At 37.2% G+C, this 57,671-nt stretch carries 45 protein-coding genes and 1 tRNA gene (2 of these 46 cut by a window edge); 19 read left to right on the top strand and 27 right to left on the bottom strand.

The features are described from left to right. Nucleotides 1-1,655, top strand: the 3' portion of a protein-coding gene (locus tag ABDJ41_RS15165) for a DUF5018 family protein (protein WP_349786913.1). 154 nt of this gene lie to the left of the window's left edge; the window shows 1,655 of its 1,809 coding nt (coding positions 155-1,809); the start codon falls outside the window, past its left edge; it ends in the stop codon at nt 1,653-1,655. 5 nt (nt 1,656-1,660) lie between these two features. After that, the gene (locus tag ABDJ41_RS15160; RefSeq protein ID WP_349786912.1) at nt 1,661-2,791 is read left to right on the top strand and encodes a glycoside hydrolase family 10-like protein; all 1,131 of its coding nucleotides are present in this window, start codon (nt 1,661-1,663) and stop codon (nt 2,789-2,791) included. Nucleotides 2,792-2,859: 68 nt separating this feature from the next. Here ABDJ41_RS15160 and ABDJ41_RS15155 read toward each other — a convergent pair whose 3' ends face one another. Next, complete coding sequence (locus ABDJ41_RS15155; RefSeq protein ID WP_349786911.1) at nt 2,860-4,041, bottom strand: AIR synthase-related protein; 1,182 nt, start codon at nt 4,039-4,041, stop codon at nt 2,860-2,862. Nucleotides 4,042-4,515: 474 nt separating this feature from the next. On the opposite strand from ABDJ41_RS15155, the gene ABDJ41_RS15150 reads away from it, so the two are divergent. Continuing rightward, a complete protein-coding gene (locus ABDJ41_RS15150) occupies nt 4,516-5,418 on the top strand; it encodes a hypothetical protein (RefSeq protein WP_349786910.1) in 903 nt (300 codons plus the stop codon). A 72-nt stretch (nt 5,419-5,490) separates the two neighbouring features. Next, nucleotides 5,491-6,066, top strand: coding sequence for a hypothetical protein (locus ABDJ41_RS15145; RefSeq protein WP_349786909.1), 576 nt, complete (start codon nt 5,491-5,493; stop codon nt 6,064-6,066). A 112-nt stretch (nt 6,067-6,178) separates the two neighbouring features. Here the strand turns inward: ABDJ41_RS15145 and ABDJ41_RS15140 are convergent, their stop codons facing one another. The 6 genes from ABDJ41_RS15140 to purL all read right to left on the bottom strand — a co-directional run bounded on the left by ABDJ41_RS15140 (nt 6,179) and on the right by purL (nt 16,879). Continuing rightward, a complete protein-coding gene (locus ABDJ41_RS15140) occupies nt 6,179-8,365 on the bottom strand; it encodes a glutamine synthetase III family protein (RefSeq protein WP_349786908.1) in 2,187 nt (728 codons plus the stop codon). A 191-nt stretch (nt 8,366-8,556) separates the two neighbouring features. Next, entirely contained in the window at nt 8,557-9,471 is a 915-nt protein-coding gene (locus ABDJ41_RS15135) for a hypothetical protein (RefSeq protein ID WP_349786907.1), read from the bottom strand. Next, nucleotides 9,461-11,953 (bottom strand): DUF2339 domain-containing protein, encoded by a 2,493-nt coding sequence (locus tag ABDJ41_RS15130; protein ID WP_349786906.1) that lies wholly within the window; start codon nt 11,951-11,953, stop codon nt 9,461-9,463. The genes ABDJ41_RS15135 and ABDJ41_RS15130 overlap by 11 nt, the downstream gene beginning before the upstream one ends. A 51-nt stretch (nt 11,954-12,004) precedes the next feature. Then, a complete protein-coding gene (locus ABDJ41_RS15125; protein WP_349786905.1) occupies nt 12,005-12,736 on the bottom strand; it encodes a head GIN domain-containing protein in 732 nt (243 codons plus the stop codon). A 103-nt stretch (nt 12,737-12,839) separates the two neighbouring features. Further along, a complete protein-coding gene (locus tag ABDJ41_RS15120) occupies nt 12,840-13,082 on the bottom strand; it encodes a hypothetical protein (RefSeq protein WP_349786904.1) in 243 nt (80 codons plus the stop codon). 95 nt (nt 13,083-13,177) lie between these two features. Further along, the gene (purL, locus tag ABDJ41_RS15115; protein ID WP_349787086.1) at nt 13,178-16,879 is read right to left on the bottom strand and encodes a phosphoribosylformylglycinamidine synthase; all 3,702 of its coding nucleotides are present in this window, start codon (nt 16,877-16,879) and stop codon (nt 13,178-13,180) included. A gap of 383 nt (nt 16,880-17,262) precedes the next feature. On the opposite strand from purL, the gene ABDJ41_RS15110 reads away from it, so the two are divergent. From ABDJ41_RS15110 to fbp, 3 genes are read left to right on the top strand one after another with little or no spacing between them, the layout of a single operon-like run. Continuing rightward, nucleotides 17,263-17,967, top strand: a complete 705-nt coding sequence (locus tag ABDJ41_RS15110; RefSeq protein WP_349786903.1) for a tRNA1(Val) (adenine(37)-N6)-methyltransferase — start codon at nt 17,263-17,265, stop codon at nt 17,965-17,967. Nucleotides 17,968-17,976: 9 nt separating this feature from the next. After that, on the top strand, nt 17,977-18,468 hold the full coding sequence (locus ABDJ41_RS15105) for a metallophosphoesterase family protein (protein WP_349786902.1): 492 nt from the start codon (nt 17,977-17,979) through the stop codon (nt 18,466-18,468). Nucleotides 18,469-18,489: 21 nt separating this feature from the next. Next, nucleotides 18,490-19,545, top strand: coding sequence for a class 1 fructose-bisphosphatase (gene fbp / locus ABDJ41_RS15100; protein WP_349786901.1), 1,056 nt, complete (start codon nt 18,490-18,492; stop codon nt 19,543-19,545). A gap of 90 nt (nt 19,546-19,635) precedes the next feature. Here fbp and rnhA read toward each other — a convergent pair whose 3' ends face one another. Beyond that, nucleotides 19,636-20,103 (bottom strand): ribonuclease HI, encoded by a 468-nt coding sequence (gene rnhA, locus ABDJ41_RS15095; protein ID WP_349786900.1) that lies wholly within the window; start codon nt 20,101-20,103, stop codon nt 19,636-19,638. A gap of 178 nt (nt 20,104-20,281) precedes the next feature. On the opposite strand from rnhA, the gene ABDJ41_RS15090 reads away from it, so the two are divergent. After that, nucleotides 20,282-20,357 (top strand) — tRNA-His (locus ABDJ41_RS15090). Nucleotides 20,358-20,598: 241 nt separating this feature from the next. After that, complete coding sequence (locus tag ABDJ41_RS15085; protein WP_349786899.1) at nt 20,599-20,832, top strand: DUF4143 domain-containing protein; 234 nt, start codon at nt 20,599-20,601, stop codon at nt 20,830-20,832. Nucleotides 20,833-20,984: 152 nt separating this feature from the next. Here the strand turns inward: ABDJ41_RS15085 and ABDJ41_RS15080 are convergent, their stop codons facing one another. Further along, entirely contained in the window at nt 20,985-21,698 is a 714-nt protein-coding gene (locus ABDJ41_RS15080) for a hypothetical protein (protein ID WP_349786898.1), read from the bottom strand. A 167-nt stretch (nt 21,699-21,865) separates the two neighbouring features. Here ABDJ41_RS15080 and ABDJ41_RS15075 point away from each other — a divergent pair, with 167 nt between their 5' ends. Both ABDJ41_RS15075 and ABDJ41_RS15070 read left to right on the top strand, forming a co-directional pair. Then, nucleotides 21,866-22,399, top strand: coding sequence for a GNAT family N-acetyltransferase (locus ABDJ41_RS15075; protein WP_349786897.1), 534 nt, complete (start codon nt 21,866-21,868; stop codon nt 22,397-22,399). A gap of 284 nt (nt 22,400-22,683) precedes the next feature. Further along, nucleotides 22,684-24,105: a phosphodiester glycosidase family protein gene (locus ABDJ41_RS15070; RefSeq protein WP_349786896.1), complete on the top strand. Its 1,422-nt coding sequence runs from the start codon at nt 22,684-22,686 to the stop codon at nt 24,103-24,105. 63 nt (nt 24,106-24,168) lie between these two features. Here the strand turns inward: ABDJ41_RS15070 and ABDJ41_RS15065 are convergent, their stop codons facing one another. Together ABDJ41_RS15065 and ABDJ41_RS15060 are read right to left on the bottom strand one after the other, a co-directional pair. Further along, entirely contained in the window at nt 24,169-25,752 is a 1,584-nt protein-coding gene (locus ABDJ41_RS15065) for a beta-galactosidase (protein ID WP_349786895.1), read from the bottom strand. A 105-nt stretch (nt 25,753-25,857) separates the two neighbouring features. Beyond that, nucleotides 25,858-26,049 (bottom strand): cold-shock protein, encoded by a 192-nt coding sequence (locus ABDJ41_RS15060; RefSeq protein WP_349786894.1) that lies wholly within the window; start codon nt 26,047-26,049, stop codon nt 25,858-25,860. Between the two features lie 381 nt (nt 26,050-26,430). On the opposite strand from ABDJ41_RS15060, the gene ABDJ41_RS15055 reads away from it, so the two are divergent. Beyond that, a complete protein-coding gene (locus ABDJ41_RS15055; protein WP_349786893.1) occupies nt 26,431-28,566 on the top strand; it encodes an ATP-binding protein in 2,136 nt (711 codons plus the stop codon). 164 nt (nt 28,567-28,730) lie between these two features. Continuing rightward, a complete protein-coding gene (locus ABDJ41_RS15050; RefSeq protein ID WP_349786892.1) occupies nt 28,731-30,923 on the top strand; it encodes a beta-N-acetylhexosaminidase in 2,193 nt (730 codons plus the stop codon). Nucleotides 30,924-30,944: 21 nt separating this feature from the next. On the opposite strand, the gene ABDJ41_RS15045 is transcribed toward ABDJ41_RS15050, so the two are convergent. From ABDJ41_RS15045 to yiaK, 12 genes are all read right to left on the bottom strand, one after another. Continuing rightward, nucleotides 30,945-31,715 carry a polysaccharide lyase family 7 protein gene (locus ABDJ41_RS15045; RefSeq protein WP_349786891.1) on the bottom strand — a complete coding sequence of 257 codons (771 nt, stop codon included), beginning with the start codon at nt 31,713-31,715 and terminating at the stop codon, nt 30,945-30,947. Nucleotides 31,716-31,723: 8 nt separating this feature from the next. Then, a complete protein-coding gene (locus tag ABDJ41_RS15040; protein ID WP_349786890.1) occupies nt 31,724-34,045 on the bottom strand; it encodes a chondroitinase-B domain-containing protein in 2,322 nt (773 codons plus the stop codon). Between the two features lie 11 nt (nt 34,046-34,056). Next, on the bottom strand, nt 34,057-35,640 hold the full coding sequence (locus ABDJ41_RS15035; RefSeq protein WP_349786888.1) for a hypothetical protein: 1,584 nt from the start codon (nt 35,638-35,640) through the stop codon (nt 34,057-34,059). Between the two features lie 24 nt (nt 35,641-35,664). After that, nucleotides 35,665-37,242 (bottom strand): RagB/SusD family nutrient uptake outer membrane protein, encoded by a 1,578-nt coding sequence (locus ABDJ41_RS15030; RefSeq protein WP_349786887.1) that lies wholly within the window; start codon nt 37,240-37,242, stop codon nt 35,665-35,667. A 26-nt stretch (nt 37,243-37,268) separates the two neighbouring features. Next, the gene (locus ABDJ41_RS15025) at nt 37,269-40,472 is read right to left on the bottom strand and encodes a SusC/RagA family TonB-linked outer membrane protein (protein ID WP_349786886.1); all 3,204 of its coding nucleotides are present in this window, start codon (nt 40,470-40,472) and stop codon (nt 37,269-37,271) included. Between the two features lie 158 nt (nt 40,473-40,630). Continuing rightward, nucleotides 40,631-41,383 (bottom strand): SDR family NAD(P)-dependent oxidoreductase, encoded by a 753-nt coding sequence (locus tag ABDJ41_RS15020; RefSeq protein ID WP_349786885.1) that lies wholly within the window; start codon nt 41,381-41,383, stop codon nt 40,631-40,633. A 12-nt stretch (nt 41,384-41,395) separates the two neighbouring features. Further along, entirely contained in the window at nt 41,396-42,682 is a 1,287-nt protein-coding gene (locus ABDJ41_RS15015; RefSeq protein WP_349786884.1) for an MFS transporter, read from the bottom strand. A 17-nt stretch (nt 42,683-42,699) separates the two neighbouring features. After that, entirely contained in the window at nt 42,700-43,581 is an 882-nt protein-coding gene (locus ABDJ41_RS15010) for an alpha/beta hydrolase fold domain-containing protein (protein ID WP_349786883.1), read from the bottom strand. Between the two features lie 36 nt (nt 43,582-43,617). Next, nucleotides 43,618-43,953, bottom strand: a complete 336-nt coding sequence (locus tag ABDJ41_RS15005) for a cupin domain-containing protein (protein WP_349786882.1) — start codon at nt 43,951-43,953, stop codon at nt 43,618-43,620. Nucleotides 43,954-43,959: 6 nt separating this feature from the next. Further along, complete coding sequence (locus tag ABDJ41_RS15000) at nt 43,960-46,095, bottom strand: heparinase II/III domain-containing protein (protein WP_349786881.1); 2,136 nt, start codon at nt 46,093-46,095, stop codon at nt 43,960-43,962. A 35-nt stretch (nt 46,096-46,130) separates the two neighbouring features. Continuing rightward, the gene (locus tag ABDJ41_RS14995) at nt 46,131-46,868 is read right to left on the bottom strand and encodes a FadR/GntR family transcriptional regulator (RefSeq protein WP_349786880.1); all 738 of its coding nucleotides are present in this window, start codon (nt 46,866-46,868) and stop codon (nt 46,131-46,133) included. A 66-nt stretch (nt 46,869-46,934) separates the two neighbouring features. After that, nucleotides 46,935-47,918: a 3-dehydro-L-gulonate 2-dehydrogenase gene (gene yiaK, locus ABDJ41_RS14990; protein WP_349786878.1), complete on the bottom strand. Its 984-nt coding sequence runs from the start codon at nt 47,916-47,918 to the stop codon at nt 46,935-46,937. A 107-nt stretch (nt 47,919-48,025) separates the two neighbouring features. Between yiaK and ABDJ41_RS14985 the strand changes: the two genes are divergently transcribed. After that, nucleotides 48,026-49,270, top strand: coding sequence for an MFS transporter (locus tag ABDJ41_RS14985; protein WP_349786877.1), 1,245 nt, complete (start codon nt 48,026-48,028; stop codon nt 49,268-49,270). Here ABDJ41_RS14985 and ABDJ41_RS14980 read toward each other — a convergent pair. From ABDJ41_RS14980 to ABDJ41_RS14970, 3 genes are read right to left on the bottom strand one after another with little or no spacing between them, the layout of a single operon-like run. Next, complete coding sequence (locus tag ABDJ41_RS14980; RefSeq protein ID WP_349786875.1) at nt 49,267-49,848, bottom strand: LutC/YkgG family protein; 582 nt, start codon at nt 49,846-49,848, stop codon at nt 49,267-49,269. The genes ABDJ41_RS14985 and ABDJ41_RS14980 overlap by 4 nt on opposite strands. Continuing rightward, nucleotides 49,841-51,220, bottom strand: a complete 1,380-nt coding sequence (locus ABDJ41_RS14975; protein WP_349786874.1) for a lactate utilization protein B — start codon at nt 51,218-51,220, stop codon at nt 49,841-49,843. Before ABDJ41_RS14975 ends, ABDJ41_RS14980 begins: the two co-directional genes overlap by 8 nt. Before the next feature lie 27 nt (nt 51,221-51,247). Further along, entirely contained in the window at nt 51,248-51,985 is a 738-nt protein-coding gene (locus ABDJ41_RS14970; protein WP_349786873.1) for a (Fe-S)-binding protein, read from the bottom strand. Between the two features lie 144 nt (nt 51,986-52,129). On the opposite strand from ABDJ41_RS14970, the gene ABDJ41_RS14965 reads away from it, so the two are divergent. The 5 genes from ABDJ41_RS14965 to ABDJ41_RS14945 all read left to right on the top strand — a co-directional run bounded on the left by ABDJ41_RS14965 (nt 52,130) and on the right by ABDJ41_RS14945 (nt 57,212). Further along, nucleotides 52,130-53,173: a LacI family DNA-binding transcriptional regulator gene (locus ABDJ41_RS14965; protein ID WP_349786872.1), complete on the top strand. Its 1,044-nt coding sequence runs from the start codon at nt 52,130-52,132 to the stop codon at nt 53,171-53,173. 56 nt (nt 53,174-53,229) lie between these two features. Further along, complete coding sequence (kduI, locus tag ABDJ41_RS14960) at nt 53,230-54,072, top strand: 5-dehydro-4-deoxy-D-glucuronate isomerase (protein WP_349786871.1); 843 nt, start codon at nt 53,230-53,232, stop codon at nt 54,070-54,072. A 37-nt stretch (nt 54,073-54,109) separates the two neighbouring features. Further along, entirely contained in the window at nt 54,110-55,237 is a 1,128-nt protein-coding gene (locus ABDJ41_RS14955; RefSeq protein WP_349786870.1) for a BT3233 family polysaccharide utilization protein, read from the top strand. Nucleotides 55,238-55,259: 22 nt separating this feature from the next. Next, on the top strand, nt 55,260-56,024 hold the full coding sequence (locus ABDJ41_RS14950; RefSeq protein ID WP_349787085.1) for an SDR family NAD(P)-dependent oxidoreductase: 765 nt from the start codon (nt 55,260-55,262) through the stop codon (nt 56,022-56,024). Nucleotides 56,025-56,102: 78 nt separating this feature from the next. After that, nucleotides 56,103-57,212, top strand: a complete 1,110-nt coding sequence (locus tag ABDJ41_RS14945) for an SGNH/GDSL hydrolase family protein (RefSeq protein ID WP_349786869.1) — start codon at nt 56,103-56,105, stop codon at nt 57,210-57,212. Between the two features lie 94 nt (nt 57,213-57,306). Here the strand turns inward: ABDJ41_RS14945 and ABDJ41_RS14940 are convergent, their stop codons facing one another. Then, nucleotides 57,307-57,671, bottom strand: partial view of an AraC family transcriptional regulator gene (locus ABDJ41_RS14940; protein WP_349786868.1) — the final stretch only. 505 nt of this gene lie beyond the right edge of the window; the window shows 365 of its 870 coding nt (coding positions 506-870); its start codon lies beyond the right edge, outside the window; its stop codon occupies nt 57,307-57,309.

Raw genomic sequence — 57,671 nt, 5'->3', positions numbered from 1 at the left:
CGGTTTATACAGGCAATGAAGCTAAAATTGTTGTTCCTGCTGGAAGAGATCTTTCAAAAGTTAAAGTACAGATCTTGGTTGCAAATGGTGAAGTGCTAAATTTTGACAACAATCAGGTTATGGATGTGCGTAAAGCACTTTCACTTTCTCTTAAAGGCAGTGATGGTCAGAATGCAGAGGTGATTCTAAAAATTCAATCTCCACCGACTTTATCAACCTTTATCATTGAAGGCTTAAATGTGCCAGCTTCTGATGTTCATTTTGGTAGTAATACACTGATTGTGCAGGTGCCACCAAGTACAGATCTGACTAGCTTAAAGGTAACTATGGGGTTTGTAAACGGTACATTGGTAGACTTTACAAACGGAGTAGCAGGCGATTATAGTAGTCAAAAGACTTTCTCAATAAAAGGTGTTGATGGAGAGACTATTTATACCTATAATTTTATCATTACCACAGAGCAAGTGGGGCCGGCTTCTATAAAGTCGATGACCATAAATGGCAAGGAGACAGTGTCAGTGGAGACTATTGCACCGGCTACTGTTGTACCTTTTATTAAGGGATTAACTAATTTCACTTCAGCTACAGTAACAATAGAGGCAGGTTTTGGTAATGTGATTGATCCGGCTTTTACTGGAACTAATTTGAATTTGTTAACAGGAACAACTAAGGTTAAAATTACAGGATCAGATGGTATTCAAAGAGAATTTACTATCGGTGTACCGAAATTAGCTTTGACTCCTGTGTTCAGTAAAAAATATGAAGACTTCGGTTTTCCGGCAAATGATTTGACAGGAGTTGCATTTAGCCAGAATTATATCGTGGTTTCTAATTATTCAGCAACTGCACCAACTGTTGTTGGCCCAAATTATTACGATCTTTCAGGTAGCCAAGTAGGTGTTTTAAATAAAACCGGAGTAGTTATTGCGCATAGCTTACGTAAATTGGCTTCTGATGAAAAAGGAGCAATGTTAGTGGTCCCATTAGGTCTCAGTTCAACTGATCAGACGATTTATAAATGGGATAATGTGACTGCTGCACCAACACCATATATTACTTATTCGCAAGCTAGCTTAGGTTTAAATTATGCACCTCGTAGTGCAGGAATAAATATTTCTGGAAGTTTAGATGGGGACGCGATCATTACTGTAGGTATGGCTCAGAAAACTGAAGTGTTTGTTTGGAGAGTAACTGGTGGTGTATTAAATCCAATTCCTGTAAAATATGACTTTCCATATGCTGGGAATGGTTTTTATTGGGGTATAGAACCTATGCCAATTGGAACATCAGGATTTGTTGGTGCCGCAACTGGAAATAGTTTCAGCGGTATTATTGGTTTAAATAGTACCATGACAGAGACAGTCAAGACAACTGGTCTTTCTTCATCGGATTGCCGTATTTATAAACATCATGGCAGAGTGTACTTAGGTTTTGTAGTGTATGTGAGTGGTAAAGGTGCTTATTTCCGTTTGGCTGATATTACAGATAATCAGGCAGCATCTGTCCAAAATCCAATTATGGATATTTTAATGCCATCTACAGCTGCAAATGGTAACCTGACTATGGATGTAGATATCACCAAGATTAATGGAAAGCTACATGCTGTTTTTGCTTGTACAAACGTTGGAATGCAACTGTTTAAATTAGAAGAATAGCTTTAATGAGAAATAAATTTTTTAATGCTGCATTGTTATGTTTAGCATTGTTAAGTAGCTGCGCCTGTAAAAAGGGGGTAGCTACTTCAACCGATACTAAACCCAAACCTGGTCCACATTTTTCAGCTACCTGGGTAACTAATGTGGCCAGTGATGCGATGAACTCCAGAGAGAATATAAAGCAGACTGTAGCTACCTGTAAGAAGAGTGGTATCCAGAATATCTTTATCGTAGTTTGGAATCAGGGGCGGACTTTGTATCCAAGTGCCATTATGGAGAAAACATTTGGTGTTAAAATAGCACCAAAGTTTGAAGGCAGAGATCCGCTTCAGGAAATGATAGAGGAAGCTCATAAGGAAAATATCAAAGTTCACGCATGGTTTGAATATGGGTTTGCGACTTCTTATGGGCAGAATGGAGGTTTAATTTTGCAAACCAAGCCTGAGTGGGCAGCTAAAGATGTTCAGGGAAATTTGCTTAGCAAAAATGGATTTGAATGGATGAACGCATTTTTACCGGAAGTTCAGGATTTCATGATCTCACTGGTATTAGAAGTGGTGAAAAATTATGATGTAGATGGTGTCCAAGGTGATGATCGTTTACCAGCTTTACCATCTCATGGTGGCTATGATACCTATACGGTTAACCTTTATAAAGAACAGCATAATGGGAGTGCTCCACCTGCAGATTATAAGAATGCAGAATGGTTAAATTGGCGCACAAATCTGTTAACTGCATTTTTAGGTAAGTTATATCAAAAGGTAAAGGCTGAAAAACCTGATGTTCTGGTAACTACTTCACCTAGTGTTCATCCTTTCGCAAAAGATGAATATTTGCAGGATTGGCCAACATGGCTTGATAAAGGATATACAGATTTAGTTATTCCTCAGCATTACAGATATAATATTGAAGCTTATCAGGCTACGCTTAAGCAGCAGCTTAGTTTTTTAAAGCCACAACATCGCAATAAATTTTATCCTGGTATTTTGATACAGAATGCTGATTACAACCCAAGTCTTGAGTTTATGAAGCAAATGATTGAGGAAAACAGAAGACAAGGTATAACTGGTGAAAGCTTTTGGTTTTTTGAAGGGATAAAGAAATTCCCTGAATTTTTTGAAACATATAATAAGTAATAAATTGAAAGACATAAAAAAGGCGATCATCTTATAAATGATCGCCTTTTTTATGTCTTAGCAGATGATTAAAAATAAGTGTAATTTCCTTTATCGCTATTTATAGTTACTTGTTTCTTATTAGCACTTTCAACACGACCAATAATCTGTGCGTCAATATTGAAACTCTTAGAGATGGCTATGATATCTTCTGCTATTGCTGCAGGAACATATAACTCCATTCTATGGCCCATATTAAATACCTTATACATTTCTTTCCAGTCGGTACCTGATTGCTCCTGAATCAATTGAAACAGGGGAGGAACAGGGAACATGTTATCCTTAATGATATGAACATTATCGTTAACAAAATGAAGTACTTTAGTTTGTGCGCCACCGCTGCAATGAACAATACCGTGAATTTGATTTCTATGACTTTCTAAAACTTTTTTAATTACAGGTGCATAAGTTCTCGTTGGAGAGAGTACCAGTTTACCAGCAGTAACCGAAGTGTTCTCATCTATTTGAACATGGTCTGTCAGTTTTTTACCTCCAGAAAATACCAGATCGAATGGAACAGCTGGGTCAAAGCTTTCCGGGTAAGCATTGGCAACTGATTTATCGAATACATCATGACGGGCAGAAGTTAATCCATTAGAACCCATGCCTCCGTTGTATTCAGTCTCATAGCTTGCTTGTCCAGAAGAAGATAAACCTACAATTACATCACCAGCCTGGATATTGTCATTGCTGATGATTTTATCTCTTTCAATACGGCAAGTTACAGTTGAGTCAACTATAATCGTACGTACCAGATCACCCACATCTGCAGTTTCCCCACCGGTAGAATAGATTGAAATACCTTGTTCACGTAATTCTGCCAGGATCTCTTCTGTACCATTGATAATTGCTGCAATTACTTCACCTGGAATCAGGTTCTTATTGCGACCAATAGTTGATGATAACAAAATATTATCAGTAGCACCAACACAAATCAGGTCATCAATATTCATAATGATTGCATCTTGTGCAATACCTTTCCATACAGAAATATCTCCTGTTTCTTTCCAGTATACATAAGCCAGAGAAGATTTTGTACCTGCACCATCAGCATGCATTATATTACAAAAAGCTTCATCATTACCCAAAATATCAGGAATGATTTTGCAGAAAGCTTGTGGGAAAATCCCTTTGTCTATATTCTTGATGGCCTGGTGCACATCTTCTTTCGAGGCAGAAACGCCACGCTGGTTGTACCTGTTATCACTCATGTTGCTGCAAAGATATTAAAAAAATACCCCCTGCCAATTAAGACCGGGGTTATAAAACTAAAAAGTTTTAAGTATTTAGGTTTTGTTTATTACAAATTAATCACATCCATACTTTTTTAATAATTGTTTTCTCTAATTCTGCTAGTGTTTTACAATCTGTTTTTCTAAAAATAATAATAAACCCCGGGATGAAGCCTGTTAAAACAACTCTATAATGAGAAATGAAATTAGTTAATAAAGAATAATAAAAACCACCTTTTTATGCTAAAAATGTACTTTTTTTGCAAAGAAAATACCTACATGTAGGTATTGTGCTAGGAAAACCGACAAATTATCTTTGATAGTTCACTACATGAAAAGTGGGTAGATAAAACTATAAACTTATATCAATTGACAATGGTAAAGCTAATTTGATAAAAGAAATTGGATTCAGATTAAATTATATTACTAAATGATATTAAAAACCAAATAACAATGAAAAAATCATTTACACTTTTCGCCTTATTCCTTGGATTAGGAATGGCAAATGCACAGACCGATTGGCAGAAAGAAGAATTGAAAGGGAAGGTGAAAGAACTTTCTGAAAAACGTAGAAAATCCATGAAAGATATCCCGCCAAATGATTGGGAAATTACACAAGATAAAACATTAGTTTTTAACCTGCAAGGCTATAAAACAAAACAGAACAATTTAAATTATGAAAAAAGAGACGAAGACAATATAGAGTATGAATATGATGCGAAAGGAAAGCTAACAGCCGAAAGATCTTTTAGTTCAGTTGGGCATAGATTTATTAAAGGGATAGCATATAGTTATGACAAAAAAAATAACTTGACATCAGAAATAACTATTTATTCATTTGGAGAGCCTCGTTATGGTACAATTTATACGTATGACCGAAATAATAATTTGTTAGAAAAAAAAGAGACTTCGGGTTATGGAACCTCTGAAGAAAAATATAAGTATAATTCAAAAAATCAAAAAATAGAAGAAAACACAGCTTCATGGATAGGGCGTTATCGTAGTTTTTTTGAATATGATACTAAAGGCAACGTGATTAATGAAAGTATATACAGAAGTGATGTAATCGTAAATACAGTCAAAAATAAATACGCAGACAACGGAAAAATAAGTGAAAAAACAACCTTTTCTTATACAAATGGTAAAAACCCAAAAAAGACAGAATACCAAACTTATAAATATGATTTGATGGATAATTTGATCGAGTACATTTATGAATCACATATCCTTACTAGACCTTTTCCAACAACATATAAATACGAATATGATACATCCAAAAATTGGATAAAACGTGAAAAATATGAGTATAATAAACTAAAGGAAGTCATCGTACGAAAAATCGTTTATTTCGATTAATTATATAGGCTCAGTGAAACTGATGAATATAATTATAAGGGGAATATGCAATCATGTCATAAAACCAGGTTTATGACTGCTGAACAACAAACCCAATTGCAAGAAAAAAGGGTACAATTGCAAATCCGTATTCGGTTTAAAGAGTTCTTAAAAGAATATATTACGTCTTTTTTAGAAATTTTGGACGAGTTCCAAAACTTAGAAATCGAATATCGAGTACTTTCGTTTCGTTGTATTCCAGAAGAATTTCATGATTTACTTCGAGAAAATCTACAAATCAAAGCTTTGGTAAAATATCAATTAGCACAGGTTGAGATAACTGCCGAAGACCTGCGATTTGCTGCTATTTTGGAAAAATATCCAAGTGCCAACCCATTTCGCTATGTTTTGGATGCACCTGTTGGCTATAACAGTCAGCCAGGCGAAGTCTTGCAGGAAATTATGAAAACACACCGGATTTCGGAAGAGATAGTTGTTATCTGCTGGCTAAAATATGCGTTTTTACTGGAAATAAATATAAATGATTTAGCTCAAAAAACAAACACTGGTATCATCAATACTTGGCATGGCGATACCATTATTTTTCCAAAAGATTACCGTTGGCTTATTGCCTATTCCTTAGAAGATGAATGGAGATTTAAAAGTTAGCAAACAGACCTTGTTATGGATAAAGGTGAGGTAGTAAAAAAAAAACGGCTGTAAAGTATTTATTTACAGCCGTTTTGCCTATTTATGATCTTTGATGTTTTTTGCTGAAAAATTATTTTAAAAACAATAACTCTCTGAATTTAGGCAATGGCCATACACTATCGTCAACAATCTGCTCTAACTTATCGCAGTGGTAACGGATAGTATCAAAGTATGATTTTACCTTCTCATCATAAGCGATTGCTTTTTCACGGCTATCCTCAATAGAGTTTACCTTTTTACGTTGCTCAAGCATTGCATCGATAGCAGTTTTTACAATAGTTAAGTGTTCAGATAACTTGTTGATGATTGCTAAAGGAGTAGCGATTGCTTCAGCTGATAAGCCTAGTTCTTTCAAGCCTTTGGCGTTTTCAATCAATGAATTTTGATAAGAAATAACTGCAGGAATAATCATGCTGTTTGCTACCTCACCAAAAACACGCGCTTCTATTTGGAGCTTTTTGAAATAGCTTTCTAATAAGATTTCATGACGGGCATGTAGTTCACGTTGGTTAAATATATTTAATTTGCCAAACAACTCTGTCGATTTTTCACTCACTAATGCATCTAAAGCTTTAGGAGTAGTTTTGATGTTAGACAAGCCGCGTTTTTCAGCTTCAGCAGCCCACTCATCGCTATAGCCATTACCTTCAAAACGGATATCTTTAGATTCCTTGATGTATTTCTTTAAGATAGTTAACAAGGCAACATCCTTTTTCTCACCTTTTTTAATCAGCTTGTCAACTTCAACTTTGAATTTATTCAATTGATCTGCAACGATAGCATTTAAAACTGTCATCGGTGCTGAAGAGTTTTCAGAAGAACCTACAGCTCTTAATTCAAATTTATTTCCAGTGAAGGCAAATGGAGAAGTACGGTTACGGTCGGTCGTATCAAAAGAAATCTGTGGGATTTTAGGGATACCTAACCATAATGAATCTTCATTTTTCACTTTCTTGATGATGCTTCTAGAAGTTTCGATTTCATCTAGAACATCAGAAAGCTGAGAACCCAGGAAGATAGAGATGATCGCTGGTGGCGCTTCGTTAGCTCCTAAACGGTGATCATTACTTACTGAAGCAATACTTGATCTTAATAAATCTGCATGCTCATGAACCGCCTTAATCGTGTTGATAAAGAAGGTTAAGAACATCAGGTTATTTTTAGGTGTTTTACCTGGTGATAATAAATTTTTACCAGTATCAGTAATCAGTGACCAGTTGTTATGTTTACCAGAACCATTGATACCTGCATATGGTTTTTCATGTAAAAGCACTTTGAAATCATGTCTGATTGCAACTTTTTCCATCAAATCCATTAACAATTGGTTGTGGTCAATAGCAAGGTTGATTTCTTCGTAAAGAGGAGCACACTCAAACTGAGAAGGTGCAACTTCATTGTGACGGGTTTTCAAAGGAATACCCAATTTTAAAGCCTCATTCTCGAAATCTACCATATAAGTGAATACACGCTCTGGAATAGAACCGAAATAATGATCTTCTAATTGTTGTCCTTTTGCAGACATATGACCAAACAAAGCACGACCTGTAAGTGCTAAATCAGGACGGGCATTAAATAATGCACGGTCTACCAGGAAATATTCTTGTTCGATACCTAATGATACCGATACTTTAGTGATGCTTTTATCAAAATACTGACAAACATCAACAGCAGCTTTATCAATTGCAGAAAGAGCTTTTAATAAAGGCGCTTTATAATCCAGAGCTTCACCAGTGTAAGCAACAAATACAGTAGGGATACAAAGCGTTTTACCTGCTTTGCTTTCCATGATGAAAGCTGGAGAAGAAGGATCCCATGCAGTATAACCACGAGCTTCGAAAGTGTTGCGGATACCACCATTAGGGAAGCTTGAAGCATCAGGCTCTTGTTGAACCAATGCACTACCTGCGAATACCTCAATAGCACCTTCGCTGCTAGGTTCGAAGAATGAATCATGTTTCTCTGCTGTAGTACCAGTTAATGGCTGGAACCAGTGCGTATAGTGAGTAGCACCTTTGCTCATTGCCCAGCTTTTCATAGCTGTCGCAATGTGATTGGCATCTTCATGATCAATTAATTCACCCTGGTCAATTGAAGAAATAAGTTTTTGAAACACTTCTTTTGATAAGTAGTCTTTCATCTTTTTCTTATCAAAAACATTTACGCCGAAAAAATCAGAGATTTTAGTTGATGGCGACTTTACTTCTGGAGAAACTCTTGTTTGTGACTCTTTTAATGCAATTGTTCTTAAGCTTTTCATCTATTTGTTTAAAGTATGGTCAAAAATAAGTTTTTTGTTGGTTGTTTTTATTAAATTGTTTGTAAAAATACAAATGTTGACAAATATTTTAATAAAAAAATGATTAATTATGTGTTTTGTGGGTTTTTGAGTTGTGTTGAGGGTGTTTTTTGCAAAAATGGTAAAATAGTAGGCTGGTTTTGTTGGTTTTGTTAATGGTTCTGCTTTTTGCGCTGCATATCTTTAATCATATAATAAGATAAATAGCCTAAAAAAATGATCAAAACAGCAATTGTAAGCCACATCCAGGTTTTTGTTATCAGGATAGAACCCTTTTTCGGGGATTCTTCGATGTTGTTTTTGAAATTCAGAACATTAATAAAAGGTATAGAGTTACTAATGCTGTCATTAAAGTAACTAAGGTCGTACCTTGGGAAAGATATATTTACTTGTCCTGTTTTAATGATATAATGTTTATTATTCTCAAGATAAGTAATCAGTTCAATGCTTTTCTGGTATGCTTTTATATTTTTTACAGATAGAGGTTGGCTATCTTCATTATCTATGATTATAAATAATTGCTTATATCTGTTTTCTCCATAAAGTTCGATAATTGGTTGTTTTTCTGAAGAAATAATGAAGTTTTCTAATCTGTTTTCGGAATAGCGGCTTTTTTTATCACGTTTAAGTGGATTTATCCCGGTTATCCAGGCTGTTCTTCTATAATATTTAAAGCCATGGAGAGTTAAAACTAATTTATCTATCTGATAGTTTTCTTTAAAATTGATTTGGATAATAGTTCTTTTATTTGCTTTGTCTTCTTTTACTATAATATAAGGAGCTGGAACTAATGTGTAATTTTGTAGTTTTAATGCAGTCGAATCTTTTATATATATACTGTCCGGTGTTTTACGGATTAGGTAAGCAATCTCCTTATCTTTTTCAAAAATTCTAATGTCCGACAAGTTAGTGTTTTCGGTTTTAGAAGTTATCTGCGGTGTTACCACTATTTTGTAAAAGCCATTGGTTTTAACTTTCTCCAGATCTGCCTGCCATCTGAAATCTTGTGCACCAGCATTAAAAAAGTTAATAAAGAATAAAAGAAAGGAGAAGAACTTAAATTTCATTTTCAGAAGATTCTTTTTTGTCGCTTGTAAGCAAAAGATTTTTCAAACGCTGATACATGAATGAAATAACCAATAACAATACACCAAGAGAAATGAAAGCTGCTATTTTCCCACCTTCGGATAAACCCCTTAAATCGAAAAGGAATAATTTTAGTAAGGTAATAGCCAATATACTTATTGAGATTATCCGGATGTTTTTAGATTTCCATCGCATACCTATATATATACATAGAAAAGCAAAGCATCCCCACAAAATCGCGAAGCCAGTTTTGTGGTTGCTGTTTAGAATTGCAATGATATTCTTTTCTTTTGAGTATTGTGAGATTACCATTAAATGGTCCAGCTCTGCACTAGCTACATAAAGAACAATAAAAGCGATGAACCATTGTAAGGCAGTTAAGCCAGTAGTAGATTTAATGCTTTTCTCGTTTCTGTAAAGAGTGTAAAGCATGGTGGCTATCAATGCAACCAAGATATAATGGAAGAGGTAATTGCCGAAACTGCTATTGTGTAATTCAAGATAATTATTCCTCAATAAAATAGTTTCCTGATTAAAAATCAACGGATAGCATAACAGGCATACAGCTGCGATACTCCCAACAACATATTTAAACTCTTCAATTTCCACATTTTGTAAAGCAATCAGCAAAATGGTAACATACAGGTATGTAAAGCAGCCCAGTGCAAGAATTCTTAACATTGGGAAATAATGCCAGGCTTGGTAATTTAGTTCAAAAACAACTACGAGATAACCAATAATTACAGCAGCTGTAGCCAGAATAGTCCTGGCAGTTTTTACTTCTCTAAAAAGAATCGATCTGATTTCAGATTTCAGCAGTTTCGAATATAAGATCAATGCCACTACGACCACTAATCCTGTAATAAATCCCTTGTTTGCTAAAGGGGTTAGGCGATTCTTAGTGTCATATAATCCACTTGCATAAACCTGTTGCCAATCCATGGCGAGGCTAATACCTAGCAGAACCAGGACGACGATAGAAGATTGTCTGATTAGAGTGATGCCCGATTTTTGTGATAACCAGAGTAATAATATGCATTCAGCCGCCCAGAATAAAGTGATATGATTACCTTTTAATTGTACTGGAGCCGCAAGACTGATAAAGGTCAGTACAAGTCCGATCAGCAGGTAAATAAGATTCCTGTCTATTTTGTCGTTTTTATAAAGTGTATAAGCAAAAACCAGATTTACCAAACCTAACAATGCTGTAAATAAACCCTGGTAATTTCCATCACCTAGATGATTTAATATCAACATTCCAGCAGCATAAAATAAGAATGTATTGCTTAACAAAATTCCAATTTCAAGCGCATTGAAATCAGTTTTTTCTTTAATGTTGTTGATGATATTCATCAACAGGAATACAAGGTAAAACAATGAAGCGAATACAAGTGCACCAAGATAAGGAACTGGTTTACCATCATCATCCAGTATTTTAGTAGTTAGCCATCCGCCAAATAAGATAATGGTGAATACATAGCAAATGATATTAATGATTGGCCATTTTTTGTAATAAGCCAGTATCAGCATACCGATATTTAAGGTGAGAATATAAGTAAAGAGAACTATGTAGTTACCCTCGCCAGTGCTCACCATGAAAGGGGCGCCAAAACCACCGAGTATAGCAAATATAGCCAGTTCCATACGATTATAGCTAAGAGATAGCAGTACAGTAAAACCTGTAATGAGGATAGTTAATATAAAGGCTAGTGTTTGACTGAACAACTGGTATTCGTGGAAACCAATGGTGACTGTAAAATAGAGAATGGCTACACCACCACCTACGAGTACAGAACTAAAAGTCGAAAATGATTTACGAAGCCGGTGGGCAAGTCCAATTAACAATCCACCACACAGGAATCCTATACTTACACGTCCGATTTCATTAATCCAATCTTTATCAATCGCATATTTAAGGAAGAAGCCCATTCCTAATACCAGGATAACAATACCTATTTTGTTAAATAGGTTTTCGCCAATGAATTTTTCAAGATCAGGATTTCGTTCACTAAAAGAAGCTTTTTTAACAACAGGAGGGGGAAGAAACTCGTGTTTTGATCGAGGAGGTTCAATTGGAGAGATTGTTGCATGTTCTTCAATAGGAGTGTCTTTTTGCTCAATTGAAACTTCTGGCTCGGGTTGGGGCGTAATTATAGGTTGCGGGACAACTATCGGTTCAGGGATAGGTGTCGATTCCGGTACACTTACAGGTTCCGGAATAACTGGGTTTTGCGATTGATATGGTGTATAAGGTTTGAAGCTTTCTTTCTGTATAACTTGTTCGGCAGGTAGCTCAGTTTCAACTTTTGATATAGTTGAGCTGTCTTTGCTGGCCAACAAATTAGACAGCTGTTCAATTCTCAGGTATAAAAAATCGAGTTTCTCAGTGAGGTTCTTTTTTAATTGTATGAGAACTATCAGAACAACAACAACGAGAATGAATATAACCGATTCAAAAAACATATAGGTAGATTTGGTTTGGCTTTAAAGTTAATAAAAACCTAAACATTTACACTACCTTTCAATTACACCACCAGAGCCTATAACGGTTTTTTCTATTTCTGGATTGCCAGTATAATATACATGCCCTGAACCACTGATTACTGCCTTTATTTTACCATCAGTTTTAACACTGATGCTTCCTTTTCCACTTATTCTTGCAGATAGCTGATCAACTGTAAGAGTTTTACTGCCGAAGCTGCCAGGACCACTAAGTGTCACACTAGCGACATCTGCTTTTCCAGTAATGTTTGCAGTACCTGAGCCACTAACTACAGCCGTAATTTTGTCTGCTTCTACATTAGCTTTAATCGTTCCTGATCCACTTAGGGTAGTGGCAAATTCTGCGGCGGTAATTGTGCCAGATACAGTAATGCTACCATCACCACTCATGGTTAAGCTACTTAATTGCTTAGCTGTAACATAAGCTACAATTTTTTTATTCTCATATTTTCTGGCCCAGCTAACCCAACTTGTTTTCGGACGGATAACGAGCTTATCGCCTTTTACTTCAGTAACAAGAGTAGAGATGGCCTCTTTGTCACCCTCAAACCTTAAACTTTCTTTCGTGCCGAACTTAACAATAACCTGGATAGGGCCACCGGCGATTATTCCATTAAAGTCTTTTACCTCACGCTCATCGAAATTTGATTTAATGACATTGATACTTATCGGAGAAATAGCATTGGCGCTATTGATTTGTGTAAATGTAGAGGCAACTAATAATAAGCTGAATAATGATTTCATTTTTTTGATGTATGTGTTTAAACTAGTTGAATTATCTGATGATATTATTAAGACGTTTCAAATAGCAGATTGTTGTATGTGAAAGAAGAAAAACTGTGCCAGGTTATTTTACGAAACTATGAATGCGGTAAAGGATACGTTCTCTGATAGCATTGAGTAAAGGGAGGTCAATTCTGCAATCCAGACTTTGTCTGCAATGCTCCGGATCCTGGTCATCTAATTCAATTGTAGCCAGGCGTTGTTTTTGATCATTAAATATCTGGTACTGTAATTTGCTAAGAGGGTTAATGATAAAAGAGTGACCGATTCCATCAGTTCCAGCCGCTTCAATACTGAATTTTTTCATTGTTTTAGCTATTAATGCTCGAAGTTAACAAATTGAATTACAGATTGTTCATCTGTAATTCAATTATTTTTATCAATAGCTGAAAAATGTTCAGTTTACTTTACTTGTTGTTCAATCCATTCACGGGCGTTTACAAAAGCTTCCATCCACGGAGATACTTCGTCTTTACGCCCCTGAGGATAATTTGCCCAATGCCATTGGAATAATGAACGCTCAATATGTGGCATCATTACCAGGTGACGACCAGACTCATCACACATCATGGCAGTGTTGTAATCAGATCCGTTAGGACTAGCAGGGTAGCTTTCGTAAGCATATTTTGCAACAATACGGTATTTATCTTCTGAGTAAGGCAATTGGAAACGACCTTCACCGTGTGAAACCCAAACACCTAATGTGCTACCAGCTAAAGTAGAAAGCATTACAGAGTTGTTCTCTGCAAGTGTTAACGAAGTAAATATGCTTTCGTGTTTATGACTTTCATTGTGTAGCATTTTTGGTTTTTCGGTATGATCTTTATTGATCAGACCAAGCTCAACGAAAAGCTGGCAGCCATTACATATACCAACAGAAAGTGTATCAGGGCGACTAAAGAAATTCTCTAACGCGATTCTGGCTTTTTCATTGTACATAAATGCACCAGCCCAGCCTTTTGCTGAACCTAAAACATCTGAGTTTGAGAAACCACCAACGGCACCAATAAACTGAATATCTTCTAAGGTTTCCCTTCCAGAAATCAAGTCGGTCATGTGCACATCTTTTACATCAAAACCTGCAAGGTACATCGCGTTAGCTAGTTCGCGTTCAGAGTTACTTCCTTTTTCGCGGATGATGGCTGCTTTAGGACGGGGTTTAGTTTCGTCGATAACAGGTTTTTTGCCATCAAACTGAGTAGGGAATGTATATTTTAGTACTTGATTTTTATAGTTGTCATAACGTTCTTTCGCTTTAACAGCTCCACTTTGCTTTTTATCAAGCAGATAAGAAGTCTTAAACCAAACATCACGTAAATGATCGATATCAAAATTTAATGCAGTGTCACCATTTTTTATGGTTAAGGTTGCAGTATTGCTTACTTCACCAATTTTGTGGAAAGTAATGTCATTTGCTGAAAGTGTATTTTCAACTGATGCGTCAGCCTGGAATACAATACCGATATTCTCTGCAAAAAGAAGTTTGATGTTGTCTTGTTCAGCAAGTGCCGATAAGTCAAGGTTTGCACCCAGATCACGATCTGCAAAGCAAAGTTCTAACAATGTAGTGATTAAACCACCACTACCTATATCGTGACCTGCTTGTATTTTATCTTCTTTAATTAATTGCTGAATAGTGTTGAATGCATTTTTAAACTGTGATGCATCCTTAACATCAGGAGTGTCATTGCCAACTTTGTTTAAGATCTGTGCAAATGATGAACCCCCTAATTTATAAGAATCATTTGATAGGTTAATATAATAGATAGAACCACCATTTTTTTGCAATACAGGTTCTACAACCTGAGTAACATTGTCGCAGTTACCACCTGCAGAAATGATTACAGTTCCAGGTGCAATTACATCACCATCTTTATATTTCTGCTTCATTGAAAGTGAATCTTTACCAGTAGGGATATTGATTCCTAATTCAATAGCAAAATCAGAACAAGCTTTTACAGCCTCATATAACCTTGCATCTTCACCTTCATTTTTACAAGCCCACATCCAGTTTGCAGAAAGCGATACGCTTTTCAATCCATCTTTAAGCGGAGCCCATACTAAGTTGGAAAGTGATTCTCCAATTGCAATACGACTACCTGCAGCAGCATCAATCAGTGCAGAAACAGGAGCGTGGCCGATAGAAGTTGCGATACCCTCTTTACCCTGAAAGTCTAATGCCATAACACCACAGTTGTTTAATGGCAACTGTAATGGGCCAGCACATTGTTGTTTAGCAACACGACCACCTACACAACGGTCAACTTTATTAGTTAACCAATCTTTCGAGGCAACGGCTTCTAACTGTAATACCTGTTCCAGGTATTCATTTAATAAAGCAGTATTATAAGTTACAGGCTCGTATTTTCTGTCAAGTGTTTTATCTTCCATTACAACCTTTGGAGAGCTGCCGAACATATCACTCAATTCCAGATCCATAGGTTTTTTGCCTGTAGTCGCCGATTCAAAAGTGAAACGGTGATCACCAGTTACAGTACCTACAGTATACATTGGAGAGCGCTCACGATCTGCAATCTTTTGTAATGTATCAATGTTTTCCTGGCTAATCACCAATCCCAGACGTTCCTGAGATTCATTGCCAATAATTTCTTTAGCTGATAAGGTAGGATCACCAACTGGTAATTTATCAAGATCAATTTTACCCCCAGTCTCTTCAACTAGTTCTGATAAACAGTTTAGGTGACCGCCAGCTCCATGATCATGGATAGATATAATGGTGTTGTTGTCACTTTCTACCATTCCACGAACTGCATTGGCAGCTCTTTTTTGCATTTCAGGGTTAGAACGTTGAATAGCATTCAACTCAATTCCAGAACCCAAGGCACCAGTGTCAGCTGAAGAAACAGCTGCACCCCCCATACCAATTCTGTAGTTTTCTCCACCCAGGACAACAATTTTGTCTCCCTTAGCAGGTTTATGCTTTTTAGCTTGTGTAGCTTTTCCGTATCCGATACCACCGGCAAGCATGATAACTTTATCAAAACCTAATTTGCGTGAATCTTCTTCATGTTCAAAAGTAAGAACCGATCCAGTGATTAAAGGTTGTCCGAATTTATTTCCAAAATCAGTAGCTCCGTTTGAAGCTTTGATCAGAATATCCATTGGTGTTTGATACAACCAAGCTCTTTCTTCTACACCTTTTTCCCAGGGACGGTTTTCTTCCAGTCGAGAAAGGGCAGTCATATATACAGCAGTACCAGCAAGAGGTAATGAACCCTGACCTCCAGCCAGCCTATCTCTGATTTCGCCACCAGAACCCGTTGCTGCACCATTAAATGGTTCAACAGTAGTAGGGAAGTTGTGTGTTTCAGCTTTTAAAGAGATCACTGAATCAAAATCGCTCAATGTATAGTAATCAGGAATATCTGCACGTTTAGGTGCAAATTGCTGAACTTTAGGCCCTTTAACAAAAGCTACGTTGTCTTTATATGCAGAAACGATATCGTTAGGGTTTTCTTCAGAAGTTTTGCGGATAAGCTTAAACAATGAAGTAGGTTGTTCAATACCATCGATTACAAATTTTCCGTTGAAGATTTTATGACGGCAATGCTCAGAGTTTACTTGAGAAAAACCAAATACTTCAGAATCAGTAAGTGGTCTGCCTAATCTTTTTGCCAGATTGTTTAAGTATTCTACCTCTTCATCGCTTAATGAAAGACCTTCTTGTGTGTTGAAGGCAGCAATATCATTGATCTCAAGAATTGGCTCTGGTTTAATATTTATGGTATAGATATCTTGATCAAGCAGATTGTATTTTTGAGAAAGCATAGGATCAAAGTCTGTGTAGCTTTCTTCTACCTTTTGGAATTCCTCAATCCGGATAATATCCTGAATATCCATGTTTTGGGTAATTTCTACCGCATTTGTACTCCATGGTGTAACCATCGCTGCGCGAGGGCCTACAAAAAAATCAGTTAAAGTAGTTTCTTGTTTGAGTTTTGCACCGCCAAACAACCATTCTAGTTTATTAATATCTGTCTGAGTCAGCTCACGTTTAATTTGTAAAGCGAAAACTGTATCGGATGGGCTTGAGAAGAAATAAATCATGCTTTTTTTTTGAAGATGCAAATTTAGCGTTAAAATTTCAAAAGCGCTATTATAGTATGTAATAAAATCGTCCGGAAATTGAATGTGTCTGGAATATGCTTTATATAGGCATAATAAACAGAAAAGACAGCGGTTACACTTTTCTTAGAAATAAAATAGATATCACTAGGGTATAACAGGAAGTTTACAGGCATTTGTCCCTGTTAAGTCCCTGTTGAACCCCTGTTATATCCCTGTTATTTCCCCGTAGATATTAGACTGTGATAGAGGTGTTGTTAGATTTGAGTTAACTTATGGTTAATTGTTTAATTGATGTGGCAGGCTTTGTTTTTACCCTGAAAAACAATAAGAATTTATCCAAATATAAACTTTTACATTTGTCTTAACATATGAATGATTAAAAATATGGTTGATTTGCCATGAAGAACGCTTTTAAGTTTAAAGAATTTGAGGTTGACCAGACTGGTTGTGCAATGCGTATCAATACAGATGGTGTATTGCTTGGCGCAATTGCCACAAAAAACAATGCATTAAATATATTGGATATTGGTACTGGTACAGGAGTGATTGCATTGATGATGGCACAGCGTTTTCCTGAAGCGATGGTAGATGCTGTAGAAATAGATGAATCTGCTGCGCTAGCTGCTGGAAAGAATGCTGGATATTCCAGCTTTTCAGAACGTGTAAAAGTGATGCATACTGCGATTGAAGATTACACTTCAGATAAAAGTTATGATCTTGTCGTTTCTAATCCACCATATTTTGTGAATGACCTTAAAAATCCTGAGTATAGAAAGGGGGTTGCGCGCCATGCTGAAGCTGTTTTTTTTGAAGATATGTTACGAAGTGTAAATCAGTTGCTGAGTAAAGATGGCCGCTTTTGGTTTATATTACCAGTGAAGCAGGCTGATGTTACGATCAGCATTGCGGCTGAACATGATTTATTTCCTGCAGAAATTATTCATTTACATTCAGATGAAAGCAAGCCGGAGTTCCGGCAGATCGTTTGTTTGGAGTACTCAACTTCAGTTATCAAACATCAGAATTTAAACATTTACGCTGCAAGAGGGGTTTATACTGATGCTTATAAATTACTATTAAAGGATTTTTTTTTAGCTTTTTAATATATACGAATGAAGACGATAGGATTAATGTCGGATACGCATGGTTTTTTAGATGATGCTGTTTTTAAACATTTTGATAAATGTGATGAAATATGGCATGCGGGAGATTTTGGTCCGGATGTGGCCGAGCGACTTGAGGCTTTTAAACCTTTAAAAGGAGTATACGGAAATATTGATGATAAAGAGATTAGATTGAAGTATCCTGAGCACCTGCGTTTCAATTGTGAAGATGTTGATGTCTGGATGACTCATATCGGTGGTTATCCTGGTAAGTACGCTCCACAGGTGAAGCCGGAGATTTACACTAAGCCACCCATGTTGTTTGTTTGTGGTCATTCACATATTTTAAAAGTAATGCATGATAAAAAAACGGGTTGTTTGCATATAAATCCCGGTGCATGTGGTAATTCCGGCTGGCATCGCATAAAAACTTTAATCAGATTTTGTATTTCAGATGAAAAAATACATACCTTAGCGGCCATAGAAATAGGGAATAGATAATGTATAAAATACACTAAGTATATGTCCGGAATAAAAACACTAGGTCAATTCATAATTGAGAAACAGGCAGATTTCTCTTATGCAAAAGGAGAACTTTCAAGACTGCTCAGAGATATTGGAATAGCAGCAAAAATAGTGAATCGGGAGGTCAATAAGGCTGGTCTGGTTGATATTTTAGGTTCGGCAGGAACGGTGAATATACAAGGTGAGGGGCAGCAGAAGCTGGATGTATTTGCCAATACACAATTTATCAGTGCATTAACCAGTGGTGGTGAATGTTGTATTGTGGCTACGGAGGAAGAGGATGACTTTGTTCCTATAGATTCACCTGTGTCAAAAAATGCGAAATATATCGTTTGTATTGATCCATTAGATGGATCTTCAAATATTGATGTAAACGTAGCTGTGGGTACGATCTTTTCTATTTTCAGAAGAAAATCTACTGAGGGTATGGCAACCATTGCTGATGTATTACAAAAGGGTACTGAACAAGTTGCAGCGGGGTATGTAATTTATGGTTCATCAACTATGATAGTTTATACTACTGGTAAAGGTGTGAATGGTTTTACCTTAGATCCTTCTATTGGTGAGTTTTGTTTGTCGCACCCAAATATGAAAGTACCAGAGGATGGTAATATCTATTCTATTAACGAGGGTAACTATGTTCATTTTCCGGAAGGAGTGAAGAAATATATTAAATATGCGCAGGTTGAGGATGCAGCTACCAACAGGCCTTATACTTCAAGGTATATTGGATCGATGGTAGGTGATATACATCGTAACCTGATTAAAGGTGGGATTTATATTTATCCTACAACTTCAAGCTCTCCGAATGGAAAATTAAGGTTGTTGTATGAATGTAATCCTATGGCTTTTATTATTGAGCAGGCTGGGGGAGTTGCTTCTGATGGTTTTAACCGTATAATGGATATTGAACCTACAGAGTTACATCAACGTACTTCTATTTTTATTGGTTCACCTAAAATGGTTAAAGTTGCTGAAGAGCTGATGGCAGAGTTTTCTGCGGAGAAAAACAATTCGCCTCTTAAAGTGAAATCTTTAAATGGGGTAGCGTAGTTATAAGAGCTAATGAATCGATTAAAATATTACGGTTTTATATAATTCACATGAAAGGCAGCCCAGGCTGCCTTTCATGTGAATTATATTTTAATTATTGAGTGCTTTTTCCATCTCGAATTCTTTATCGATACCTAATGCGGCTTTGTTTTTTGAAGCGGCTACTGCGAGTACATCACAGCGCTCGTTTTCGGGATGATTGTTATGGCCTTTAATCCATACAAACTTTACATTATGGATTTTATATATATTTAGGAATTGCATCCAGAGGTCTTTATTCTTTTTTCCCTTAAAGCCTGTTTTTACCCATCCGAATACCCACTTTTTTTCTACAGAATCAATTACATATTTAGAATCGGAGAACACGGTTACATCTTGTCCGGGTGTTTTTAAAGCATTTAAGCCTACAATAACAGCAAGAAGTTCCATTCTGTTATTTGTTGTCAAACGGAAACCTGCACTTAGCTCTTTATAATGCGCGCCTGATCTTAAAATTACTCCATATCCCCCTGGACCTGGGTTACCGCTAGCTGCTCCGTCTGTATAAATTTCTATCATAATGTTAAGCAAATCTAGGTTTTTAAGCTTTAATATCAATTTGTAGGTAGTGATTATTATTTTTTTGAAAAAACAAATAGCTGAAATATAATTGGTTAAAAAAAATGTGTGCAATAATGAATTAAAATATTTGATTAAGATATTTTTAATCGTACTTTTGTGACATTGAAAAACACATGGTGGTTTTAGCTCAGTTGGTTAGAGCATCGGTTTGTGGTACCGAGGGTCGTGGGTTCGAGCCCCATATTCCACCCCTGAAACAAAAAAAGCAGTCTGAAAAGACTGCTTTTTTTGTTTCAGGGGTAATTTTCTTACAATTATGGAATTTGATTCCTGTTATTCCGGAATTGGATTCCGGATTTGTAAGAAAATTAATTAATGTTGTTTATATTTATGTATGATTACTCGTATTGCAGCAGAAGAAGTTAAACTCCTGGCAAGCTAATTTAAAGCTATAGCCATTGTAGGACCCAGGCAGTCCATGTAATTACTGATATGATTAAAACCCGATATAATAGTAATGAACCAATGAACCTATATTTTTGGCGAGGCAATGCTGGTAATGAAATGGATGTAGTAATCGATACTGCAGGGACATTATATCCGGTCGAAATTAAATCAGGTAAAACTATTATTCCCGAATTCTTTAAGAATTTTAAGTTCTGGCAAAAGATATCTGGTAATGAAGGAGGTGCTGTCATTTATGGTGGTGAGCAAATTCAAAAATAGAAGTAATGGGCTGAAAATTGTACCTTGGAATAGTTTGGAAGCTAGAATTTAATGTACCATAATTTTTTTGTTTCTGTAGGGTTCATTTCTGATGCTGAAAATTGATTTAATTGGATCAAGCGGAAAGTTGAATGGTAACAATGAATTACTGATCAAATTGCTTTAATCAGTTTAATGATTCGCTCAACATCACTGTAAAATGCGGTCTCATTTCTATAATAGCTTACAATAAGTCTGCCTCCATTTTCTATAAAATGATAGCCATTGTCTAGGTACCACCGTATCTTCTTTTCTGCATAAAATTCATAATCTGAATTATCCATCATGCCGAAATGTTCCCAATGATAAACAACTTTATTTTGAGGTGACACTATGGTGAAGTCGGGAATTTTGTTATAGCCTTTTATTCCAAACGACCTCTCATAATAAAATTTTAGGCCGACCTCTTCCAGTAAACGGTTATATATATATTGCTCCTGATGTGATCTTACTGCGCCTCCATCGTTTGTGGCTATATTACGGTCAGACTTATAGTATTTGGGTACAGTTATTACTGATTCTGAATTCACTTCCGTTGGGGCTTTCAGCTCCTTTCGATAAAACCACCATTGGTAGTAAGCGTGATTAGAAATATCCACATTATGATTCTGGATAACTTGACGAAGGACGCCTTCCTGATGCATCTTTCTAAGGAAACGGCTGAAATGTGTTCCGGTAGGAAACTCTTTCCGAAACGGTTCTTTGCGACGGGCAAAATCATAGATGTCTGTTGAACGGGCGTTGCCAATAGAATTGGTTATCCTGAAGAACTCGTCTATTTCACCTGATATCATTTTCAACAAAACTATTGCTTTGGAAAGTTCCATAAATTAATTTACGAATTTTACGAACTTAAGCAAACAGTTTAAACTTCATATTTAAAAATGGTGGCTAAAAAGTATTTGATTTGTTGCAAGTCCATTAATGTAATTTATGCATTAATAAATGAAAAAATAGCATTTTATTGCATTTGTTGACTGTGTAGATTTGCAACATGGAAAATATTGAAATAGTCCTTGTTACGCCTAAAGACGTTCTTCAGTTGCAATATATTGGAAAGGAAACTTTCTCTCAAGCATTTTCAGATATCAATACTGAAGAGAATATGAACAAATATCTTAATGAAAGCTTCTCTATTGAACAGCTGAATGAAGAATTGAATAATGAGTTATCGCAGTTCTATTTTGCAATATTGGATAATGAAGTGATAGGTTATATGAAACTGAATAGAGGGGAGGCTCAAAAAGAAAATCAAAATGACAATGCACTTGAAATAGAGCGAATTTATGTATTGCAGAACTTTCTAGGCAAGAATGTGGGGCAACGGCTTTACTTCAAGGCTATTCAGGTTGCTGAAGAAATGTCCGTAAATTACGTTTGGTTAGGGGTATGGGAAAAGAATTTTAGAGCCATTGCTTTTTATAAAAAGAATGGATTTATACCATTTGATCAACACATATTTATGCTTGGTGATGATAGGCAGCTTGATATCTTAATGAAACTAAAATTATCTAAAGAAAACAAATAAAAAATTTTTAAAAAAAATCCGCCAGACTTCTATTGTCTCTTAGCTGAGGACCAAGATGCAGTAGCAGGAATCCTGGTCTATTATTTTCTTCCTTTCACTGCTCAAAACAGGCCAGCAATTTATATGAAAGAACTGTATGTTGACTAAAACTACAGAGGTCAGAAGATTGCACGTGATACTGTAGTGAAGGGCTGCTATAACAGAAGTTGAAATCTTACTTAGAATGACTATCTTGTTGATCTCGATCCAGAGAAAATAAATAGCGCTAATCATCAATCAAACATATGCTAAAACAAATTAATTATGTTACGGGAGTAAAAATGTATTATTTCCGTATGCTATTGGCCTTCATGGCCATTTCTTTTTTAACGGTTTCTTGTAAAGACAAAGCCGTTGAGGCTCCGCAAACCGTTTCACCACCTTCTATCGTATCCTTGTCTCCGGATGCTGGAACTGAAGGAACAGAAGTCGTCATTCTTGGAGAAAACTTTGGTGATAATAACAGTAAGGTAGACGTTAATTTTGGTTCTAAGGCTGCTGAAATAACTAAAAGATCAGGTACTGAACTCAAAGTTAAAGCTCCTGCAGGCTTCAATAATGTTGCGGTAGATGTGAGTGTATCGGTTAGTGGCAGAGGGTCGAATATAAAAAAGTTTACTTACAACGATACTACATTCCCGTTGATCACAACTATGACTACTACATGTTTTTATAGTTCTGCAGTTGTAATTAATGGTAATAACTTCAGCCCGGATATACAAGGTAATATTGTTAAGTTTGGTGCTATAGAGGGAACAGTTACCGCGGCAACGAAGACTTCTTTAACAGTGACCACCCCTGATTTAGGTAGTGTAGCTACTGCAGAGGTTACGGTTACCAAATCAGGACTAACGTCGAATGCCAAAAGTATTGTTGTCGATGTTGACCAAAACAAGATTGCCACATATAACTGGACAACGCATACGGTAAAACAAGGGTTAATTTACAAAACCGGTCAGTTCAGCTTGTTTGGTGAGACCCAGCGAAGAGTATATATTCTGGACGTTACTCTTAATGCATCTAACACATTAGGAATAGGCTTTACTACAACAGATGTTAATACGGTAACAATGTGTAATAACTACAATGCTGTAGCTGGTGTGAACGCTGGGTATTTTCCGTTTGGTGGGTCTAGCGACAAAGATCCTTATATCAGAATCAACTCAGCTACAGTTCAGAATGGTCACACGAACGTAAGCCAGATCTTTACAAATTCTGCTCTACTTATAAATAACAATGTAGCTACAGTCAGAAAATTTACGGAGAGTGGCAAGAATCTGAATTTAGTGGCAGCAGCTATCCCTGCTACGGAAGCACAGAATATCATTGTTTGCGGGCCTATGCTGATCACTTCCGGTATTATAGAAGCTCTGGATATGTCGGCGTCACATAATTCTTCGCAAACCTCAAGGACGGGGTTGGGCGTAACGATAGATGGTAAACGTATTTTTATGGTTGTTGTAGATACAGGTGGAGGTGTTACGGGTGTGACTACTTTACAGTTGGCAAAAATCTTACAGGCTTTAGGAGCGGTTAATGCTATGAACTTAGATGGGGGTGGTTCATCAACAATGTTTGTCAGTAATCAGGGTGATAATGGGCGTGTCAACTTTCCTGCCGGAGGTACATACATGAGACCTGTAAGGAGTGTGATATATGTTAAGTAGCACTTGCCAAACTACACGATTAAAGAAACCAAACTATAAAAAGTAGTCTTTTCAGACTGCTTTTTATAGTTTTTCAACAAATATCGGAGTCTCAGTTACTTCAATCTGAAGCTTCCCATTCGTCGTATTTACAGTTGTGCTCAGCATTTCGTTTTTCCCAATCTGGAGCGTATGAATAATTGCTTGTTTAGCATTACCGAGATTAAGTTCATATTTGGCAGTTCTTCCTTTTTGGTCAGGTATAGTAAGCACATAAACCTCTTTTTTATTTAACTTATACAGATCTACGATAGGATCTCTGTTTAGTGTTGAAGTATAATGGTAATTGCCAATAAGTTTCTTCGTTTGTAAGAAATAATCGCTGACAGGTCTTTTACTACGGTCTGGATTTACAAAACCAGATGAGTTATATTGTGTTGCACTGTTAAGGTCTACATCATCGAGCATATAGAACACGCATTTCTTTAATCCAGTTCTTGCATACAAAAATGCAGCACGTAAATTCCAGTCTGCCTGTGTAACCTGTGAGTTTTTATTGCCTATTTGAATTGCTCGCTGTGGTGTCTTTGGACCAATATCATAACCTGTTTCTGTAATCCATACCGGCATGTTATTGGCATATTTATCAGACATTTTTATAAACTCTTTCGCGATTTTAGCATTCAAAGAAAGTTCTGGAGCGATACCAACAGTTGCTTTGCCATTATTTGTATTCGCATCATTAGCATAATAATGATAATTGATGACATCAAAGCACAGATCAACTGAGCCATCAGGTTTGGTACCTCTGTTTTTTCTGCACCATTCAATCATTTTGATTACAAAATCAGGATCTGGGCTGGCTAAACCACCTAATACGACCATCATATTTGAATCAGCAGTTTTAACACCTACATTCTTTCCAAGCTTGCCTTTGTTTCCATCGTAAAATGCTGACATATTGGCTGCATATTCTTCTGGAGATTGCTGTGCTTTTTTACCTTTCCACCATTTGTCGCGCTCATTGTCGCATTCAATATATTTAACTGTTCCAAGGCCAATTTTAATAGCATTTGGTCTATCTGCTGTCCAACGTGGGACCTTGTCTACTTCTATCAAAGATGGATCAATATTTTTATTCGTGCCATATCTGGCCGCTAGCTGAAATCCTGCTTTTGCTTGCTTAATATAAGAAGCGGGGTCAGATCTGTTTAATCCATAAGGGGCTGGAACATTTTCTACATCCCTTTCATCGTCAGGGTATGTGTTAAGTAGCCAGGCTGGACAAGTCTTGATGTCAATAATTACTTCCATCCCAGCATCTTTAATACGTTGATATATCAAGTCGTAATCCCAGCCACCTGAATGTGCAGGACTAAAAGTAAACTTCCCCTCTTTAGGTTCTATTTTTTCCCAATCCAGATAATGACGTATGGTGGAAAATGATTTAATGGTTTCGAACCTTGATTCGCTAATTGTTTCAGGGGAACTCTGCTCTACAAAATCCCATTCAAAAGCATTTATGCCGAGAAATTCTGAAAAATGAGTGTCAGATGGTTTTCCAGGAATTGCTGGCACTTCCAGATCGGAGGATATCCCATCTTTATTCTTTTTTAAGCAGGAGTATAAGGTAATTAATGACAGAAAGGCTATTATGAAATATTTCATGTAGTTGCGATTACCTATTTATAAATATAAGTATTGTTTAATTAAAAAACAGATCAAAAAAAAAGCATCCAATTATTGGATGCTTTTACATAAGGATTCTTTGTTTTAGCTAAGTTTTACCTTAGTTGCATTTAATCCTTTTTTTCCGTTTTCAACCTCGTAAGTAACGCGGTCGTTTTCTCTTACCTTATCGATAAGGCCTGTAACGTGTACAAATATTTCCGGTTCACCATTTTCTGGTATGATAAATCCAAATCCTTTTGACTCATTAAAAAATTTTACTGTTCCTTCTGGCATTGCAATGTTAATTTAAAATTTAAGTGTAGGAGGTTATATTATGTTGAATATAAAAACAACAATGCAATATAATTGTTTTTGATGTTTTAAAACAAATAAATTTATACTGATTTTCTATTTATTGTTAAATAGTTGCTCTATGTACTGGAAACAGTAATTGTATGTTAATTAGGTAGATAGTGAAATGCGTTAAGATGAAAGGTATTTGTTCCTAAACGATGATATCTATCCGGATTTGTCGTTATTAATTATTTTTTGTTAAATTACTGTTAAAATATTCTTTTTTATATTTGTTTGGCATGCTTATTGGCAACTGCAATTAGTTTTATTTTATAATTAGTTTTATTTTATAAAAACGCTCAGGTTATAAGTACAAATTGGATGAAAAAAAAACAACGTTCTTTTCTGATTATTTTTGGAATTATAATTGTATTTATAACATTGTTGTTTCGCAACGCTATTATTCAACGGACCGAACAGAATTCATTAATTGGCACATTTGGCGAGCTGGAATTAAATAATCGTCAGATTTCTACACTGGATTCAATCACTTTAAGTTTACAAGTAGCAGAGAATAATTTCAGAATGTATACTTCTCTGTGGAATCCGGAATATTTTACAAAATATACTGAAGAGATAAAAACCATTACAACTTTAATGGCCGGTTTATCTGTTAATGGTAATAAAGAAATCTCTGGTAGTATAGTTGGCGATCTGGCGAGTAAACGTAAGCAGATGTCGCTCTACGCAGGAATAAAGCAACTTGCAGATTCTATTACCAATATCAATTTGCAACTTGATGTAAATAAGATTAGTAACAGCATATTGCCTGAAAAGACCATTCCCAAAGCCACTTTAAAGAAAGTTGTTCAGGTTGAAGAAATTAAAACTGAACCGGAGGTTAAAAAGAAAAAGTTCTTCCAGCGAATTAAAAGTGCTATTTTAAATGAAAAGGATCCTGTTGATACTTCCAGACTGAGAAAGACTGAAACTACTTATGAGCGTTTAGATAATGGAGTTCAGGCATATAATAAGAGGCAGTTGGAGAAGATTGGTGAATATTACAAGAATCTATTGGATAATCAGAAGAAGAATCATGCCCGGTTAACTGAGAAAGAGCAGGAGATTCTATCTTTAAATGAGCGGATATTCGAGAATATAAAACTACTTTTTAAAGAGTATAAAAGCAGTGTTGCTTTAAATGTAGCAGCAAGAAAGGCAGAACTTAAAAATAAAGCGAAACTTTCATTGGACAATATAGATTGGTCTGGTAAATTGAATTTTGTAATTAGTTTGTTCTCTTATCTGATTATTATCATACTCTTATACAAATTGTTCCGTGCGTATAGTACTACAATCAAAGCCAATAAAATGGCAGCTGAACAGGTGACGAGTAAATTGCGTTTTTTTACTAATATCAGTCATGAAATGCGTACTCCATTAAATGCCATTCTTGGTGTTTCTGAGCAGTTAAGGTCAACTCCACTAAATGAAGATCAGCTCCCTATGTCGAAATTGCTGGATACTTCGTCGTCTATGCTTTTATCTGCAGTAAATGAAGTACTTGATTTTTCGAGATTGGAAGCCAGAAAACTGACATTAGCCAAAACACCTTTTCGCTATAAACGAATCTTGAAAGAGGTAGCTGACACAACCAGGGTACTGGCAGAGCAAAAGAAGCTGGAACTAGAGCTGGTACAGGAAAATATACCTGATTTATTACTGGATGGTGATCCTTATCGTTTGAAACAGATTATTACAAATCTGACGGCAAATGCTATAAAGTTTACGGATAAAGGAAAGGTGAGTATCATTGTTGAACTAAAAAAGAATGATGCGAAAAATGTTCAGCTAACTGTTAAGGTAAAAGATACAGGAATTGGTATTGCGCCAGCTAATATTCCGCTTGTTTTTAATGAGTTTTCTCAGGTGATTGATTCTAAAAGGCAGGACTGGCAGATAGGATCAGGATTGGGCCTGACGATTTGCAAGAAACTGGTCGACTTACATATGGGGAAAATCTCAGTAGAAAGTGTTTTAGGTAAAGGATCTTCTTTTACTGTAGAACTACCTTATAAAATTGTAAGTGTTGGGGAAGAGAACCTGGAAGACCACAAGGAAAGAATTATCAATAGCGATCGTTTTAAGGATATTCATATTTTGACTGTGGATGATTCAGAAATGAATTTGCTGGTGATGAAAATGCACTTTAAAAAGCATGGTATTCGATTTGATTCTTGTACAAGTGCCGAAGAAGCACTTTTGCTGATGGAGAAAAATAAGTATAATTTGGTACTAACGGATATTCAGATGCCTGGAATGGACGGAATTGAATTTGCAAAACGTATCAGATCAAATACTAATAATAAAAATGCGAATATTCCTATGATTGCCATTACCGGACAAGTAAATGAGGAAGATCATGAAATGTATCTGTCTGCTGGTTTAAATGACTATATCATTAAACCCTTTACAGAAATTGAACTGATCGAAAAAATTCTTGATTATAGCGCTTAAAATTACGCAAACGTTTGTAATGATTAAAACAAACGTTTGTGTTGTAACTACTCATTTAATCGTATTATTTTTAGTTAAATATTTCAGTATTATTGTTCTTGAGCATTCAATTTGAATTGCTTCAGAACTAACCATTTGAATCTTTTAAACCAAATATAAAACGTATGAAATTGAATAAGTATCTATTGGTTTTTCTGGCGTTTCTTAACGCATCTCCAATTTTCGCCCAAGTGGATGTTATACCGCTTCCTAAGCAGGTGAAAGAAACAAAAAGCTCGTTTACGATTAATAAATCAACTCCGATATATTATGAGAAAGGTTTAAAGCAACAGGCTGAATTGCTATCGCTTGCGCTTTCTCCTGCAACTGGTTTTGATTTTGTAATTGCGGAATTGAAAAGTCCTGTGCCAAAGGGGATCGTACTTCGTCTAGATAAGACATTCGCAGCAAACAAGGAAGGTTATCGCTTATCTGTTAACAATGATAAGATTGCTATAAATGGAGGGAGCCCGGCAGGAGTTTTTTATGGTATTCAAACCGTTCTTCAATTATTGCCGTCAGAAATTTACAATAAGCAACGTCAAAAGGGGGTATCCTGGAAAGTTAAAGGTGTTGAAATTGAAGACGCACCATTATATACTGCCTGGAGAGGAATGATGCTGGATGTAGCAAGGTACTTCTTTAGCAAAGAATATGTATTGCGTTTTGTCGATATGATGGCGATGTACAAATTAAATGTATTGCATTTTCATCTGATCGATGATTCCGGATGGCGTTTGGAAATAAAGAAATATCCTAAATTAACATCTGTAGGAGCATGGAGTGGTGTAGGAGCTCAGCGTCAGGGTGGATATTATACTCAGGATGATATTAAGGAAATTGTGGCTTATGCTGCAGCAAGAAATGTTGAAGTGATTCCGGAAATTGAATTACCTGCTCATACTTTATCGGCCGTTGCCGCATATCCTTATTTGTGCTGTACGGGAGATCAGTATACCGTGCAAACACAGCATTCAATTAGCAGAGAGTTATATTGTGCTGGTAAGGAATCGACCTTTGATTTTTTGGCTGATGTTTTTGCTGAAACTTTTGCATTGTTTCCTTCAAAATATGTTCATATAGGTGGCGATGAAGCTAAATATGATCGTTGGAAAGCTTGTCCGCATTGCCAGAAGCGCAAAGCTGATTTAAACATTAAGACGGAAAAGGAGTTACGTAATTACTTTACCAATCGTGTACAGAAAATGGTAGCAAAGTATGGTAAAACCATCGTTGGTTGGGATGAGATGATTGAGGATGGATTAGAAGGTAAAGTAGTGGGCATGATATGGCATGATCAGAAAAAAGCACTTAAAGCAGCACAAGCTGGCCATTCATCAGTAATGGCATTAACCGCAAATAGTTATTTTGATGCACCAGAAAGTAGTATTGACGGTGAAATAAAAGCGGCAACCTGGCTTCCTGCAATTTCACTTGAAAAGGCATACCAGTTAAACCCAATGTTACCTGGCCTGGATGAAAAATATAAACCTTTGATACTGGGTGCACAAGGTGCATTATGGTCTGATCAATTTATTCATGGTACAGTTTTACAGGAATTACCTCGAATAAATGAAAACCGTTCTGAAAAGTATTTTGATTATCTTACTTTTCCAAGAATGGCAGCATTGGCTGAAGTTTGCTGGACGCCGGTAAGTCAACAGAATTTTAAAGATTTTGAAAAACGTATGAGTAGTCATTACGGACGTTATGATCATGCTGGATATGGATATCGAGTACCATTACCTAAACTTATTGCTAATGATAAAGGTGCCGATGGTTATACCTTAAAATTAGAAAACCCGGTAAAAGGTGCCGAAATTAGATATACTACTGATGGAACAAGGGCCAATGTCTACTCGCCCGTATACACTGGTTCGGTTAAGGTTAAAGATCTGAGTGATTTTTATGCAATTACTGTAGTGAACAGACAGCAATATTCTTTGCCATTATACTTCCCGGAAAACTATGATATGTTTAAAAAGTATGGTAAAATCGTTATTGAGTGGAAGCCGGAAACATTAAAAAATAGTGCTCTTTTGGAAATTGATGCCAGTGGAAAAGTGAATGCTAATGGAGCATATCAACTTTCATTCTGGCATATAAAAGGAGATGAAGGCTTAAATATCCAATCAATAGAAGTTTATAAAAATGGAAAGAAAATAGGAGAGGATATTCATGAAGGCTTTGCTGGTGCAACACCTAAGGATAATGTTTATAAGTTTAGTATTAATGACTACGAAACCGGTGCAGCTTATTTAATCAAAGCAAAAGTGAGTGGTAAAGCTAGTACCGGAGCTGCTTTTTTAAAGAAATGATAAAATGTAAAACATGAGCTCTTAAGGCTCATGTTTTACCCAAACATTATAAATTTCAACCGCTCCGTAGGCATCGCATGATTCTCCTTCAACTTTCCTTCGTCCTTGACAAGAAGATTGTACATAAGCTCCTGCTTTAAAGTAGGCACCTGTGAAGGCTTTAGGATAAGTAAACTTTAGTTTACCATTGTAGTAACATTCAGTTTGGTTGTTTTTTACTTTAAACATTACATTAAATCGGGCTCCCAGTTGATAATTGTTGTCTAACACAGGACCGGTTTCATCATCTATTTTTATAAATAACTTATTCTTTTCCAGTCTGAAAACAATAACATCATCATCGGCATCATGAATCTGTCCGATTACAATATGTGGTTTAATAGATGGTAAATGAATGATGCTTTGATCTATGAAGAGGGTATGCGTACCTTCTGAAGATGACCAGGAAGCATTCGTTTTTCCATTGTTTGTCATTTCTCTGAGTTCAGAGCGTGGATAGCCTGATCCTTTGGTTGTAGTGCCTCCGGTTATAGCACTGAAAACTACAGCATCACCGGTTTTATTGACATAAAACCACTTTTTATCACTGTATGTATTGAGGTATGGTTGTTTGTATTCGTCGGAAAGGCCTGGCGTTTTAATTCCTTCGGGTACATTAATTTTCCAATTGCTAAGGTCCAGAACCTGAGCAGGTAGTTTTGGAGTCTGCTGAGCTAAAGCTACTGAAGAAAGGAAGCATATTATTCCGGTTTTAAGCGATGCCTGGTAAATTTTTGTGATTAAATTCATCATACTTTATGCTAATACTTAGTTACACCTATTGGCAATTGATCGCTTGTAGCAGGTGACTGGCCCTGCCATTGATAATTAAGTTTTTCGGCCGCCATATATGATGGTTTAATGTGATAAATATGATTGCCTGCAGCTTTATTATAAAAGGATTCAATTTTTCCAGATTCATAAAAATTGCAATGATCAACCAGAATGCTATCCCAGCGGTACTCCTGGAACTGAATTGATCTTCCGCCTTGCCCGCTATAAGAGAAATTGCTATTGGTAATTGATGCATATTGTGCACCTATCAATCGTACCACAGTGCCCTGTTCACGGTTTTCAACTTCATTAAATGTACAATGGTCAATCGTTACAAACGGACCTAAAGTACTTTCATCATTCCCTCCGCGGTAAATGTTTATCGCACTACTTAGTAAATTGGTAAAGGTGCAGTTCCTGATTATAGTGTATTCTGCGTTATACATACCTTTATCATCTTTTTCTGAAGATAAATCTACACCAGTACCCGACATATGATGGAAAATTGAATTGAGCACAACGAGGCTATCAGCAAAGGTTCCTTTTGATGCTTTGAAGCCACTGTTGCTGCTTTCATTATAATCGTAAAATTCGCAATCATCTATGGTCAGATGATAAGGTCTGTTCATGGCCTGGTCAGTTGATCTGATACCAGCATCGACTGCTGAAAAACTTTCATAAGTACCTCTGAATGCAATTCCTTTAACATACAGATCTCCGCCATTTTCTATGCTGATAAATGCCGGTAAGGATTTAAATGATGCATTTACAAATGTCGGTCTGCTGCTTAAGTTTTTGGCAGCCATAACGATCAGCGGCTTGTTAACTTTTACCTCAGTATTCATTTTATAAAGTCCTCTTTCTGATAAAATGATGGTATCTCCAGGCAAGGCATCATTGATAAGATTTGAAATGTTTGCGCTTTGTGCTGCACTTACGCTAAAACTTTTTGGTTTCCTTGATGGTGCTACAATAGTTGGTTTATACCATTGTGCACCGGTTTCTTCTCTTTGTATTAATGGGAGCTTTTTAAGATCTGCACCGTATCGGCTGTCATAAGGAAGTTCGAGTCCTTTTATACGTGTTGATTTAATTTTTACCTTTTTAAATCCTGCAGGCGTTTCTCCTTTAAAGTTATCGTCCAGAGCATTGTCAGAAAACACAATTCCTTTATCCTTGTTCAGGTCTGTATATATTTCATCTTTTTGACTAAGGATAAGGTTGTTTTTAAATGATACATTTTCTGGTCCTAGTGTCCGCTCTGCATCTTTACCTGCGCCAAATAAGATGTTGCCGCTATTGATAAATGTGTTTTTCTCAATCTGGGCATCTTTAACCTGATAATATCTGTTGATCAGTGAGTTTGGTACGCCGTTTAATACAGCTAATGCAGCTCTGAAGTTCTCACCTTGTAGTTGATAGAAAACATTATTAACTACCTGCTGACGAGGGTTAATGACTCTGACACCACCGGTAAAGGGTTTGTTATTGCCTATGAAAAAGTTTCCTTCAACAATGTTTCCCGAACCATGTCGTAAAACCAGCCCCCCTTCACATTCAAAGAAAGTATTGAAGCTTACGTTGTTTTCTCCTGATTTAATAGAGACGATTTCTACCTCGCCGTTGCAACGCTCAAAGTAATTGTTTACAATATTTGTACGGGAAGCAGTTAATGAATATCTGGAAACACCAATACGAATGGTTTCACCTCCATTTGATCCAAAACGCTGTCTGCCTTTAAAATAATTATAATCAATGCTGTGGTTGTTTTGCTGACTTCTTTCATCGTCCAGTTCGGCAATGATGAATGGACCGGAATTTAGCTTGTTTACTAAAGTAGAGTGGTCTATACGGTTGTTTTTCCCGTATAACGTAATCCATACATCCGATTTGAAACGCTGAGGCTGGCTATAGTCTTCTATAACAATTTCAGTTAGCCTACAGTTATTTGCCAGTTTATCATTGTTGATGCGAAAGGAAATTACTTCCCTTCTTGGAGTATATCCATTTTTAAAATGAAATCCTTTGATGATCAGATGTTCACCTGCAATCTGCATGTAAGACTGGCCTGTAAAGGTCACACCTCCAGGTGTTTGCGGACTAATGGTAATAGGGGCCTTTGCGGTTCCATTTCCTTGTAATTGTATTGCTGCATTGTTCCAGGTGCCATCCTTCAAAAGAAGGATAGCACCTGGTTTAGCTTTGCTTATAGCAGCTTTCAATGCTGCTGGATTTTCTACAATGACGGTTTCTGCCATCGATAAAAAGCTATTGAGTAATAAGGATACAAATAATATGGTCTTTAGCATATGGTCATAAATTATTTCTGGATATATATATCGAATTTCATGGTCGAGTTACCAGCACTTGAATTCACTTCTTTTATTACCATAATGGCATTTTTATACGCAGAGGTAGTACGGTTTGTAATCCGCAGGTAAATGATTTTTGCTGTGGTCAGATTAAACAAAGATGCTGAAGGTGCTGCTGATGCTTCATATCTGGGGCCACTGCTAGATGGAGTCGACAATGCTCTGGAAGTAAAGAATGCATCACTTAAATCGTCTATTTCATTTGCGGCTACCAGATTATAAACATCAGTTTGTCCGGTACTTGCTCCATTGATCAAGACCCTGAATTTGGTGTCTTTTAATGCAGCTGGATCAGCAATCGTCCATCCCGTTCCACTACATTTCATATTTGCAGGGAAGGTTCCTGTTGTGCCACTAAATGGGTTATATAAGGTTGGCCCTGCGGAAGGAGCAAAAAATACAAACTGAATATTCGCTTCATTAGCTATCAGGTTGCAGTTCCCTGCTGTAGTTCCATTCTCAAGGAAAATGGTGTTAGTGCCCAATGTTTGTGCGGTCATGAATACATCTCTGTAAACCACACTGCCATAATTGACATTTAAAGGAATGATCAGCTCAGTTTGAAGGTCCTCTGTATCAACTGCAATGAGTTTAAGGTTTGATGCTCTTTTTTTGTATAAGTAAGTAGTATTTATATCATAAGTTTTAACTCCATTCAGTTCACTTAAAGTGGAAACCAGTTCATAGATTCCATTACGGTCGTCGTAGATATCTATTTTCTTGAGACCAGTTACAGAGGTGATATTGCCAATTAGAGGTGTAGTTCCTCCAGTGATTGGTGTAATGTTAGCTGCAAAACCAATGAATTTTGGTTTAAAAACAGAAACATCCACAGGCATATTGATGATTAATTCATTGGTCTGATTGTAGATATCCGTAACCTGTATTTTAATGTGTTGGGCAGCTTTGCGGTAGGTATATGCATAGCTCAATGCATATTGTTTAGCACCGTTTACATTGTTAATGCTGTGTGCCAGTACATAGGTGTTCTCGGTTTGGAAATCATCGAATATATCAACTTTTTTGATGCCATATTCTGAGGTTAGATTACCTGTTATTGTAGTTGCTCCACTAAGATCTGCATTAATTTGAGTAGGGAAACTGTTAAACTGAGGTAGGTCCGGATCGAAGAATTTAATGGGAATAAATCCTTCAAGAGAACTGTTATTACCTTGCTTTACCATTATTTTTACGCCTTTTACCTGGCTCATGTTGTTTGCCGGAAATGAAGCAAGCGGTATGGTAAGGGTGTAATTTGTCGGGTTGTTTTTTACATCAGTGGTGATATAAATCAGAGAATCCGTAGCATTATTCCTTATGAGGTACGAATAAACTATTTTGATGCCGCTGTTGGCAACAATTTCACTTTTCACCTCATCTCCCAGATCAAAACTTTTTGTGGCCTTGTTAAAAGTATAAGTTTCGGCCTTAATTGAGCCTTCTCCAATTTCTGAAAGTTTCTCTTTTTTGCAGGAGGCTATTGTGGCTGCAAAAGCCAGCATAAAAAACCCTGTTTTTAAAAATTTTTTCATCTCTATAAAATTTATAATGAGCAATTAGTAACCTGGGTTTTGAACAATTTTTATTTGGTCGTTTGCATCCAGTTCACGTTGTGGAATTGGCAATAACAGTTTTTCTATAGTTAAATGAGACTGGAGTTCTGCAAGTGTAAATGCAGGTCTGTAAGCCTTGTAATGTGAATCAAATTCCACCGAAAAGTGATTTTTTATCACAGTAATTGCTTGTCCGGTTCTTACCAGATCAAAGAAACGTTGATTCTCAAATGCAAATTCAAGTTTTCTTTCGTTTAATAATGCGATTATAAACTTATCTGGCGTATTAATCTCATTGACACTTCCATCAGTTGGGTATTTATAAAAACCGGCATTGAAATCACCACTCACATAATCTGTCGCACCTGCTCTTACTCTAACATCATTAATCAGGTTTACACTAGCTGAACTGAAGCCTAATGCTTCTGCTTTCATTAACAATACATCGGAGAAGCGAATTACAGTGAAGTCATTTTCAGCGTCGAGTTTAACTAATACCTGCGACAAGAATTTTTTAACATATAATTTGCTGTTGTACTTTCCCATGGTAACAGTTTTTCTTGCGTCTGTTGATCCTGTTGCTGGTGTTTTATAGGTTAGATCCAGATCATTGGTAGGGAAATTATATCCATTACCATCCCCGTTTACAATCGAAGATCCGCTGGATGAAGGTGCAAAAGTGTTTGCCATAAAGTTACCCAAACCAAATCCGCCTGCTTTAAATCTAACGGCGAACAAGATCTCTTTGTTCATCTCGTTATTGATCGAAAAAACATCAGTGAAAGAAGGTAACATACCATGTCCGCTATTGCTGATTACATCATCAAGAAGAGGCAATGCACTTGATGCACGGTTGGTGGTTAAATAAACTTTTGCCAACAAGGCTTTTGCTGCCCATGATGTCGCACGTCCGGCTTCTGCATTAGATGTAGAAACATATGGAGTCTGAGAAAGAAGGTCTTTTGCCGTCAGCAGATCAGCGACAATTAATTGGTAACATTCCGCAAGTGGAGTTCTTGTGATTTTTTTAGATTGTTCTGGATCTACCGGCTCAGTAATCAGAAATACATCACCATATAACCTTACCAGGTTAAAATAATGATACGCACGTAAGAATAGAGCCTCACCGGCAAGCTGATTTTTTTGCTGTGGAAACATCTTGGCGGTCCCTTCGCCAACAGAAGTTTGTCCGCCTGCATAGCTCACACCCAGACTTTTCAATACATAATTGATTGATCTGATGTTTTTATAGGTAGAAATCCAATATTGATATACTTTATCATGAGCCGAGTTTAATGTAAACATGTCTAACTCATTAAATTCGAAATTGATAGGTGTTGAACTGTTTGCTACTCCTTGTTTAGAAATATCAGTTCTCAGATCAGTCAGCATCCATTCATATTCCAAAGGTTTTTGCATACCGTTATAACTTCCTGTAAGTGCAGCCTTTGTTTCTTCGTAATTTCTATAAAAGGCATTAACCCCGATATTTGAAATTGGATCTATATCGATGATCTTGTTACAAGCTGTTAGGCTAATACTAAGCAGTAAGCCTGTGGTTAAGTATCTAAAGTTTTTCATTTGATTAAATCTTAGGTGTTTCATAATTAAAAATTAACATCTATGCCAAATGTATATGTACGGGCAATTGGGAACGCACCACGCTGATAGCCGTCAATAAGTGGGGAAGAGTATAGTGAAGAAAGTACTCTTGCTTCTGGATTGATGCCACGGTACGATTTACCCATCAGATAAAGTACATTATCAGCTGATCCGTATATTCTGATGCCTTTTACGCCTGCTTTCTTTGTTATTCCGGCAGGTAAAGAATACCCTAATATCACGTTTCTGATAGCGGCATAAGAACCATCTTCAATTACATAATCTGATAACATCCAGTTTTCACCATTGGTATAGTATGGTGTTTTGCCATCTCCGGGATTGGCAGCACTTACCCATCTGTTTTTAGTGAAGTTTTCATTATATCTTCTAGTTTCATTGTAGTTGGCATCGCCATTAATGATACTTAAACCTTGTACACCCTGGATCATAATATTCAAGTCAAATCCTTTGTATTTGAAAGAGTTGTTGATGCCCCAGGTGAAATCTGGAAATGGGTCGCCAATAGTGGTTCTGTCATTCATATCAATGATATTGTCACCATTCGTATCAACAAACCTTAAACCTCCTGGTGCAAAATATTTAGCAAGTGTAGAAGTTTGTCCGCCAGCCTTTGCTTCGTCGATCTGTGCTTGTGAAGTCCAGACACCATTTGTTTTATAACCAAAGAACTGGATGGCAGGTTTACCAACAATAGCCGCATAAACTTCGTTTCGTTCACCATAATTGTATTGAAAAGGTTCTCCACCCAATTCAAGTAATTTATTCCTGTTAGCTGAAAAGTTTAAAGCAGTAGTCCACTGGAATGCTTTGTTTTTAATGTTATGAGAAGTCAGTTCTATTTCTACACCCTGATTTTTTATCTTTCCGGAGTTGTCGAAATATTCAAATGATCCGCTAAAGGACTGTGTAGATCTTTTGTATAAGAGTTTATCTGTAATTGAATTATAGTATTCTAATGTTAAACCAAATCTATCATCCATAAAGCCAAGGTCTAAACCGGTATTGAATTCAAAAGTACGTTCCCAGGTGATGTTCGGGTTAGCCAATACATCTGCATTAGGAGAAAGTCCAAGATTTACATCTCCATTTCCAGTTCCAAATGAGTAATTTCCTGGATAAAGTAAGTTTTGGAAAGAAAAACTAGGTATTTTGTTGTTTCCTGTAGCACCATAACTGGCTCTGAGTTTCATGTTGCTTATCCAGGTTACATTCTTCATGAAATCCTCTTTGGCAATTCCCCAGCCAGCAGATATTGCAGGGAAGGAGCCATATTTTTTCCCTTTATCGAAGTATGAACTTCCATCCATACGATAGCTTAATCCCAACAGGTATTTACTTTTGTAATCGTAAGTAATACGCCCTAAATAAGAAATCAATCCTACACGGTCTTTCAGCGTTCTGGTTAAGGCCTGGTCTATTTGAGCAGCCTGATTAAGGGTCTCAAATTCATCAGTAGGAAAGTTTCTGCCTACCATATTGGATTCCTTGATCATGGTTTGCTGGGTTGTGAAACCTAGTAAACCAGTGAAATTATGATTGCCCTTTGTTACATTATAGTTGAGTGTATTCTCAAATAAGAGGTCCATATAGTTTTTAGTATATATCACAGCTTGATTGATATCACCGTCTTTTCTGGCACCGGTCTTGGTAAATGTTGTATTCTCCTGTTGTGTGAAATACCCTCCCAGGGAACTTTTAAAGGTTAAATTGGGAAGAAATTTAATGCTGATGTCTCCACCACCCAACATTCTATAGGTTTGTTGATTAGCGTTTTCTCTTGCAGCTATGGAAAGCGGTGTATTATTGCTGGTTGCAAATGGCTCTACTGGTCCGGTACTGCTCCATAGGCTTCCATCTGGCATTGTTCCTGAATATTGTAATCCATTAAAATGGCGTGCCTGAACAAAATCCCCTGGAAGTATATTTGCCCATTGTGAATTCTGGTGTATATAGGCTGCAGTAAATTCGTTATGATAAACCGGCAGAAATGATCCGAATCTAAAGTAATCGGTAAAGTTTACTGCTGGTCTTTGTGTCTTGATATATGATGGGTTGAAGTTGAAACTGAAATTCACCTTTTTGCTCAATGCACCATCAATTTTCGCTTTTACATTTAAACGCTCGTTATCGCTATATTTTAAAATAGCCTGATCTTTCTGCCCACTTGCAGAAAGATAATATTTTAAGTCTTTTTTACCTCCGGAAATGCTCAGTTGAATATTAGCAATTGAGGCATCTTGCAAAGCTTCTTGTTGCCAGTCAGTCGGAATGCCACTGATTTGGTCTTCAATAATATAGGCTGCTCTTTCAGGACCTGTTATGATGTTTTTATTAGCTGTTGGTACGGTTGGGTCATTTTGTCTTAATGCCGCTTCATTGAACAGCATTTTAGTGTATTCGGTAATGCTCGTGATCGGGTTCAGCGCATAAGGCTTTTTAAAACCATAGTACGATTTAAAAGTATACCTTGGTTTATCTGAGACGCCACTTTTTGTAGTGATCAGGATAACTCCATTTGCAGCTCTGGAACCATAAATAGCGCCAGAAGCAGCATCTTTCAATACCTCAATCGATTCTACATCCTGTGGATTTACAAATGATAGTCCATCTGGTACAGGATAACCATCGACTACAACCAGTGGATCTGAGTTTGCACTGATTGAACTGAAACCACGAACTCTTACAACAGGTTCAGCACCAACCTCGGAGCTTACGTTCTGAATGGTTACACCAGCAATTTTTCCAATTAAAGCATTGTCTAATCTTGATGTAGGAATTTCATCGAGATTTTCATTTTTGAGCTTGCTTACTGCACCTGTAACTGATGATTTCTTTTGGGTACCGTAACCAATTACCACCAACTCGTTCATCGTGTTTTCGGTTTCCTGCAAGGTTATGGTGACTGTTGCATTACCTTTTACTGCATAAGCTTGTGGTTTGTAACCCATGTAGTTAATGAGAAGCAGTTTCCCAATTTCGGCGTTAATCGTAAACTCACCTTTGTTGTTGGTAACTGTTCCTTGTTTTGAATCTTTAACAGTAACAGAAGCACCCGGTAAAGTTTCTCCACTTGTGGACTTAACCACACCTTGTACTTTTACTCTGGTTTGAGTGAATCCGGGAATTGAAAACAGAAAACAGGAAAATACAATGAGGAATATTCCTCGTAAGTAAAATTTCGAATTCATATTGGTTATATATTTGGTTAATTGATGTTTAGGTACCTTACTAAGGGTAAAGTGCCTTTAGTTTTTTGATGAGATGCGGTAAATGTGAATCATAAGCAATGAAAGGTTTATATTGATTGTTTTAATGCAGGGGGAAAGCCCCCTGCAGATATTTAATGTTACGAAAAGTTTAAACCTCCATTGATGTCGACATTAGTTCCGGTAATATAGCTTGCCTGGTCTGAAGCCAGGTAAATAACTAAGTCTGCTACTTCCGAAGCTGTCCCTTCGCGTTTTAGTAATGTAGCGTTAGCAACATTTACCCTTACTTCAGGTTTGCTAAATGTGTCGTGAAAAGTAGTAGCAATCATACCTGGTAAAACCGCATTTACACGGATGTTTTTAGGGCCTAGTTCCTTAGCGAGTGATCTTGTATAAGTCATAATTCCCCCTTTCGCAGTTGCATATGCACTTGCTCCCGGGCCACCGCCATCTCTTCCTGCAAGTGAGGAAAGGTTGACAATCGCAGCACCTGATTTCATGTGTGGAATTGTGGCCTGGCTAACAAGAAATACACTTTTTAAGTTCAAATCCATTACTTCATCCCAGAAATCTTCATCAATTTCTAAAGTGGCTTTTCTGGCAATCATGCCGCCGGCAACATTAACGAGGATGTGAATCTCATCCCCATAGGTCTCTCTTGTTTTATTAATCAGCTCAGCTACTTCGAGAGACTTGGTAACGTCTCCTTTAACAATGATACCCTCACCACCGTTATCTGTTATTTGCTTTAGAGTTTCCTCTGCATTTGACTTATTGCTATGATAATTGATTACAACTTTTGCACCTTCTTGGGCCAACTGAATAGATACAGCTCTACCGATATCTCTGGATCCACCTGTTACGATTGCAATTTTGTTTTTTAAACGCATATTCTATGATTTTTATTGGTTAATGATTTTTTTAGATGTTATATATTTTATACATATCCAGGAAATAGGTACAAGTGCTGCCGCCAGTACGAAGAAGGATACGTAGCTTGTTTTTGTCATAACAGGTACAGCCCACGTGGTTAAAAGTGTTCCAATTACTGCTGCGGTGCCACCCATTCCAGCTACAGTACCTACGTTTTTACCATTGAAATAATCGCTGGGTAAGGTTTGTATATTTCCAATAAGAAACTGGAAGCCAAACAAGGTTGTGCCAATTAATATCATGGCCAGAGTAGGGGTATCTTTTAAGCTATCCAGGAAATAAACAATCGCAACAAGTGAGAGTAGCATAACTATTGAACCTATTGCAATGGAGTTTTTTCTGGCTTTTACGGCATTAACTCCACGTTTAACTTGCCAGGATGAATGGTACCCGCCAATTAAGCTGCCAATAGCTGCAAAGAGATAGGGTAACCAGGTAAATGCACCGATCTGTTTGATATCGAAAAAGAATTGTTCTTTTAAGAATGTGGGTAACCAGGTAACAAATAGCCACCATACCGGATCAATAAAGAACCTACTTGTAATAATACCCCAGGTATTTCTAAATTTTAATAATTCTCTCCATGTTAAAACCGGAGCTACATCTTCAACAGTATTAACCTCAGTATCTTTGTCTAGAATATAATCTCGTTCTTTGTCTGTTAACCAGGGGTGTTTATCTGGTGTTGTCTTATTGATCACCAGCCATGGAATAACCCAGATCAGCCCCAAAGCTGCAATCAGTATAAAGGTCATTTTCCAGCCAAACGCAATATAGAGGAGTGCTATGATGGGGGCTGATATTACAGAGCCTAATGAAGCACCCGCACCAAAAATGCCTTGTGCAATTGCTCTTTCTTTCGCTGGAAACCATTCAGCATTACTTTTTGTTGCTCCGGGCCAATTACCTGCCTCTGAAAAACCGAGCAGAAATCTGAAAATGTTGAAAGACATCAGTCCACGTGCAAAGGCGTGAAGAGCAATGGAAATACTCCAGCCAATTATTGAAATGGTCATACCTAATCTTGTACCAACTGCATCCATCAGCTTTCCTGTGAAGGTCTGACCCAGGGCATAAGCGATCATAAAGAAGGTGGTGATCAGTGCAAGTGCACTTTTGTTATCAACATCAGCAATTCCAAATTCTTTATAGATGTATGGCCACATGATATTGATGGCGCTACGGTCTATGTAATTAATCACTGTTGCAAATCCAATCAGTGCAATGATATACCATCTTAATCCTTTTACTTTCATGTTTTTTTATGATAGGGTTATAGCCCGAGACCTTTTAAAAAGTCCATAATTTTTGCATTGACCATACGATTGTCTTCCGCTTCAAATTTTCCGTGTTGTCCACCTTTAACAGTAATGAATTCATTTTTTACACCCAGCTCGTCGAGTTTTGCCTTCAGGGCAACAGATTGCTCATATGGTACAATAGGGTCAGCATCACCATGAACAATGAATACCGGTGGACTTGTTTTTTTTACCTGGTACAATGGTGAAACGGACTTCGCAAAATCTTTGTCTTTGGCTTTATCACCAAGCCAGCTGGTAGCAGATTTACTAGTCTTTAATGTGCCATAGCCCCAATCCCATACATCAGTAATCCCATATTTGTCTATAATAGCTGCTACTTTAATGTTTTTTGTTCCTTTACAGTTGGTGTCGAAAATTGGGTTGTTTTCTAACAAACCACCCATTAATGCCAGGTGGCCACCTGCTGAACCGCCCATAATCACAATCTTGTTTGGATCGATGTTTAGCTTTTTTGCATTATTGATCAAATAGATCAGTGCACAACGGGTATCTTCAACAGCAGCTGGAGCAGTTGCTACTCCGGTAAGGCGATAGGCGATGTTGGCAACGGCATAGCCTCTTTTAAAGAAGCCGCTGAATCCTGTTTGTGATTCCTTGTTTCCTTTATTCCAGCCTCCACCATGAATGTTAATCACGACAGGAGAAGGACCATTTTGAGCAGGTGGTAGATATAAGTCTAATTTACCTTCCCAGTCGTTCACTTTTGTATAAACGACATCTATTTGTTCGGTATATCCGGCTGGATAAGTTACTTTTTTTACTGCTGTTGCATCCTGGGCAATAAGGGAAAAATTGGCCATAAGGATCCCGCAAAGTATGAATATCTTCTTCATCTTTTTTAGATTTTAAGGTTTATATTTAAGCTATTTTTAGAGGAAATCTTCCCGATGTGGGGAAAACACATCTATCAGAATTCCCGGTTCAATACATACACAGCCATGCCATACATGAGGCGGAGCATAAAAACCATCTCCTTTTTTGATGATCCTTTTTTCCTCGCCAATGGTCATTTCAAAAACTCCACTTTCTACATAAGTAACCTGCGAATGGTGGTGCTCATGTAAAACCCCTACAGCTTCAGCTTCGAACTTTGCTTTTACAAGCATTATTTTGTCGTCATAGCCATATATCTGTCTTTTAATTCCGTTGCCGAGATCTTGCCAGGGTGTTTCTGCGTCTATTTGAAATAAATTGTTCTGTAACATGACGTATTAATTAAGTTTAATAAAGTTTTCTTTGTTATTATAGTTGATCTGGTAGCTGTATGGTTTACCTTTTACTTTAAATGAAACGGTTACCTGATCTTTGTTGCTGTTTAAAATTTTCAGCTCAGTAATTTTACTGGCAGCTCCAGTTGTGGTTTCACTAACGGGATTCGTTTTACCATGTGTTTCTACAATGTTAAAGAAAGTCTGATTGGCCGATCCTGAAGAAGAAAGCATGAAAGCTTTGCTTTCAATCAGACTCATATCCGGATCGTTAGCCCCAAGCATCAGCATTTTTAAGTTAACAGCATTATCTGTAGTGAAATGGGTGGTGTAAAACCTTTTGTTATTTAAAATAGTCACATATCCCGTTTTGTTTTCTATTGGCATATCAGCATTCAGCCATATGTGTTCATATCCGTTCTTTTCTCCAAGTGGTTTTAACTGACCTTTAAATGCATTTATCTTCACTGAGGCATCAACAATATGCCCCTTATACCAAAAAGGAAGGTCGTACTGGTGCGATTTACCCGACAATACCTGGAACACATCAATGATCAGTGGTTTAGTTAGCTCAGCTACTTTTAGTAAAGCAGAGGTTCTGATCATTTGTACATCAGGATAGGCATTGCGCTCAATGGCACTCATAACCTGAAGATCTTTATCGACTTTAAAGTATAGTACTTCAGGGTAAGAATCCTGTGCAGTTTTAGGGTTTGCCTTGTAGTTTGAAGTCTGGTCTACCACCAACGTATTGTGTGCAATGGTTTGTTTAGCCCAGGATTTATTTTCTGGTAAATAATCTCCTCCTTTTTTCGATTCAATATTGATGAATCTGGCTGATCCATAATCAGGAAATACTTCAACACCGTTGTCATAATACAAAATGTTCAGACGATCAAAATGACCATGCCCCATTCCTTGTGAAGTTGCTTTTAGCAATAGAGCTTGCTGGTCTTCATTGTTGCCAGACCTGAGTATTCCCAAACCACCTTCTTTGCCTGAAGCACCGTCTTTAATTAATTGAGATACATAAGAGAAAGGTTTGGCTTTACCTGCTTGAATGTCAGCGGCAACCTTTAACCCTGCATCGGAAATGATTACTTCGGCTTGTCTTTCGGCAATTGATAATAGTTCTGCTGATGGTTTGATATCAGCATAGGATATATTTACCCCATACACCAGTTCAGGTGTTTCATAAGTTTTTCCTTTTACTGCATCGTTAAATGGGAAAAAGGTGCCGTCTGTATAAGTAAGCTGTAAAGAGGTGTTAATGGCTTTGGCCAATAGCTGATTGCGGTATTCAAATATTTTTAACTCTGGTTGAAAGTTATTAATGGTTTTAGCGAAAATGATGAAAGGTAATAACGCATATCTTTGGTAGTAAGGACCTTCGGTGTAATATCCATCAGGAGAAAATAACTGATCTATTTGGGCCAGGTAACCTGTTTTACCATCTTTTGAAGATCCTTTTATAGCCATTTCTACATATTCAGGTTTATTTAATACGTATCCGGTCATACCTACAGCTGCAATATCCCAGGTGCCATGATTATGGATTTTATCAAAGGTTTCTTTACAGTCTACCGTGAAGAATTTAAGCATAGGCTCGAATAGTCCTGCATTGATTGCCGCTCTGTTTTTTGGAGAGATGGCATCGTAAACCATGTCATAGCCCTGTATGGTATATACCTGCCACACAAAATCATTCAGGCTTTGCCAAAAGATTTTACCTCCCTGGTGATTCTCTTTTCTTTTTGGGTGTAAGGGCCATTTGCTGTAATCTGCAGCATATTTTAATAACATGTTTTCTACATACACAGCATATTTTTTATCACCTGAAATCTGGTACGCAATACCGCAATTCAACATTGTGTTATAATTTTTTTTGTGTTGTTCGTGTGTAGCTCCACCACCTGCATCTTTTGGTGTAGGTACATTTATAGGCTCTAAAAGGGCTTTGTCGGCTTCAGTTTTCACCTTTTTGTATGATTTTTTAAGTATAGGATAGGTTTCGACACCTTTTCTTATTGCTCCAATGTTTTTTTTGGTCAGCATTATGCCCGGATGCTCCTGTGCTATTGTGAGCAGAGGAAATATCAGGCAAAACATGGCCATTACTAACTTTTTTAAGTAGTTCATATGCATTATAAAAGAAATGAGTTATTTGTGCTTAGCTAGTTATCATTAATAATATTTTGTGCGGAAAATCCGGCTTTACTAATTTGAAACATATCGTTGAGGTGAGCCGCCACAGCATTTTCTGCAGCATCAATATCCTGACTTTCAATAGCTGCAAGTATATTTCTATGCTCAGCAATGGCCAGTTTACTACGGTTCTCACCACAAATTTTATTTTCTACAATATTCTTGATCAGATCGGGAATAAGAATGAGGATCATGGATTCAATAACCGAGTTTTTGGATGCCTTTGCAATGGCCATATGAAAAAGCATGTCTTCTTCAACAGCATCAAGGTTATTGTTGGTCTTATTTTCATAATCCATCAGGGCTTCCCTTAGTTTTATCAAGTCATGTTCTGTTCTTCTTTCAGCAGCTAGTTTTACCGCATCCAGTTCCAGGTAGTATCTTGCTTCTAAAAGTGAATTGAAATCGTCTTTATTGAATTTAATAATATCGGTGATGATGTTGTCTAAAACCTTAATGCTTAAGCCGGAAACATAGGTTCCACTTTGAGGGGTAGTTCTGATTAAACCGTAAAATTCAAGTTTTAAAATTGCCTCACGAACAAAACTGCGACCCACCCCAAATTTTTCAGCCAGTAGTCGTTCCGCAGGTAGCTTGTCACCGGGCTGAAGTTGCCCGCTGGTAATAAGATGCTTGAGCTGACCTATAATCTTATCGACCGGAGATTCGACTTCAATTGATTTGATCGTTTCTATAAATGACTTCATATAATATATTTGGTTGACCAATTATTGGTTAACCAAATATATACATTAAAATAAGCAATCCAAATTTTAAATGCTTTTTACTTGCATCCAGATTTCTTCATTTACCGGAATGCCATTTTTTTCATTATCCAGACGTGTTTTTAGGGTTCTTTCTCCGGGATAAGTTATTGGTTTTTCAGGCTCAACTTCTGTACTTTCTTTAGTAAATGCCAGAATTTGTTCGATTAGAGCGCTATGCATATCTGGTTGTTTGATACAAATAAAGCATTGTGATACACCTGTTTCATATTTTTCTGCAGATATTTTCTCTGTGGAGCGGCCACCACTAAGTGCTACAGCCAGTATATCGAGCATTAATGAAAGACCCGAACCTTTCCAGAAACCGATTGGCAGGGCTAGTTTGGTTTTCCTGATTTCTACAGGGTCTGTACTTAAGTTTCCTGCTTCATCATACCCTCCGGGAAATGGCAGCATTTCACCCTTCAGTTCATATTCCTGCATTTTACCATAAGAAAACTGTGACATAGCCATATCAAGTACAACATGTCCTTCTGTACGTGGTACAGCAATGACAAGCGGATTGTTTCCTAAAACAGGAGAAGTTCCACCCCAGGCAGGCATACTACCTACAGCATTGGTAAAACATATCCCAATACATCCTGCTTCAGCTGCTTGCCAGCCATAAGTGCCACCACGCATCCAATGATTCGTATTCCTTATCGCCACACAGCCGATTCCGTTACTTTCTGCTAAAGCTATAGCACGGTTCATTGCATGTGTAGCATTGAACATTCCAGGTGCCAGTTTTCCATCCCAACGCTCTATACTTCCATTGCTTTCTAATAATTCAGGTACTGCTGAAGGGATAACCAGACCTTCGGTTACATGCTTTATAAAAACAGGAAACCTGTTTAAGCCATGAGAGTAAATTCCATCTCTGCTGTTGTCTGCAAAAATTGTTGCACAGGTATGGGCCATTTCAGGACTAAATGATAATTTTAAGAGTACTCTGTTGAATTCTTCCTGAAGCTGCTGATAAGGTATACGCATGATAGGGTGGTTTATTTTCAAATATACGTTGATGAAAAATAAATTGAGCTGGGATGACAGATTTTTATAAAAACAAATATCTTAGTGTAATAATTCTTCAACCCTGAATGACCAAACATATTAAAGAGAAGAGTGCTGCAGCTTACCTGCTTAGTGCTCCTGTAATTGTAGCCGCGCTTGGCTACTTCGTAGATATTTATGACTTGCTTTTATTTGGTATTGTAAGGATACCCAGTTTAACAGAATTAGGGCTGGATGAAGCTGCAGTATCCATAGAAGGAGCCAGTATTTTAAACTGGCAGATGACCGGCTTGTTACTTGGTGGTATTTTGTGGGGAGTGTTAGGCGATAAAAAAGGCCGTCTGTCTGTATTATTTGGTTCAATTATTACTTACTCTCTGGCAAACTTTGCCTGTGGTTTTGTACATGATATAAACATTTATAAAATACTTCGTTTTATTGCTGGTATTGGTTTAGCAGGTGAACTTGGTGCTGGAATTACATTGGTCTCAGAAAGCTTGCCTAAACGGTTAAGGGCAATCGGTACCTCGCTTGTGGCGGGTGTCGGTTTACTTGGTGCTATCGTTGGTTATTTTACTGTTGAACTATTTAGTTGGAGAAACGCATATTTTATAGGCGGTGGTATGGGGATTTTGCTCTTATTTTTAAGAATTGGTGTTTTTGAATCGGGGATGTTCCATACGATGAAAGAAAAAAGTCATGTAGCAAAAGGTAATTTTCTCTCATTCTTTACCAATAGAAAGAGACTGATATTGTATTTAAAGTGTATTGGGATTGGTTTACCGACCTGGTATATAATAGGTGTTCTGGCCACATTTAGTAATGAATTTGGTAAAGCATTAGGGATTAGTGAGGCCATTAAGCCTGGACTCGCAGTTATGTGGTGCTACGTTGGACTTTCTATTGGCGATTTACTAAGTGGTGTGGTCAGTTACTGGCTTGAATCACGTATCCGTACGGTAACTTATATGATGGCTTTTACAGTAGTTGGTGCCCTGATCTATTTATATGCAGGAATAACTACTTCAACGGGGCTTTATGCGATATGCGTTTGGATGGGTTTTGGTATTGGCTACTGGGCTATGTTTGTCACTATTGGAGCTGAACAGTTTGGTACGAATGTAAGGGCAACTGCTGCCACCACTATTCCGAATATGGTGAGGGGAACAGTAGTATTGATGACAACATTATATACTACATTAAAGCCTCATGTTTTTGAATTAAAGGCAGCTGGTATAGTTGGATTGATATGCTTTGGGATAGGTTTCTATTGCATAAGAACAATTCCGGAAACCCATCACAAAGACCTTGATTTTATTGAGGAAGACTAATCGATTACAAAAACGGTCATTCCTTTAGGGCCGTGAGCACCTAAAACCAGAGATTGTTCTATATCGGCTGTTTTAGATGGTCCGGCAATAAAACTACCAAAGCCATAATCAGCAGAACCTATTTTTAAGTAGGCATCATGCATAGTCTGTACAATTTCATTTTTGCTTAGTACTATTGCTAGTTGCTGACAAATAAATGGTACTGCACGTTGATGCATTAAATCTTCAGTAATCCACACTGCTGCATTTTCAGCAACACCAAAATGAGCATTGATTATAGCCAGATCTACATTGGCATAACTATGTGGATCCTGGTTTTTCCAACCTTGTTCCGATAGTTCTTCCAGTTCTGGTAATGTTGATACGATACGCTGACCTGCAAAGTGGGTATTTATATAATCTTTAATAGCATTAAAATCCTTAACTTGTACAAAGTTTCCACCTATATTGGTTAATACGGTTGCAAAAGCCTCAAGTGGATTTGCTGCAGGAAATGCAGTCGAGAGGTCTGCCGGAAGTGGTTGCGCATTGGGCTGATTGGCTAGTACTTTTGCTAATATCTGTTCTCTGCTAGTCATTATTTTTATTCTTTTTATACCATTCACCAAATGATTCTTTAGGTACTGCAGGCATTTCGCGCTGCTGATACCATAAATTAAGTTTGTTATTTACTGTAAAGGGTGCGTGTTTCATAAACCAACGTCCTGCTTTTCCTGCATTCTTGTAAACAAAAGGACTGGATAAGGTAAATTCCATTGCTTTCATTGCCAGTTTCTTTTTAGGATTAGCATAGCCTTCTTTTACAATTACCTGTCGCCATTTGTACAGCTGTTCATGTATGTTAATCTTAACCGGACACACATTACTGCAAGATCCGCATAGGGTAGAAGCAAAAGGTAAATCTGCATATTCCCTCATGTCGAGATTGGGTGCTAGTATAGAGCCGATAGGGCCGGCTACTGCGGTATGGTAACTATGACCGCCACTTCTGCGGTAAACCGGACAGGTGTTCATACATGCAGCACAGCGGATACATTTCAAAGAGTTTCTGAAGTCAGGGCGACTCAATTGAGTTGTACGTCCATTGTCGACCAATACAATGTGCATTTCCTGTCCGGGCCTTGGCTTTTTAAAATGGCTGGAATAGGTGGTAATGGGTTGCCCCGTAGCGCTTCTGGTTAGCAGTCTTAGAAATACACCCAGGTTCTTTCGCTTAGGGATAATTTTTTCAATGCCCATACAGGCAATATGGACATCAGCAAGGTGTGCGCCCATATCTGCATTTCCTTCATTGGTACAAACTACAAATTCACCGGTTTCTGCAACTGCAAAGTTGACACCTGTGATGGCTGCTCTGCGTGTTAAAAAGGTTTCCCTTAGATGTTCACGAGCAGCGGCAGTTAGAAATTGAGGGTCGGCCATTCCTTCCGGTGTACCCAGATGTTCATGGAACAGTTCACCAATTTCTTCTTTCTTTTTATGGATGCAAGGTAATACGATATGACTTGGTGGTTCTTTGGCCAACTGTACAATACGTTCGCCCAGGTCAGTATCAACTACATCAATTCCATTTTTATGTAGATATTCATTCAGGTGACATTCTTCAGTAAGCATTGATTTACTTTTGATGAGCCGGCCTATTTTATGTTTTTGTAATATTGAATGAACAATCTGGTTATGTTCGGCCGCATCAGCTGCCCAATGTACCGTAACTCCATTATTCGTTGCATGAGTTTCAAATTCAACCAGATAGTTGTGAAGATCAGACAGTACATTGTTTTTGATTTGTGAAGCAGTTTCCCTTAGTGTTTCCCATTCCGGGATACTATGGGCTGCTTTATCACGCTTAGCACGCACAAACCATAAAGTTTCGTCATGCCAGTCTACCCTTGCTTCATCTTTATTAAATACATCTGATAATGCTGCGTGATCTTTTCTTTCTGTACTCATTTTCTTTATTGCTGTACTTCTCTTTAATTACAATTCTGCATTTAATATTTCTGCAATATGCAGCACTTTTACATCACTGTTTTGACGACGAAGAATGCCTTCCATATGCATCAAACAAGACATGTCGGAAGCTGTTATATACTCTGCACCATGATTGATATGATCTGCTACACGATCTTTACCCATTTTTACAGAAACAGCTTCTTCTGCAACACAGAATGTTCCTCCAAAGCCACAACATTCATCTTTTCTGCTCAACTCAACCAATTCAAGTCCTTCAACCATTTTTAGTAATTGCAACGGTTTAGAATAGGGTTTATCAACAAGTTCTGTCATTTGAGCAAGCATCAAACCTCTTTGTCCGTGACAACTCTGGTGCATACCTACTTTATGAGGAAAGCGCGCTTCCAGTTTTTCAACTTTAAGTACATCTGTCAGAAACTCTGTTAATTCATATACTTTTTTCCGGATGCTTAAAGCTTTGTCTTCGGCTGTTGAAGAATGCAAGTGATCCTTTATATGTAATACACAACTTCCCGACGGGGAAACGATATAATCAAATTCCTCAAAATTGTCGATAAATAAATCATTGCATCCCTGTGTCAGATGTTCAAAGCCGGAGTTGGCCATGGGTTGTCCACAACAGGTTTGGTTGACAGGATATTTTACTGTTATGCCAAGTTTGCTTAATAAATTTAAAGTTGCAATGGCGGCATTTGGATAAAATTGGTCGATATAGCAAGGTATAAAAAGGCCTACGGTCATTTGTATAGGGTTTGGGCTTTAAATATAGTATTTTTATGTAATCACACTGTCCTGTGCCATCATAGCATTGTCGGTAAAATGCTATTTTATGAAAACGTTTTCATATCAATAAAAAAAGTGGTAGCTTGCAAATATTTACGTTATATGGCTACTGCTAAAAAGACATATCAAAATACAATCCTGGATATTGCAGAGGCATTAAAGCTTTCACCTGCAACCATTTCAAGGGCATTAAATAATCATCCTTATGTTAAAGAAAAGACAAGGAGGGATGTTATGGAAATGGCTCAGAAACTAGGGTATCGCAGAAACCTTATGGCTTCTGGATTAAGGAGTAATAAAACCAATACTGTGGGTTTAATTATTCCCAGAGTTTCTATGTTTTTTCATGCTGAAGTTATCACCACAATTCAAAATGATTTGCATAAACATGGTTTTAGTCTGATCATTTGTCAGTCTAATGATTCTGTAAGTATGGAACGTGAGCTTACAGAAACTTTATTCGCTTCTCGTGTTGATGCTTTAATTGCTGCTTGTAGTTTACAGACAATAGATTTTAGTCATTTCGATAAGTTTGTAGAAAATAATACGCCAGTTATTTTTTATGATCGCGTTCCTGTTGACGGGTATAAAGCAACCTTAATCAAAGGAGAGGATTTTAAAGGTGCTTACCTGGCTACTAAACACCTGATTGATGCAGGGTGTAAACGAATTGCTCATATTTCTGGTCCTTTAACCTCTAATCTTTATCAGGATCGTGAAGCAGGCTTTTTAAAAGCAATGGAGGAACATGGTTTACCTGTCCAAAAAGAATGGATTTTTCATCATGAACTGACACATGAAAATGCAAAGAAAGCCATGCAGGCATTGTTTAAAAAACATATAGTGCCTGATGGCTTGTTCGCTAATAATGATACTAGTGCTATAGCAGCAATTGAATATGCTAAGGAAAATAATATTGCTGTTCCTGGTGGATTGAGTATCGCAGGTTATTCTAATGACCCGCGGACTGCTATTATTACGCCATCTGTGACTTCAGTTGAACAGTTTCCTAACCTGGTGGGTAAACGTATTGTTGAAACGCTGACAGAGTTATTGAAAAATGAGGATGGAGGACAAATGTATAAAACTGATCCTGTCATCATTCCTGTAGAGTTGATTGCCAGAGCATCAACTGCTACATATTAATTATTAAATACATTACATCCTTTTTGGATGATTGAACAAATATAAAATACAAAACAATGAAAACATCTTTTGAAAGCCGCTATGCAGTTAGTCCGGGTGAAGCAAAGCAATTTGATACTGCTGCTTTACGCAAGAATTTTTTAATGGAAAGCTTATTTGAGGCTGATGCTGTTAAGCTTACTTTATCTCATTTCGACCGCTATATAACTGGAGGTGTAATGCCGGTAAATGAGGCTGTAGAATTGTCTAACCCTGAAAATCTTAAAGCAGCTTATTTTCTGGAAAGAAGAGAGCTGGGTATTATAAACGTTGGCGCAAAAGGTAAAATTGTGGCTGATGGTGTAACTTATGAGCTTGAATTTAAAGAGGCTTTATACCTTGGTAAAGGAACACAATCTGTAAGCTTTGCTTCGGATGATAAAAATAACCCTGCAAAATTCTATATCAATTCTGCACCTGCACATCATACTTACCCTAGCAAAAAGGTTTCAAGAGCTGATGCAGAAGTTGTTGAACTTGGATCTCCTGAAACAGCAAATCATCGTGTGATCAATAAGCTGATTGTAAACAGTGTATTACCTACCTGTCAGTTACAAATGGGTATGACGGAATTAAAAAGCGGAAGTGTCTGGAACACAATGCCGGCTCATACGCACGATAGAAGGATGGAAGTATATTTTTATTTTGAAGTGCCGGCTGGACAAAGTGTTTGTCACTTTATGGGCGAACCTCAGGAAACCAGACATATCTGGATGCAAAATGAACAAGCTGTAATTTCACCTAACTGGTCTATCCACTCTGGTGCAGGAACTAGTAACTATACTTTTATCTGGGGTATGGCTGGTGAAAACCTTGATTATGGTGATATGGATCACTGCGCAATTAATGATTTAAAATAGTCGGTACGGCCGACTATTGAACCCAAAATGTAAATAGATGAAAAGATTAGTAGGTTTTTTATTGTTGTTCTCTGGTTTATACAGTCCCTTAATGGCACAAACCAAAGCAACATTAACAATTAATAATCCATCGGCAATGGAGCGTGCAAATGCTGTTGTTGCTGTTAGCTGGAATAACATCACCGCCAGATATCCTAAAATCGATACTGCGAATTTTAAGGTGATCAATGTGCTAACCAAAAAGGAAGTCCCTTTTCAGTTAGAGCGCCGTGGACAAGCCTCTGTACAGAATCTATTGGTACAGGTAAGTGTTAAAGCGAAAGGTAATGTTCAGTTATCTGTTGTTCCGGGTAAACCGGCACCGATAGTTAAAAAAACTTATGGCCGTTATGTGCCGGAACGTTTTGATGATTTTGCATGGGAAAATGATAAAGTAGCTTTCCGTATGTACGGAAAAGCACTGGAAGCAAGAAAGGATAATGCATATGGCATTGATGTCTGGGTAAAAAGGACAACCAACTTAATCATTAATAAATGGTATAAAATAAATGATTACCATCGTGATAATGGAGATGGAATGGATTATTATAGTGTTGGTTTAACACTAGGTGCTGGTGATATAGCTCCAATTGTTAAAGACTCTATTGTTTTCCCTTTAAATTATCATTATTGGAAAGTATTGGATAATGGTCCATTGCGTACAACGTTCGAGTTGGGATATGATGCATGGAACGTTGCAGGGAAGTCAGTTAAGGTAACGAAAACCATCTCTCTGGATGCAGGATCACATATGAATAAGATTGAGGCTGCTTATACTTATGATGGAGATGTATTGCCTCTTGCAGTGGGTATAGTAAAAAGGAAAGAGGCAGGAACCATTTTAATGGATGAAAAGCAAGGGATTATGGGGTACTGGGAGCCTCAGCATGGTGAAGATGGCATTACTGGAGTGGCGACTATTGTTACAGATGAAAAGTTAAGCATGGGTACAGATAAGTCACACTTGCTAACTCGTACTGCATCAAACAACAAAAAGCCTGTAGTTTATTATAATGGCTCTGCTTGGAGTAAGGCTAATGAAATAACAACTGCACAGGCATGGTTTAATTATCTGAATAGCTTTAAAAAACAATTGGAACAACCTTTAAAGGTTAGTGTACAATAAAAATAAAATATAGAAAATGGCAATACTTGATTTATTCAATTTAAAAGGGAAAGTAGCTTTAGTTACCGGTTGTAAACGTGGTATTGGTAAAGCAATGGCAGAAGCTTTAGCTGAGGCGGGTGCTGATATTATTGGAGTGTCTGCAAATCTTGAACTGAGCGGAAGTGCAGTAGAAAATACAGTAAAGGCCTTTGGAAGAAAATTCTATGCTTATCAATGTAATTTTAGTGATCGTGATTCTTTAAAATCATTTTGTGAGAAAGTTAAAGAAGATCATCCGGTAATTGACATTTTGGTAAACAATGCTGGTACAATTCTTAGGAAACCAATTGCAGAGCATCCAGATGAGTTTTGGGATGAAGTTGTGGCTGTAAATCAAACTGCTCCTTTTATTCTGACCAGAGAAATTGGTCGCGATATGGTAAACAGGGGAAGTGGTAAGATTATTTTTACAGCTTCATTGCTAACATTCCAGGGTGGAATTACTGTTCCTGGTTATGCAGCAAGTAAAGGTGCAATTGGCCAGCTAACAAAAGCATTTGCTAATGAATGGGCATCAAAAGGTGTAAATGTTAACGCAATTGCCCCTGGTTATATTTCAACTGATAATACTACTGCTTTAAGAGCAGATGAAGATCGTAGTCGTTCTATTATGGAACGTATTCCAGCTGGCAGATGGGGTGAGGCTGAAGATTTTAAAGGACCAATTGTATTCCTTGCTTCTGAGGCATCAAGTTATATGCACGGTACTGTGATGACCGTTGATGGTGGATGGATGGGCAGATAAGCTTAAACATTTAAATATCATTAAAAGCAGACTTTAGTAAAGTCTGCTTTTTTTATATATTCGAAAAAAACTAACCACATGAAACAATCTTTATTATTAAGTTTTACTTTATTATTCTGTGCGAATGTTACCATTGCTCAGCAGAAAACCGTCTATAAAACATGGAACCCGGAGAAAGACAAAGAAAGTGTAGTAGGAGGACAGGGGTGGCATAGCGGAATACAGAATTTCTATGACCGACTACCTTCAAAAGCTGAAGGTACTGTGCGTAAACCTGTATGGAATTTATCTAAAAACAGTGCGGGATTAAATATCCGTTTTAAATCGGATGCTCCGGAAATTGTTGTGAAATATCAGGTGGCAGGACCGCTTCAGATGTTTCATATGCCTTCAACCGGAGTGAGTGGAGTTGATTTATATGCAAAAGATGGAAATGGAAAATATGCCTGGGCTGCTGGGAATTACGTTTTTGGCGACACAATTGTATGTCGTTTTAGAAGCATAGGAGCTTCGGGGATTAATGATCGTGAATATACATTGTACTTGCCTTTGTATAATACTGTAAAATGGATGGAAATAAGTGTGCCTGAGAAAAATACTTTTGCACCTTTACCAGTTGTTAAAAAGAAACCTATAGTTGTGTATGGTACATCGATAGCACAGGGGGCTTGTGCAAGCAGACCTGGCTTAGCATGGACAAATATGTTAAGCAGAAAGTTAGATCAGCCAATTATAAACCTTGCGTTTTCTGGCAATGGTCGCCTCGAGAAAGAAGTTTATGAATTATTACCAGAAATTGATGCGAGTTTGTATATACTCGACTGTTTACCAAATTTAACATCGGCAAAAGATTTTAATAATGAGGAGATTGTAAAAAGAGTTTTGGCTACTGTTACGTATTTGCAGGCAAAAAGACCAGGTGTACCTATTTTGTTAACGGAGCATGATGGTTATACAGATGATGGCTTATATCCCGCTCGTAAAAGTAGTTACGAACGTGTAAATGTTGCATTAAACACTGCGCTTTCAAAGCTAAAAGAAGCTGGTGTAAAACAGATTTATCACCTTACAAAAGCTGAGATTAATCAGGACATCGAAAGCATGGTAGATGGTACACATCCAAATGATATTGGTATGTTGCATTATGCAGAGGCATATGAAAAAGCTGTTAAGAAAATTTTAAAATAAAGCCAGTTCTACTGGTTTATCCAGCAATACCGCAATAGCGTAAGGTCTTTATCCAGATGCGATTGCGGTATGTTAACTTATTTGGTTTAACGGGTTATTTACGAAGGAAAGACTTTTGATAGGACAGAGGGCTTTGACCAGTTATGATTTTAAAGTGTTTGTGAAAACTGGCAAAGTTATGAAAGCCACTTTCATAGCAGATCTGTTTTACATTTAAACTATCCTCAATCAGAAGTTTACAAGCATGGCCTACTCGTATTTCACTAATAAATTGAGTATACGTTTTCCTGGTCCTGGTTTTAAAATATCGACAAAAGGAATTGGGACTGATATTGGCGACAGCGGCCATTTCCTCCATTTGTATTTTTCTTTTAAAATGAGTTAAAGAGTAATTATAAATAGCATTAATCCTGTCGTTTTCAGAATCCTCAAAGTTGTTATGAAACCCCATAGAGGATA

This window comes from Pedobacter sp. ASV1-7 (assembly GCF_040203335.1).
GTDB lineage: Bacteria > Bacteroidota > Bacteroidia > Sphingobacteriales > Sphingobacteriaceae > Pedobacter.
This window is presented reverse-complemented; position numbering and strand designations above follow the sequence as displayed.

Bases quoted from the DNA above. Each gene is read 5' to 3' on its own strand.
- ABDJ41_RS15160 (WP_349786912.1), top strand. From the start codon at position 1,661: ATGAGAAATAAATTTTTTAATGCTGCATTGTTATGTTTAGCATTGTTA.
- ABDJ41_RS15155 (WP_349786911.1), bottom strand. From the start codon at position 4,041: ATGAGTGATAACAGGTACAACCAGCGTGGCGTTTCTGCCTCGAAAGAA.
- ABDJ41_RS15150 (WP_349786910.1), top strand. From the start codon at position 4,516: ATGAAAAAATCATTTACACTTTTCGCCTTATTCCTTGGATTAGGAATG.
- ABDJ41_RS15145 (WP_349786909.1), top strand. From the start codon at position 5,491: ATGACTGCTGAACAACAAACCCAATTGCAAGAAAAAAGGGTACAATTG.
- ABDJ41_RS15140 (WP_349786908.1), bottom strand. From the start codon at position 8,365: ATGAAAAGCTTAAGAACAATTGCATTAAAAGAGTCACAAACAAGAGTT.
- ABDJ41_RS15135 (WP_349786907.1), bottom strand. From the start codon at position 9,471: ATGAAATTTAAGTTCTTCTCCTTTCTTTTATTCTTTATTAACTTTTTT.
- ABDJ41_RS15130 (WP_349786906.1), bottom strand. From the start codon at position 11,953: ATGTTTTTTGAATCGGTTATATTCATTCTCGTTGTTGTTGTTCTGATA.
- ABDJ41_RS15125 (WP_349786905.1), bottom strand. From the start codon at position 12,736: ATGAAATCATTATTCAGCTTATTATTAGTTGCCTCTACATTTACACAA.
- ABDJ41_RS15120 (WP_349786904.1), bottom strand. From the start codon at position 13,082: ATGAAAAAATTCAGTATTGAAGCGGCTGGAACTGATGGAATCGGTCAC.
- ABDJ41_RS15110 (WP_349786903.1), top strand. From the start codon at position 17,263: ATGAAGAACGCTTTTAAGTTTAAAGAATTTGAGGTTGACCAGACTGGT.
- ABDJ41_RS15105 (WP_349786902.1), top strand. From the start codon at position 17,977: ATGAAGACGATAGGATTAATGTCGGATACGCATGGTTTTTTAGATGAT.
- fbp (WP_349786901.1), top strand. From the start codon at position 18,490: ATGTCCGGAATAAAAACACTAGGTCAATTCATAATTGAGAAACAGGCA.
- rnhA (WP_349786900.1), bottom strand. From the start codon at position 20,103: ATGATAGAAATTTATACAGACGGAGCAGCTAGCGGTAACCCAGGTCCA.
- ABDJ41_RS15085 (WP_349786899.1), top strand. From the start codon at position 20,599: ATGATTAAAACCCGATATAATAGTAATGAACCAATGAACCTATATTTT.
- ABDJ41_RS15080 (WP_349786898.1), bottom strand. From the start codon at position 21,698: ATGGAACTTTCCAAAGCAATAGTTTTGTTGAAAATGATATCAGGTGAA.
- ABDJ41_RS15075 (WP_349786897.1), top strand. From the start codon at position 21,866: ATGGAAAATATTGAAATAGTCCTTGTTACGCCTAAAGACGTTCTTCAG.
- ABDJ41_RS15070 (WP_349786896.1), top strand. From the start codon at position 22,684: ATGCTAAAACAAATTAATTATGTTACGGGAGTAAAAATGTATTATTTC.
- ABDJ41_RS15065 (WP_349786895.1), bottom strand. From the start codon at position 25,752: ATGAAATATTTCATAATAGCCTTTCTGTCATTAATTACCTTATACTCC.
- ABDJ41_RS15060 (WP_349786894.1), bottom strand. From the start codon at position 26,049: ATGCCAGAAGGAACAGTAAAATTTTTTAATGAGTCAAAAGGATTTGGA.
- ABDJ41_RS15055 (WP_349786893.1), top strand. From the start codon at position 26,431: ATGAAAAAAAAACAACGTTCTTTTCTGATTATTTTTGGAATTATAATT.
- ABDJ41_RS15050 (WP_349786892.1), top strand. From the start codon at position 28,731: ATGAAATTGAATAAGTATCTATTGGTTTTTCTGGCGTTTCTTAACGCA.
- ABDJ41_RS15045 (WP_349786891.1), bottom strand. From the start codon at position 31,715: ATGATGAATTTAATCACAAAAATTTACCAGGCATCGCTTAAAACCGGA.
- ABDJ41_RS15040 (WP_349786890.1), bottom strand. From the start codon at position 34,045: ATGCTAAAGACCATATTATTTGTATCCTTATTACTCAATAGCTTTTTA.
- ABDJ41_RS15035 (WP_349786888.1), bottom strand. From the start codon at position 35,640: ATGAAAAAATTTTTAAAAACAGGGTTTTTTATGCTGGCTTTTGCAGCC.
- ABDJ41_RS15030 (WP_349786887.1), bottom strand. From the start codon at position 37,242: ATGAAAAACTTTAGATACTTAACCACAGGCTTACTGCTTAGTATTAGC.
- ABDJ41_RS15025 (WP_349786886.1), bottom strand. From the start codon at position 40,472: ATGAATTCGAAATTTTACTTACGAGGAATATTCCTCATTGTATTTTCC.
- ABDJ41_RS15020 (WP_349786885.1), bottom strand. From the start codon at position 41,383: ATGCGTTTAAAAAACAAAATTGCAATCGTAACAGGTGGATCCAGAGAT.
- ABDJ41_RS15015 (WP_349786884.1), bottom strand. From the start codon at position 42,682: ATGAAAGTAAAAGGATTAAGATGGTATATCATTGCACTGATTGGATTT.
- ABDJ41_RS15010 (WP_349786883.1), bottom strand. From the start codon at position 43,581: ATGAAGAAGATATTCATACTTTGCGGGATCCTTATGGCCAATTTTTCC.
- ABDJ41_RS15005 (WP_349786882.1), bottom strand. From the start codon at position 43,953: ATGTTACAGAACAATTTATTTCAAATAGACGCAGAAACACCCTGGCAA.
- ABDJ41_RS15000 (WP_349786881.1), bottom strand. From the start codon at position 46,095: ATGAACTACTTAAAAAAGTTAGTAATGGCCATGTTTTGCCTGATATTT.
- ABDJ41_RS14995 (WP_349786880.1), bottom strand. From the start codon at position 46,868: ATGAAGTCATTTATAGAAACGATCAAATCAATTGAAGTCGAATCTCCG.
- yiaK (WP_349786878.1), bottom strand. From the start codon at position 47,918: ATGCGTATACCTTATCAGCAGCTTCAGGAAGAATTCAACAGAGTACTC.
- ABDJ41_RS14985 (WP_349786877.1), top strand. From the start codon at position 48,026: ATGACCAAACATATTAAAGAGAAGAGTGCTGCAGCTTACCTGCTTAGT.
- ABDJ41_RS14980 (WP_349786875.1), bottom strand. From the start codon at position 49,848: ATGACTAGCAGAGAACAGATATTAGCAAAAGTACTAGCCAATCAGCCC.
- ABDJ41_RS14975 (WP_349786874.1), bottom strand. From the start codon at position 51,220: ATGAGTACAGAAAGAAAAGATCACGCAGCATTATCAGATGTATTTAAT.
- ABDJ41_RS14970 (WP_349786873.1), bottom strand. From the start codon at position 51,985: ATGACCGTAGGCCTTTTTATACCTTGCTATATCGACCAATTTTATCCA.
- ABDJ41_RS14965 (WP_349786872.1), top strand. From the start codon at position 52,130: ATGGCTACTGCTAAAAAGACATATCAAAATACAATCCTGGATATTGCA.
- kduI (WP_349786871.1), top strand. From the start codon at position 53,230: ATGAAAACATCTTTTGAAAGCCGCTATGCAGTTAGTCCGGGTGAAGCA.
- ABDJ41_RS14955 (WP_349786870.1), top strand. From the start codon at position 54,110: ATGAAAAGATTAGTAGGTTTTTTATTGTTGTTCTCTGGTTTATACAGT.
- ABDJ41_RS14945 (WP_349786869.1), top strand. From the start codon at position 56,103: ATGAAACAATCTTTATTATTAAGTTTTACTTTATTATTCTGTGCGAAT.